Below are 57,515 nucleotides of genomic sequence, written 5' to 3' on the forward strand. Positions count from 1 at the left end.
TCGTCGACGGTGGCGGTGGACAACGCGCGGGAGGCCACGCAGATCCATGGGGGGTACGGGTTCATGAATGAGTTCCCCGTGGCGCGGATGTGGCGGGACTCCAAGATTCTGGAGATCGGGGAGGGGACGAGTGAGGTTCAGCGGATGCTGATCGCTCGGGAGATGGGGCTCACGGGGTGAGCCCCAGCCCCCACCGGGCTGCACCGGTCGTCTTTCGTCTGCTGCGCCGTCGTGGCTGGTCGCAAAGATTGCGCAGTTCCCCGCGCCCCTCAAAAGATTGCGCAGTTCCCCGCGCCCCCAAAAACGATGCGCAGTTCCCCGCGCCCCTCAAAAGAGATCCGGGGCTGGACCCGTAAGCCAAGTGGACCTTAGGTTAGGTTAACCTAACGCGAGATCGCGCCAGGTTGCCGTCCCGTCCACGAAAGCAGACACGTCATGTCCCACTCCCGAGCCGCCCTCCTCTCCCGCCGCGGCCTCCTCGCCGCCGGTGGGGCAGTCTCCCTCGGCGCTCTGCTCACCGCCTGCGGCGACAAAGAGGCGAAGGGCGGCTCGGAGTCGGGCAGCGGCAAGAAGGGCCCCTGGTCCTTCAAGGACGACCGCGGCAAGACCGTGAAGACGGACGCGGTGCCGACGAACATCGTGGCGTTCACCGGCACCGCGGCCGCGCTGTACGACTACGGCATCAAGGTCAAGGGCGTCTTCGGCCCGACGAAGGGCAAGGGCGGCAAGCCCGACGTCCAGGCCGGCGACATGGACATCAGCAAGCTGGAGATCCTCGGCAACACGTGGGGCCAGTTCAGCGTCGAGAAGTACGCGGCGCTCGCGCCCGAGGTGCTGATCACGGACATGTGGCTGAAGGACGCCCTCTGGTACGTGCCGGACGAGTCCAAGGACAAGATCCTGAAGCTCGCCCCGAGCGTCGCGCTGTGGGCCGCCGAGACCACCATGCCCAAGGCCCTGCAGCGCCGCGCCGACCTCGCCGAGTCGCTCGGCGCGGACCTGAAGGCGAAGAAGGTCACCGACGCGAAGGCCCGGTTCGAGAAGGCCGCCGAGCGGCTGCGCCAGGCCGCCAAGGCCAAGCCGGAGATCAAGGTCTTGATCGGCTCGGGCAGCGCCGACCTCTTCTACGTCACCCTGGCCGAGACCGCCGCCGACACCCGCTACTTCGAAGAGCTGGGCGTGGAGTTCGTCAAGCCGAAGGTGAACGCGCAGGGCTTCTTCGAGGAGCTGAGCTGGGAGAACGTCGACAAGTACGACGCGGACATCATCATGATGGACAACCGCACCTCGGCCCTCCAGCCCGCCGACCTCGACAAGTCCAAGCCGACCTGGAAGAAGCTCCCCGCCGTGCGGGCCGGCCAGGTCATCCCCCGCGTCACCGAGCCCATCTACTCGTACGACAAGTGCGCCCCGATCCTGGAGGACCTTGCGAAGGCCATCGAGGACGCCCAGAAGGTAGCCAAGTGACCGGTTCCCAGGCCCCGTTCCGGCTGTTCCGGCTTGAGGTCGAGCGGGCGGTGCGGCTGTCGCCGTCACTCGTGCGGGTCACGTTCACCGGTCCCGAGCTCGGCGAATTCAGGTCCGGCGGGCTCGACCAGAGCCTGTCGCTGTTCCTGCCCCGGCCGGGCCAGCAGGACCCGGTACTCCCTCCGACCGAGGGGACCGACCCGGCGGGCTGGTACGCGGCGTACCGGGCGATGGCGGACGACACGCGTGCGGTGATGCGCTCGTACACCGCGCGCGAGCAACGCCGAAGCCCCGCCGAGGAGTTGGACATCGACTTCGCGGTGCATCCGGACGGCGGTCCGGCGTGCGCCTGGGCGGAGCAGGCCGAGCCGGGCGACCGGGTCGCGGTGCTCGGCCCCTCCGGGCCGGACAACAACGGCATACGGTTCCGGCTCCCCGAAGGCGCCGAGTGGGTGTTGATGTGGGCCGACGAGACGGCGCTTCCCGCTGCCGCGGCGATCCTGGAGAGTTTTCCTGCCGGTACCAGGGCGAAGGTCTGGCTCGAAGTGCCCTGCGCGGGCGATCAGTTGGAGCTGAAGAGCGAGGCGGACGTCGACATCACGTGGCTGGTGCGGGAGGTCACGGAGGCGTCCGGGGCGCATCGTACGGAGCGGACCGTTGAGGCGGTGCGGGCTGCCTCCCTGCCCGAGGCCCGGCCGTACGCCTGGATCGCCGGGGAGGCGGGCACTGTCAAGGCGTTGCGTCGCCATCTTGTGCGTGAGCGGGAGTTCGATCGCAGAGCGGTCACGTTCACCGGGTATTGGCGGCTCGGTGCGAGTGAGGATTCCCTCCGGGCGGAAGCTGAGGTCTGAGCGCCCTGCCCTCAACTGTCGCTCTATAGCCGCGAGTTCGTCGTGGCTGGTCGCGCCCACGCGGCGTAGCCGCACATGTCACAGCCCCGCGCCCCCTACGAGGCGCCACAACCCCCAGCCCAAACGAAAACACCCCCAAACCCGATGCCCCCGTACGACGGTCCGTGCGGGGGCATCGTCATGCCCCGCCGTGCACCCGAGCGCCCCTGGCGCGCCCCCGGATGAGCGAGTGAACCTTTGAGCCTGCCGGGGAGAAGGGACTTAAGGTTAGGCTAACCTAAGCCAACTGCCTCGGAGCCGTGCCCGCTGATGTGGGCAAGGCCCAACGTCCCCTTTTGGGAGGACCGTTCATGAGTCTCCTCGCGCCCAGGTCTCATCTGCTCAACGGCCTGAACGCGGAGGCCTACCGCCGCTGCATCGCCGAAGGTGCCGACCGCGTCGCCACCCGACTCGCCTCCGTCCAGGGGCCGTTCACGGGAATCACCCCCGAGCGACTCGCCCCCACCATCGACGCCGTGGACCTGGACCGTCCCCTGCACGACCCGTCCGCCGCTCTGGACGAGCTCGAAGAGACCTATCTGCGCGACGCCGTCTACTTCCACCACCCCCGCTACCTCGCCCACCTCAACTGCCCCGTCGTCATCCCCGCGGTGCTCGGCGAGGCTGTGCTCAGCGCCGTCAACTCCTCGCTCGACACCTGGGACCAGTCCGCGGGCGCCACGCTGATCGAGCGCCGCCTGATCGACTGGACCGCCCAGCGCATCGGGCTCGGTCCGGCCGCCGACGGGGTGTTCACGAGCGGCGGTACGCAGTCCAACCTGGAGGCGCTGCTGCTCGCCCGGGAGGAGTGCAAGACAGAAGACCCGCTGAAACTGCGGGTGTTCGCCTCCGAGTGCAGCCACTTCAGCGTGCAGAAGTCGGCCAAGCTGCTCGGCCTGCCCGCCGACGCCGTCGTGGCCGTGCCCTGTGACCGCAACAAGCGGATGCGGACCGTCGCCCTCGCCCACGAGCTGGAGAAATGCGCGCGCGACGGGTTCACGCCGATGGCGATCGTCGCCACCGCCGGCACGACCGACTTCGGCTCCATCGACCCGCTGCCCGAGATCGGCGAGCTGGCCGCGCAGCACGACACCTGGCTGCATGTGGACGCCGCGTACGGCTGCGGGCTGCTCGTGTCACTCAAGAACCGGCACCTGCTCGACGGGATCGAGCGGGCCGACTCCGTGACCGTCGACTACCACAAATCGTTCTTTCAGCCTGTGAGTTCATCCGCGGTGCTGGTCCGGGACGGGGAGACGCTTCGGCACGCCACCTACCACGCGGAATACCTCAATCCGCGCCGGACCGTCGCCGAGCGGATTCCGAACCAGGTGGACAAGTCGCTGCAGACCACGCGCAGGTTCGACGCGCTGAAGCTGTGGATGACGCTGCGGGTACTCGGCGCCGACGGGATCGGTGAGCTCTTCGACGAGGTCTGCGAGCTGGCCGCGGACGGCTGGCGGCTGCTCGCCCTCGACCCGCGCTACGACGTGGTCGTGGAGCCGCAGCTGTCCACCCTCGTCTTCCGCTACATCCCGCAGAACATCACCGACCCGGCCGAGATAGACCGCGCCAACCTCCATGCCCGTAAAGCCCTCTTCGCCTCCGGGGACGCGATCGTCGCCGGGACCAAGGCGGGCGGGCGGCACTACCTGAAGTTCACCCTGCTCAACCCCGAGACCACCACCGCCGACATCGCCGCAGTCCTCGATCTGATCGCGGGCCACGCCGAGCAGTACCTGGGAGACTCCCTTGTCCGAGCCTCGTGAGACGCCCCGCGAGACGCCCCACGGAACGACTCGTGAGAACCGCGAGCCGTACGACCTGATCGGTATCGGCCTCGGGCCCTTCAACCTGGGCCTGGCCTGTCTGACCGAGCCGCTCGACGAACTCGACGCGCTGTTCCTCGACTCCAAGCCGGACTTCGACTGGCACTCCGGGATGTTCCTGGAGGGCGCGCATCTGCAGACGCCGTTCATGTCGGACCTGGTCACGCTCGCGGACCCGACCTCGCCGTACTCCTTCCTCAAGTACCTGAAGGAATCGGGGCGGCTGTACTCGTTCTACATCCGCGAGAACTTCTATCCGCTGCGCACCGAGTACAACGACTACTGCCGCTGGGCCGCCGCCAAGCTGACCTCCGTGCGCTTCGGTACGACGGTCACCGAGGTGTCGTACGAGGACGAGGACGCGCTGTACGCCGTACGGACCTCGGCGGGAGACACGTACCGCACCCGGCGGCTCGTGCTCGGCACCGGGACGCCGCCGCACATCCCGGAGGCCTGCGAGGGGCTCGGCGGGGACTTCATCCACAACTCCCGCTATGTGCAGGCCAAGCGGGAGCTGGTGAAGAAGGAGTCGATCACGCTGGTCGGCAGCGGGCAGAGCGCCGCCGAGATCTACCTCGACCTGCTCAGCTCCATCGACGAGTACGGCTACCGGCTCAACTGGGTCACCCGCTCCCCGCGGTTCTTCCCCCTTGAGTACACCAAGCTCACGCTCGAGATGACCTCCCCGGAGTACATCGACTACTTCCGCGCGCTGCCCGAGGAGACCCGCTACCGCCTGGAGCGCAGCCAGAAGGGCCTGTTCAAGGGCATCGACGGGGACCTGGTCGACACGATCTTCGACCTGCTCTACGAGAAGAACGTCAAGGGCCCGGTGCCGACCCGCCTGATGACCAACACCGCGCTCGAATCCGCGCGTTACGAGGAGGACGGGCGGTATCTGCTCGGCCTGCGCCAGGAAGAGCAGGGCGAGGAGTTCCAGCTGCGCACCGAGGGCCTGATCCTCGCGACCGGCTACCGCTACCAGGTCCCGGAGTTCCTCGACCCGATACGGGAGCGGCTGCGCTTCGACGGCCAGGGCCGCTTCGACGTGGCCAGGAACTACAGCATCGACACCACCGGGCGCGGCGTGTTCCTGCAGAACGCCGGCGTGCACACGCACTCCATCACCAGCCCCGACCTGGGCATGGGCGCCTACCGCAACTCGTACATCATCGCCGAGCTCCTGGGCCGGGAGGCCTACCCCGTCGAGAAGGCCATCGCCTTCCAGGAGTTCGCGGCACCGAAGGGCACCGTCTCATGAGCCTCGACACCCCACCCGAGGTCACCCCACCCGAAGTCACCTCTCACGAGGTCACCCCACCCGAAGCCCCACCCGAGGTAACCGACCCCAGCTCGCCCGAGCTGCGCGACCAGCTGCTCGCGCGCCAGGAGCGGCGGGAGTCCGCCGCCCGCACCTACGCCCGTACGCTCCCGGTCGCGCCGGTCCGCGCGCTCGGCGCGCAGGTCACGGGCGCCGACGGGCGTACGTACCTCGACTGCCTGTCCGGCGCGGGCACGCTCGCGCTCGGGCACAACCACCCCGATGTGGTGGCGGCGATTCGGGCCGACCTGGACTCCGGCGTTCCGCTGCACGCGCTCGACATGATCACGCCGCAGAAGGACGCGTTCTCCGAGGAGCTGCTCACGCGGCTGCCCGGCGCGCTGCGCGGCGAGGCCCGGCTGCACTTCTGCGGTCCGGCGGGCACCGATGCCGTGGAGGCCGCGATCAAGCTGGCGCAGGCGGCGACCGGACGGCGCGGGGTCGTGGCGTTCAGCGGCGCGTACCACGGCATGACGGTCGGCGCCTCGGCCGTGTCCGGGCCCGCGCGGATGCGGTCCACGGTGGGCGCGGACGCGCTGCCGGTGACGCGGATCCCGTTCCCGTACGCGTACCGCTGCCCGTTCGGGGTCGGCGCACCGCAGTCCGGGGAGCTGGCGGCGCGGCTCCTGGAGAACTTCCTGACCGACCCGAGCAGCGGGGCGGGCGAGCCCGCCGCGGTGATCCTTGAGGTGGTCCAGGGCGAGGGCGGCGTGATCGAGGGCCCCGACTCCTGGCTGCGGGAGGTCCGCCGGATCACCGAGGAGCGCGGCATCGTCCTGATCGTCGACGAGGTGCAGACCGGAGTGGGCCGTACCGGGCACTTCTGGGCCTGCGAGCGGGCCGGGGTCACCCCGGACGTACTCGTCGCGTCGAAGGCGGTCGGCGGCGGTCTGCCGCTCGCGGTCCTCGCCTACCGGCCCGAGCTCGACCAGTGGCTGCCCGGCGACCACACCGGCACGTTCCGGGGCAACACGCTCGCGATGACGGCCGGCCGCGTCACCCTGCGTACGGTCGCCGAGCAGCAGCTCGCCGAGCGGGCCGCGAAGCTCGGGGAACGGCTCCGGCTCGGGCTGCGTCAACTGGCCGACGACAACGCGCGGTTGGGTGACGTACGAGGGCGTGGGCTGATGAACGGCGTGGAGCTGGTCGACCCGGACGCCGCGCCGGACCGGATCGGCTCCCGGCCCGCGGACCCGGAGTTCGCGCGGCGGCTGCGCGCGACCTGCCTGGGGCAGGGCCTGATGCTTGAGCTGGGCGGCCGCTCGGACAGCGTGCTCAGGCTGCTTCCGCCGCTGGTCGTGACGGACACCGAGCTCGACTCGGTCCTGGAGCGCATCGCCGCGGCGCTGCGCGAGGCGGAGCGTGCCGCGTGAACGAGCACATCAGCGAAGCGCAGAGTCCTGTGCACCCCGCGAGCGTCGCCGGAGGAACCGAAGGACCGGCCGCACTGCGGGAGTTGACCGACGTCGTGCTCACCGCGCTCGCCGACGGCGCGGTCGAGCGCGGCGGCCCGCTCCCGGCGGGCGGCCCGGACGCGGTCGCCGCGGACGTACGGGCGCACTGCTCGCCCGTACTGCCGCTTGACGGCACCGGCGCCGAGGCCGCGCTGCGGGAGCTCGTGCAGGCCATGACGCGGGGCGCCGCCGACCCGTCCGACCCGCACTGCGTGGCGCATCTGCACTGCCCGCCGCTCGCCGTGGCGGCGGCGGCCGACCTCGCGGCGTCGGCGCTCAACCCGTCGATGGACTCCTGGGACCAGGCGCCCGCGGCGGGCGTGATCGAGGCCGAGGTGACCAACTCCCTCGCGGAGCTGGTGTATCCGGGCGCCCACGAGACCCCGGACGCCCTTGTCACCAGCGGCGGCACCGAGTCCAACCTGGTGGCGCTGCTGCTCGCACGGGAGCGCGCGCGGGCCGCCGGGGAGCGCACCGTGCAGGTGGTGTGCGGGGCGAACGCGCACCACTCCGTGCAGCGCGCCGCCTGGATGCTGGGCCTGCCGACCCCGGCGGTGGTGGACTGCCCGGCCGGGCGGATGGACCCGCGTTCCCTCGACCGGGTGCTCGGCGCGTACGCCGGGATGCCGGTGCTCGTGGTCGCCACCGCGGGCACCACCGACGAGGGCCTGATCGACCCGCTGCCCGAACTCGCCGACGTCACGGCCGCGCACGGCGCCGAGCTGCACGTGGACGCCGCGTACGGCGGTCCGCTGCTGTTCAGCGAGCGGCTCGCGCCCCGGCTCGCGGGGATCGAGCGGGCCGTGTCGGTCACGTTCGACCTGCACAAGCTGGGCTGGCAGCCGGTCGCGGCGGGCATCCTGGCGGTACGGGACGCGCGTCAGATCGACCATCTCTCGTTCCAGGCCGACTACTTGAACGCGGACGACGACACCGAGGCGGGCCTGCCCGATCTGCTCGGCCGGTCCATCCGCACCTCGCGCCGCCCGGACGCCCTGAAGATCGCGGTGACGCTGCGCGCGCTCGGCCGCAGGGGCCTGGGCGAGCTGGTCGAGCACTGCGTGCGGACCGCGCAGGACTTCGCCGCCGCCGTCGCCGCCCACCCGGAGCTGCGGGTGCGGGCCGGCGAGCCGGGCATCAGCACGGTCCTGTTCCGCCCGCGCGCGGCCGACGCGCTGCCCGCCGCCGAGGGGGACGCCCTGGTCGCCGCGGTCCGCAGGCGGCTGCTCGACGACGGCCGCGGCGTAGTCGGACGGGCGGTCGCCGAGGACCCCGAAACCGACAGCGGGGAGCGGAAGTTGTGGCTCAAGGCCACGCTCCTGCACCCGCGCACCGGCGCCGTCGACCTCGCGGCCCTGCTCAAGCTGGTCGCCCACTGCGCGGCCGAGGAGAGCGCCACCCCGTCCCCGAACGCCCCCTACGTCCCCGCCCCGGCATCCCCCACCGAAGACCTCCGCACGAGGGCCCGCAGCCAAGGAGTCCCCCAGTGAGCACCGCACCCAGCTCGGACATTTACGAAGAGACCTTCGACCTGCTCGGCGTGGGCATCGGCCCCTTCAACCTGTCGCTCGCCGCGCTCGCCGACGGCGTGCCGGGCCTGCGCACCGCCTTCCTCGAACAGCGCACGGCCTTCCACTGGCACCCGGGCCTGCTGATCGAGGGCGCCACGCTCCAGGTGCCCTTCCTCGCCGACCTGGTGAGCCTGGTGGAGCCGACCAGCCCGTGGTCGTTCCTGAACTACATCAAGACCAAGGAGCGGCTCTTCCCGTTCTACTTCGCGGAGAAGTTCCACATCCAGCGCGCCGAGTACGACGCGTACTGCCGCTGGGTCAGCGGGCAGTTGGCCTCGTGCCGGTTCGGGCACCAGGTGGACACCGTGCGCTGGGACGCGGGGCGCGGCGCGTTCGAGGTGGGCTTCACGCGGCTCGACGAGAACGGCGGCGCGGAGGGCGTGGGCCGGTACTTCGCCCGGCACCTGGCGCTCGGTGTGGGGACGGCGCCGCGCGTGCCGCAGGCCCTGCGCGCGCTGGCCGACGATCCGTCCGTACCGGTCTGGCACTCGGCCGAATACCTGGCGCGGCGCCCGGAGTTGCTGGCCGCCGAGCACATCACGGTGGTCGGCTCGGGCCAGTCGGGCGCGGAGGTCTTCCTCGACCTGCTTCGCCACCGCCCGCAGGGCAACGAGGGGCTGACGTGGCTCGCTCGTACGGAGGCGTTCGCGCCCATGGAGTACAGCAAGCTGGGCCTCGAGCAGTTCACGCCCGACTACACGCGCTATTTCCACGGACTGACCGAGCCCGTACGGAACGAACTCCTGCCCCGCCAGTGGCAGTTGCACAAGGGCGTCAGCGGGGACACGCTCGGCGAGATCCACGACGAGCTGTATCTGCGCACCCTCGACGGCGGCTGGCCGGACGCGGCGCTCACCCCCGGGGTGGCCGTGGAGTCGGCGGAGCGCAGCGGGGGCCGGCTGAAGCTCGGCCTCAGCCACGCCCAACAGCGGTCCGAGGCGCACCTGGTGACGGATGCCGTGGTGGCCGCGACGGGGTACGCGGAGCGGCCCGTGGACGGGCTGATCGAGCCGCTGCTCCCGCATCTGTCGCGGGACGGCTCGGGCCGGCCGGACATCGACGCGCGGCACCGGCTCGTGCTCGACGAGGAGGTGGGCGGTTCGGTGTTCGTGCAGAACGCGGAGCGGCACACGCACGGCGTGGGTGCGCCGGACCTGGGGCTCGCCGCCTGGCGTTCCGCGGTGATCCTCAACTCCCTTACGGGCGAGCCGGTCTACCCGCTGCCGGAGCGGACCGCGTTCACGACGTTCGGTCTGGCGCCCTCCGGTGCGCGCCCCGAGCGGCAGGCGGCGCAGGAGAACGGACATCAGGGCTTGCGCACCAGGTAAGCCTTACCTAAGTTATTCATCGGGCCGTCCGATCCGCACCGCACGCGCGGCCGTCGGACCGGTCGCAAACAGAAAGAGAACTTCCATGAGCAGCTCGCCAGCGGCCACCCCGGTCACCGCCGCCGATGCCGCCGCCACCGAGAGCCTCCTGCGCTGCTGGATCCGCGAGACCGCGGTGCCCCGCCCCACAAGCGACCTCCTGACGCTGCCGCTGCCCGCGAGCGGCGTCACCGTCGAGGCCCCCGTCCTGTACTGGTCCCCCGTCGGCTGGCACCGCTTCGGCCCCGCCCGCGTCCAGGGCACCGGCACCCCGCTCGCCGCGCCGGCGCTCGCCGCCCTCATCGCGGTCGAGACGGCCGCCGCCGACCCGGCCCAGGTGGCCGACCTGACGGCGCGGGTCGCCGACTCCACGCGCCGTACCGCCGAGTTCGTCCGCAGCCGCGCCGAACACCGCGAGGACCCCGAGGGCGCGACCGCGTTCATCGCCGCCGAGCAGGCCCTGATCACCGGGCACCCGCTGCACCCGACGCCGAAGAGCCGCGAGGGCCTCACAGACGCCGAACTCCTCGCGTACTCCCCGGAGTTGCGCGGCTCGTTCGCGCTGCACTGGTTCGCCGCCGACCCGTCGGTGATCAGCGCCGACTCCACGCTCGCGGGCCGCACCGCGCAGGGCCTGATGACCGAGCTGGCGGAGGACTCCGTACGCGCCCCCGAAGGCACCGTCCTCGTACCGGCCCACCCGTGGCAGGCCAAGGACATCGTGACCCGCCCCGGCGTGCGCGCCCTGCTCGACGCCGGGCTCCTTCACGACCTGGGCCAGGCGGGCCCGGAGTGGTCGCCGACCTCCTCGGTGCGCACCGTGTACCGCGCCGACGCCAACGTGATGCTGAAGTTCTCCCTCGGCCTGCGCATCACCAACTCCCGCCGCGAGAACATGCGCGTGGAGCTGGAGCGCGGTGCCGCCATCGACCGGCTGCTCGCGGCCGGACTCGGGGACACGCTGCGCGCCGAGCACCCCGGTTTCGACATCGTGCGGGACCCGGCGTGGATCGCCGTGGACGCGCCCGACGGCTCCCCGACGGGCCTGGACGTCGTGGTCCGCGACAACCCGTTCCCCGCGGACCCCGAAGCCGTACAGGCCGTGTGCGCCGCAGGCCTGGTCGCACCCCGTCCGGACCTCGGCCCGGACGCGCCCTCGCAGCTCGCGACCGTGGTGCGCGGCCTCGCGGAGCGCACCGGCCGCGGCGTCACCGACGTCGCGGACGACTGGTTCGCCCGCTACCTCGACACCGTCGTCACCCCGGTCCTGTGGCTGTACGCCACATACGGCCTGGGCCTGGAGGCGCACCAGCAGAACACCCTGGTCGTCCTCGACGAGGACGGCTGGCCCGTCGGCGGCCGCTACCGCGACAACCAGGGCTACTACTTCTCCCCCACCCGCTCGACGGCCCTGTACGGCTGGATCGACGCCGTCGGCCGGGACCTCGGCACGTACGTCGACGACGAGGTCATCGACGAGCGGCTCGCCTACTACGTCGGCATCAACAACATGCTCGGCATGGTCGGCGCCCTCGGCTCGCAGGGCCTCGCGGACGAGGACGCGCTCCTCCGCCGCGCCGCCGACGCCCTCGGCAAGCTGGCCGCCGAGCACGGCGACCGGCTGCGCCTGGCCACCACGCTGCGCACCGCCGAAACCCTGCGCTGCAAGGCCAACCTGCTGACCCGGGTGCAGGGCATGGACGAGCTGACCGGCCCGCTCGAGGCCCAGTCGGTGTACGTGGACCTCGCCAACCCCCTTGCCGGAGCGGCCCGATGACAACGACACCCCCTACGCAGAAGACGCCGCCGTCCACGATGACCGCGATGAAGGCCGACCTCGACGAGGGCGTGTTCACGCTGCGCGCCGTCGACCCGGTCGGCGACCTGGCCGACGTGCACGGCTGGATGAACGACCCGGAGGTGGCGCGCTTCTGGGAGATGCCGCTGCCCGAGCAGCAGATCGAGGCCTACCTGCGCGAACAGCGCGCCAGCGCCCACTCGACCCCGTACCTGGGCTGTGTCGACGGTACGCCGATGAGCTACTGGGAGCTGTACCGCGCCGACCTCGACCCGCTCGCCGCGCACTATGCGGCCAAGCCCCGCGACGCGGGCGTCCACCTCCTCCTCGGCCCCTCGGACTTCCGCGGCCGCGGCCTCGGGGCACGCCTCCTGCGCGCGGTCTCGGACTGGCAGCTGTCGGTCCAGCCGTACGCGGAGCGCGTCGTCGCCGAACCCGATGTACGCAACGTCCGCTCGGTGCGCGCCTTCGAGCGTGCCGGGTTCCGCAAGGTCCGCGAGCTGGACCTGCCGGACAAGCGTGCCGCGTTCATGGTCCGCGAGCGCAGCGCGTGAACCGGGGGGTACTGCTGTGCGCGGCCGGCCTGCACATGGCCACGCAGTCGGCGCTCGCGCCCTTCTATCCGAAGCTGTTCCGGGAGGCCTTCGGCGTGCGTGAGTTCGGCGCGACCGGCGTCTTCCTGATGGTGTGCCAGCTGGCGGCGATCGTCTCCCTGCCCCTGTGGGGCCGGGCGACCCGCCGCTACCCGCTGGCCCGCCTGGTGACGGCCGGCCAGAGCGCGGCAGTGCTCCTCGCGGCCTCCCTGGCCCTGGCCCCGAACTTCCCGACGTTCACGGTCCTCTCGGTCCTGCTGATCGCCGCGAAGTCGGTGGTCCTGCTCGCGTACCCGTCGATCGCCCGCGGCCACGCAAAGGGCCTGTTCCCAGGGGTACTTCAGTACGTGGCGGTCCTGCACGGCGCGTCCATCGCGGCGACGCTGCTGGGCACGGTGGTGGTGACGGTCCCGAACCCACGGGTCGCCCTGCCCCTGCTGGCGGTGGCGGAACTGGGCCTGCTGCTCCTCCTGTCCGCTGTGGGCAGGCGTTCCGCAGACCGCTCTCCCACCGCTGTACCTGCTGTGGGCAGGCGTTCCGCAGGGGCTTCTCCCACCCCCACCCCCACCCCCACCGCTGTGGGCAGGCGTTCCGCAGGGCGGAACGGGTGGGCACAGCCCACGACGGCGGGACAGACGCCCGACAAGCTCAAGCTGGCCTACCTGGCAGCCTTCGTCCTCGCGTACGCCGTCGCCGTCTACTCCGTACGCCCGTACTTCACCGAGTACGCAACCGCCGGAGGCACCAGCACGCAAGAGGCCGCACTCCTCTTCGTACTCCCCCACATCGCCGTACTGGCCGTACTCCCCGCAGCAAGCGCCCTGCGCAACAGGCTCGGGAGCGCCCTGCTCCCCACCGCCCTCGCCCTCGGCGCAGCCGGCCTCGCGTGGCAGGCGATGACCACGGACCCCGTGGCCCTGGCAGCCGCCAGAACCCTCTTCGGCCTGGGCCTGGGCCTGAGCCAAGTCGCCCTGGACCACCGGGTCCTGACGGCCTCGGGTGACAGCCCGACGTACAGCCTGATCGCCACAGCCCAGACCGCAGGTCTCCTCCTGGCACCCCTCGTAGCCACCCTCACCGCGAAAGCGGACCTCACCGGTCCTCTCCTCGCCGGCGCAGCCCTCCTCACACTCCTCGCCCTGCTCACCCCGACCGAAAGGCACCACCCGCATGAGCACGCACCCCGTCCCCGAACTCCACGACGTGTCGCCGGAGTCCTGGCGCGAGGCGAACCGTCGGCTGCTCGCGAAGACCCTGTCGGAGTTCGCGTTCGAGGAACTGATCAAGCCCGAAGCGCTTGAGGACGGCCGCTACCGGGTCGACCTCGACAGCGGAGTGTCGTACGTCTTCGCGGCGACGCAGGGCGCGCTGGGCGGCTGGCAGGCCGATAGGGACTCCGTGACGCGCGGCGCCGCCGGTCTGCTCGGCAACGAGATATCCACCCCTGCCTGGGACGCGCAGCAGTTCCTGGTCGACTGCGCGGACACCATCGGCACGGACGCGCCGACCCTCGGCATGTACCTCACCGAGCTGTCCGCGACCCTCGCCGTGGACGCCGCCCGGATCGAGCACGGCGGTGCGAGCGCGGCCGAGCTGGCCAAGCTGGGCCACGCCGAGCTGGAGTGCCACATGACGGGCCACCCCACGCTCGCCGCGAACAAGGGCCGCATCGGCTTCTCCGCCTCGGACGTGCGTGCGTACGCCCCCGAGTCGCAGCAGCTCGTCCAGCTGCAGTGGATCGCCGTGCACCGCGGCCTCGCCGAGTTCCGCGGCACCGCGGAGCTGAGCGAACAGGGCGTCGCCGCGCACGAGTTGAGCCCCGGGGAGATCCAGAGCTTCCGTACCGTGATCGAGGCACGCGGCTGCGACCCGGACGCGTACGTGTGGATGCCCGTGCACCCCTGGCAGTGGGACCACGCCGTGCAGGTCCTCTTCGCGGGCGAGGTCGCGCAGGACCGGATCATTCCGCTCGGCGCGTCCAAGGACGGCTACCTGCCGCAGCAGTCGGTGCGCACCATGACCAACATGGCGGCGCGCGAGCGGTACGACGTGAAGCTCCCGCTGAAGATCGTCAACACCCTGATCTGGCGCGGCATCCCGCCGCACTGCACGCAGGGCGCCCCCGTCACCACCCAGTGGCTGACCGGTCTGCTCGACAAGGACCCGGTGCTCCGCGACGATCTGCGGACCGTGTTCCTCGGCGAGATCGCCTCGGTGACCGTGCGCCACCCGTACCTGGACCGCGTCCCGGACATGCCGTACCAGCACCTGGAAGCGCTCGGCTGCATCTGGCGCGACTCGGTGTCCTCCCGCAAGGACGAGAACGAGCGGGTCCGCACCTTCGCCTCGCTCCTGCACGTCGACGAGCACGGCACGGCCTTCGCCGCCCAACTCGCCCGCGCCTCCGGCCTGTCGGCGGAGGACTGGCTGCGGGGGCTCTTCGAGACGGTCCTGCACCCGGTGCTGCACGTGATGTACACGTACGGCATCACGTTCAACCCGCACGGCCAGAACACCCTGATCGGATACGACGAGAACGACGTCCCGCGGCGCCTGTTCCTCAAGGACTTCGTGGACGACGTGTCCGTCACGCACACCCCGGTCCCCGAGCGCGGCCCCGAGCCCGACGGCTACGACCACGTGCTGCCCCGCAAGAACCCGGTCGTCATCCGCCAGCACGTCGTCGACCAGCTGCTCCTCGGCCACTTCCGCTACCTCGCCCCGTTGGCCGCCGAGCAGCTGGGCGTCGAGGACGCCAAGTTCTGGCAGCTCGTCCGGGACGCGGTGGTCGCGTACCACAAGCAGTTCCCCGAGAAGGCGGACCGGTTCGCGGAGTTCGACATGCTCGCCGACGACTTCCCGCGCTACCCGTTCAACACGGACCGCCTCGTCGTCACCAAGTACGTCGACCGCGCCCTGCGCCACGCCCTACGGCCCAACGGCACCGTCCCCAACCCCCTTGCGGAGCAAGCCTGATGAGTGTCGAGATCAGCGCGAAGGGCCTCACCCTCGGGCACGGGGGTGAGCCCGTCGCCCGGGACATCGACCTGGAGCTGACGCCGGGCGAGGTGACCGCTCTGGTCGGCCCGAACGGCTCGGGCAAGTCCACGCTCCTTCGCGCCCTGGCCCGGCTGCACGCCCCGCAGTCCGGCGCGATCGTCCTGGACGGGCGTGACCTGGACGCGTACAAGCCGCGCGAACTGGCCCGCAAGCTCAGCTTCCTGACCCAGTCGCCGCTCATCCCGGCGGGCGTCACCGTGCAGGAGCTGGTCGCCTACGGCCGCCACCCGCACCAGGGCGTCCTGGCCCGCTCCACCAGCGAGGAGGACCGAGAGGCGATCAGTTGGGCGCTCGACGCGACCAAGCTGCACCCGCTCGCCGAGCGCCCCCTGGACCAGCTGTCGGGCGGCGAGCGGCAGCGCGCCTGGATCGCGATGGCGCTCGCCCAGCGCACCGGCCTGCTCCTCCTGGACGAGCCGACCACGTTCCTCGACATCCGCTACCAGATCGAAGTCCTGCGCCTGGTACGGAAGTTGGCGGACGAGCACGGCATCACCGTGGCCGTCGTGCTGCACGAGCTGAACCAGGCCGCCGCGTACGCCGACTCCATGGCGGTGCTCGCGGGCGGCCGGATCGTGGCCCGAGGCGAGCCCGCCGAGGCGCTCACCGTCGACACGATCCGTACGGCCTTCGGCATCGAGACGACGGTCTCCCTCGACCCCCACACAGGTGTCCCCACCTGTCTGCCGACGTGGCGCGAGCCCGCGCCCGCGGCTGCCTCCTGATCCGCTCACCTCACTCCTCTAGGAACCTCATCCATGCGTAGAACCCTCACCGCCCTGGTGGCCGCGTCCGCCCTCGCCCTCACCGCATCCGCCTGCGGCTCCGCCGCGGAGCAGGCCGGGGGCGGCGGCAGCGACAAGAAGGACACTTCGGGCTCCGGCAAGGGCTCGATCACCGTCAAGGACATCAAGGGCGAGCAGAAGCTCGACGGCCCGGCCAAGAAGGTCGTCGCCCTGGAGTGGACGTACGCCGAGGACCTCCTCGCCCTCGGCGTGCAGCCCACCGGTGTAGCCGACATCAAGCAGTACGACCAGTGGGTGACCGCCGGTCCGCGCTTCGAGAAGTCCACCAAGGACGTCGGCACCCGCCAGGCGCCCAGCCTGGAGTCCATCAAGGCGCTCAAGCCGGACCTGATCGTCACGTCGAAGATCCGCTCCGAGGCGAACTACAAGCAGCTCAACGAGATCGCGCCGACGCTGATGTTCGACCCGTACGCGACGGACAGCGAGTTCGAGGAGATGCGGACGACGCTGAAGACCCTCGGCACCGCCACCGGCAAGGAGGACGCGGCGGACAAGGCGCTGAAGGAGCTGGACGGCAAGATCGCCGCGGCCAAGAAGAAGGTGGCCGACGGCGGCAAGGACGGCGAGAAGGTCACCGTCGCCCGCGGCTACACCACCGACGGCGCCGCCACCGTGGAGATCCTCACCGACTCCACCATCCCGGGCGCGCTGCTGCCGAAGCTCGGCCTGAAGAACGGCTGGACCGGCAAGTCCGACGCGTACGGCATGAGCAAGGTGGACGTCGAGGGCTTCAAGCCGGTCGAGAAGTCCTCGCTCGCCTATGTCGCCGCGAAGAACGACGACGTGTTCGCCAAGTCCCTGCCGAAGAACGCCCTGTGGAAGAACCTGGACTTCGTGAAGAAGGACCGTGTGCACGCCCTGGACCCGGGCACCTGGTTCTTCGGCGGCCCGTACTCGACGGCCCAGGCGGCCGACGAGATCGCCGCGGCACTGACCAAGTGATCGAAGACCAGCTGGTCGAAGACCAACTGATCTCAGACCAACTGATCGAACAGGATCGATGACCTCCACAGCTCCCCCGAAGCCCGTGGACGCATCCGCCCCGGTCCGGACAGCGCGCTCGCTGTCCGGGCCGGTCGCGGTCGTTCTGGGCGGTGTGCTCGCCCTGCTCCTGGTGACGGCGCTCCATCTCGGCCACGGCCGCAGCGACACCGGCCTGTTCGACCTCGTCGGGCTGCTCTTCGGCTCCGACGACGCGGACGCGCGGTCCGTGCTGCTCGGCGGCCGCCTGCCGCGCACGCTCGCGGGCCTGGCGGCCGGTGCCGCCTTCGCCCTGTCGGGTGCGCTGCTCCAGTCCTCCGTACGCAATCCGCTGGCCGCGCCCGACACCCTCGGCGTGACGGCGGGCGCCTATCTCGCGGTGGCCGTGGCCGCGATCACCGGTCTGTCCCTGGGCGATCTGCCGCGCGGCGGCGTCGCGTTCATCGGCGGGCTGCTCGCGGCCGCGCTCGTGCACACGGTGGCGGGCGGCTCCCGCGGCCGACCCGCGCACCTGGTCCTGGCGGGCGTCTCGGTCACCCTCGCCCTGTCGTCGGTGACGGCCGTGCTCGTCATGCTCTTCCAGGAGGAGACGGGCGCGATCTTCTTCTGGGGCCACGGCTCCCTCGCGGTGGCTGACAGCGACCGCTCGCTCGCCGTACTCCCGCTGCTCGGCGCCGGGCTGCTGGCCGGGCTGCTCCTGGCCCGCTCCCTCGACATCCTGGGCACGGGCGACGAGACGGCCCGCGCGCTCGGCGTGCACGTGGGCCGCACACGGCTGCTCACCGTGCTGCTCTCCGTCCTCATGGCGGCGATCGCGGTCTCGGTGACCGGCCCGATCGGCTTCATCGGCCTGGCCGCCCCGCACCTGGTGCGGTTCGCGGGCGTCCGCAAGCACGCGGTACTCCTGCCCGCGGCGATGCTGTGGGGCGCGACCCTGCTGCTCGCCGCCGACCTGCTCGCCCGCGTCACGTCCCCCACGGGCAACGAGGTCCCGGCCGGTGTGGTGACGGCCCTCTTCGGCGCCCCGGTCTTCCTGTGGCTGGCCCGCCGCCTGCCCGCCGAACCGGCCGCCCCCGGAACGGTGTTGGCCCCCGGCCGCCGCCGCCTCTCCTTCCCGGCGGTCCTCGCGGCGGGCAGCCTGGCCCTCTGCGTCCTCCTCTACGCGGGCCTGGTCCTCGGCGACATCTCGGTGCCCTGGTCGCAGATCCCGCAGATCCTCACCGGCGGCGGGGACGCGCTCCTCGGCCCGGTCGTCCTGGAGTACCGCCTGCCCCGCCTGCTCGTGGCCGCCCTCGCGGGCGCGCTGCTCGCCGTCGCGGGCGGCATCGTCCAGACGGTCTCCCGCAACCCGCTCGCCGACCTGACGGTGATGGGCGTCAGCGGCGGCGCGGGCTTCGGCGCGGCCCTGATCCTGGTGGCCCTGCCCGCGGTGCCGTACGCGCTGCTCCCGGTCGCCGCGCTGATCGGCGGCACAGCGGCGTTCGCGCTGACGTACTCGCTGTCCCGCCGATCAGGTTCGGTGGCCCCGGAGCGCCTGGTTCTCGTCGGCATCGGCTGCTTCGCACTCACCACGGCGGCCACCAACTACCTGGTCGCGGGCGCCCGTTTCCAGGTCGCGCAGGCCCTGACGTGGCTGTCGGGCTCGACGTACGCGCGGGACACGACGGACCTGTCGCTCCTCGCGGTGGTAGCGGTGGCGGGCATCCCCCTCCTCCTGCTCTCCTTCCGCCGCATGGACCTCCTGGCCCTCGGCGAGGACACCCCGCGCACCCTCGGCGTCCCCCTGGAGCGCACCCGCCTCGCGGTCCTCACCCTGGCGGTGGCGCTCGCGGCGTGCGCGGTGGCGGTGGTCGGCACGGTCGCCTTCGTCGGCCTGGTCGCCCCGCACGCGGCCCGCATGCTCACGGGCTCCCGCACCCACCGCCTCCTCCCCACGGCGGCGGTACTCGGCGCGACCCTGATGGTGGCGGCCGACGTGGTGGGCCGAGTGGCGATGGCCCCGGCGGAAATCCCGTCGGGCCTGCTCGCGGCACTGATCGGAACGCCTTATTTCGTATGGCAGTTGAGGCGGGGGCGCAAGGCCTAGGTACGCAGTTCCCCGCGCCCCTCAAGGGGCGCGGGGCTCTGACATTTGCGGCTACGCCGCGTGGGCGCAACCAGCCACGACGGACCGGAGGCCGAAACTCAGCCGCTAGGCCAAGGCACCTTCGGAGACCGGTAGTACGACATCCCCAACGCGTCCCAACGAGGCCCCTGCTGAGCCAGGCGCAGCCGATACGCCTCCCAGTCATGGGAAGACGCCGGCGACCAGCCGAGTTCCGCGATCCCCGGCAACCGCGGAAACGCCATGTACTCGATGTGCTCCGACGTCGAGATCGTCTCGGACCACAACGGCGCCTCGACGCCCAGGATCGACTCCTCCGGCGCCCCATCCAGATACGCCCCGGGATCCCAGTCGTACGACCGATCCACCTCCACGTACCCCGCCCACGCAAGCCCCAACGGCGTCTGCGCGTCGTACTTCATGTCGAGGTAAGCCCGGTCCGCCGGGGAGAGGACCAGCTTCGTGCCGTTCTTCGCGGCGTTCACGACCTGGTCCCGCTCGGCCTGCCCGGTCCTGTCGTACCCCCAGTACTGCGCGACGGCCCCCTCCGCGGGCTTCGCCCCGGTCAGCTGATGCCAGCCGACCACGGTCTTCCCGTACTTGGCGACGACCGGCTGGACCCGCTCCATGAACGTCACGTAGTCCTCATGGCTGGTCGAGTGCGCCTCGTCCCCGCCGATGTGGAGGTACCGCCCGGGCGTCAGCGCGGCGATCTCGCGCACCACATCGTCGACGAAGTCGTACGTGACCTCCTTCGGCACGCACAGTGAGCTGAAGCCGACCTCGGTGCCGGTGTAGAGCGGCGGCGCGACCCCGTCGCAGTTCAGCTCGGCGTACGAGGAGAGCGCGGCGTTGGTGTGGCCCGGCATGTCGATCTCCGGGATCACCTCCAGGAACCGGTCGCTCGCGTAGGCGACGATCTCCTTGTACTGCTCCTTGGTGTAGAAGCCGCCGGGCCCGCCGCCGACCTGCGTGGAGCCGCCGTGCTTGGTGAGGTTCGGCCAGGAGTCGATGGCGATGCGCCAGCCCTGGTCGTCGCTGAGGTGCAGATGCAGCTTGTTGATCTTGTACATCGCCATCTGGTCGATGTACCGCTTCACCTGCTCGACGGTGAAGAAGTGCCGGGACACGTCCAGCATCGCGCCCCGGTACTCGAAGCGCGGGGCGTCCTCGACGGTGCCGCCCGCGACCCGCCACGGACCGGTCTGCTTCGTGCGCTTCTCGACGGTCGGCGGAAGCTGCTGGCGCAGAGTCTGCACGCCGCGGAAGAGCCCGGCGGCCTTGTGCGCGGTGATGGTCACGGAGCGCGGACCGGACTGCAGCCGGTACCCCTCGCTCCCCAACTCCTCTTCCTTGCTGGAGAGTCGGAGCCGGATGCCGTCCCGCCCCTCGTCGTCGGTGACCGGAAGGCGGTGCCCGGTCGCGGGCCGCAGCAGCCCGGCCAGCTGCTCACCGACCCGCCGCACCGCCCGCGAGTCGTCCTCGACCCGGATCCGGGTCCGCGCGTCGATCTCGTACGGGGCGCCGCCCGCCTGGACCTTCGCGGGCGCGGGCACGACCTGGCCGAGCGGGACGGGGGCGGCGGGCCGCGCCGCGCTCTGCGGGGCCGCGGCGAGGCAGGAGAACCCCGCGGCGGCGACGAGAAGGAGAGCACCTAACAGGCGCGGACTGGTTCTGTGCGGTCTCACGTGCGTCACAAGCGGTCCCTTCGACGGGGGCTGCGCAACTGTGGGCAAGAACGGTCCTCATGGGTACCGTGCGACCCAACGGCGGTCAAGGTGTAGACCACTTGAGGTCGACCTGATGCCAGAATCGGGCCATGGCGGAAATCATCCAGCGGGACGGCACCTGGACCTTCGACGGCGACACCCTGCGCATCGTCCCGGGCCACGACAAGAGCGTCAGCCTGCTCCGCAAGACCCTGGGCGAACTGGAGCTTCCCGTACGGGCGTTGGCGGGGATCTCGTTCGAGCAGGGCAAGAAGGCGGGCCGCCTCCGGCTCCGTCTGCGGGACGGCGCCGATCCGCTGCTCCAGGTGGCGGGCGGCAAGTTCGCGGACACGGCGGACCCGTACCGCCTGACGGTGGAGCCGGACCGGTACGGGGTCGCCGAGTACCTGGTGGACGAGGTCCGCACCTCCCTCACCCTGGAGCAGGTGCCGGCCTCGGGCTGTACGGAGTACCTGCTGCCCGGCCCGTTCGTCCCGCTGTCGGTCTCGGCGGGCGACGGGACGGCGAGCTTCGACGGGGAGACGGTCCGCCTGGAGTGGAAGTGGAACACCGAGGAGGCCAAGTCGGCCGCGGGCGCCCGCACGCTCGCGCTCGGCGACATCACGGCGGTCGACTGGCAGCCGTCGGCGGGGCTTGAGAACGGCTACCTCCGCTTCTCCGTGAAGAACGCCGCGACGAAGGCCCCGCCCAAGTACGACCCGAACGCCGTCGAGCTGTTCGGCTTCAAGAAGGACCCGCTGATGGCCCTGGTGGCGGCCGCGGTCCAGGCCCGCCTCCCACACCCCTCCGCCGCCTCCGCGAACTGGGCGATCTACACAAGTCGGGCGTACTGACGCAGGAGGAGTTCACGTCGGCGAAGCAGGCGGTGTTGCGGCGGATGTAACTCTCCGCCGCCTCCCGCCCACTATTCAGCCCGTCTGGGGGCACCTCCCAGCGGTAGCTGGGGGAGATTGAGGACGAGCGCCTCAGCGCGATGAAGCGGGGGTCCGGGGGCGCAGCCCCCGAAGCTGCAAGCTTTCGGGAAGGGGCGGGGAGGGGAAACGACACGACCTTGCCCGAATCCGGGCAGGTTCCTTGCAAACGCCCCCCTCATCCCGCAGGATCACCCGGGTGCACGACGACCTCATCGACCACCTGACCCGCAGCACCCCGCTCCAGCGGGGCGAAGCACTGCGCGTGGTCCAGGACGTGCTCGCCTACTTCGACGAGACGACCGAGGAGTTCGTCCGTCGCCGCCACCGCGAACTCCAAGGTCAGGGCCTGGTGAACGCGGTGATCTTCGAGCAGATCTCCACAGATCTGCGCTACCGCGCGGTCGCGCCGCCCGAGCTCTCGCTGAGGCAGCTGCGCCGCATCGTCTACGGCTAGGGGAAACACACCCAAATGTGCGGAATCGTCGGATACATCGGCAAGCGTGACGTGGCCCCCCTCCTGCTCGAAGGCCTGCAGCGCCTGGAGTACCGCGGCTACGACTCGGCCGGCGTCGTCGTCACCAGCCCCAAGGCCTCCGGCCTGAAGATGGTCAAGGCCAAGGGCCGCGTCCGTGACCTGGAGGCCCGCGTCCCCAAGCGCTTCGCCGGCACCACCGGCATCGCCCACACCCGCTGGGCCACCCACGGCGCCCCCTCCGACGAGAACGCGCACCCGCACCTGGACGCCGAGGGCAAGGTCGCCGTCGTCCACAACGGCATCATCGACAACGCCTCCGACCTGCGCGCCAAACTCACCGCCGAGGGCGTCGAGTTCCTCTCCGAGACCGACACCGAGGTCCTCACCCACCTGATCGCCCGCTCCGAGGCCGAGACCCTCGAGGAGAAGGTCCGCCAGTCCCTCAAGCAGATCGAGGGCACGTACGGCATCGCCGTGATGCACGCGGACTTCAACGACCGTATCGTCGTGGCCCGCAACGGCTCCCCGGTCGTCCTCGGCATCGGCGAGAAGGAGATGTTCGTCGCCTCGGACGTCGCCGCCCTCGTCTCCCACACCCGCCAGATCGTCACGCTCGACGACGGCGAGATGGCCACGATCAAGGCCGACGACTTCCGTACGTACACCACCTCCGGCACCCGCACGACCGCCGAGCCCACCACCGTGGAGTGGGAGGCCGAGTCGTACGACATGGGCGGCCACGACACGTACATGCACAAGGAGATCAGCGAGCAGCCCGACGCCGTGGACCGCGTCCTGCGCGGCCGGATCGACGAGCGCTTCTCCACCGTGCGCCTCGGCGGCCTCAACCTGGACGCCCGCGAGGCCCGCACCATCCGCCGCATCAAGATCCTCGGCTGCGGCACCTCGTACCACGCGGGCCTGATCGGCGCGGGCCTCATCGAGTCGCTCGCCCGCGTCCCCGCCGACGCCGAGCCCGCCTCGGAGTTCCGCTACCGCAACCCGGTCGTCGACCCCGACACCCTCTACATCGCGGTCTCCCAGTCCGGCGAGACGTACGACGTGCTCGCCGCCGTGCAGGAGCTGAAGCGCAAGGGCGCGCGCGTCCTCGGCGTGGTCAACGTGGTCGGCTCGGCGATCGCCCGCGAGGCCGACGGCGGTATGTACGTGCACGCCGGGCCCGAGGTCTGCGTGGTCTCCACCAAGTGCTTCACCAACACGGTCGTCGCGTTCGCGCTGCTCGCCCTGCACCTGGGCCGGATCCGCGACCTGTCGGTCTCCGACGGCAAGCGGATCATCGAGGGCCTGCGCAAGCTGCCCGAGCAGATCTCCGAGATCCTGGAGTCCGAGGCCGAGATCAAGAAGCTCGCCGACCAGTACGCCGACGCCAAGTCGATGATGTTCATCGGCCGTGTGCGCGGCTACCCGGTCGCCCTGGAGGCCTCGCTCAAGCTCAAGGAGATCTCGTACATCCACGCCGAGGCGTACCCCGCCTCGGAGTTGAAGCACGGCCCGCTCGCCCTGATCGAGCCCGCACTGCCGACCGTCGCGATCGTCCCGGACGACGACCTGCTGGAGAAGAACCGCGCAGCCCTTGAGGAGATCAAGGCCCGCAGCGGCCGCATCCTCGCCGTCGCGCACCAGGAGCAGGAGAAGGCCGACCACACCATCGTCGTCCCGAAGAACGAGCCGGAGCTGGACCCGATCCTCATGGGCATCCCGCTCCAACTCCTCGCCTACCACACGGCGTTGAGCCTCGGCCGGGACATCGACAAGCCGCGCAACCTGGCCAAGTCGGTCACCGTCGAGTAGGCGTCCACACCTTGAACGACCCCCTGTGTGTGCCACCTTGCACACAGGGGGTCGTTCTTTCGGGTGGCCGGGGTCGCCCATTACCCCGGCCCGGGACGCTGCCTCAGCCGGTGACCGTCACGCCCCGGCCCGGCAGCACGCTCCGTGACATACGTACCCTTCACAAGGGCACAAAGCACCTCTACGCACGGGTAGTTTCAGCGGGTACGTAACGAACTCGCCGCCGGAAGGCGGGTATTGAGGGACGCGCGCTACGGAATGACGATCACGGGGCGCTGCGCCCGGCGCGCGAGGCGGCCCGCCACCGAGCCGAAGATGCGGCCCACGAGGCCGTGCGTGGAGCCGACGACGATCGCGTCCGCCTCGTACTCCCGGCCGACCTCTTCGAGTTCGTGGCAGATGTCCCCGCCGCGCTCGACCAGGATCCACGGCACCTCGGACAGGTACTCCGCGCAGGCCAGTTCGAGGCCGAGCACCTCGGTGCGGTGGTCCGGGACGTCGACGAAGACCGGGGGTTCGCAGCCCGCCCACACCGTGGTGGGCAGCCGGTTGGCGACGTGCACGATGATCAGGCCCGAGCCGGAGCGGCTGGCCATGCCGATGGCGTACGCGAGGGCGCGTTCACTGGACGTGGAGCCGTCGAAGCCGACGACTACGCCGTGTTTGAAGGCGGGATCGCAGGAATGCTGCGCCTTGCGCTCCGCCCGCGGCGTCGAAGGGTCGGCGACCTGCCGCTTGCGGTCTGCGGGTTCGGGGAATTCGTGACCGGCCATCGGTGTCTCGGCTGAAGGAAGTCCTCGGTGAGAGGGGCGACTTTTCATCGGGTTCATCGAGCAGGAGCGGCACACGGCCTGAAGCCGTGGCCGGGAAACATCTTCCCAACCCCATACCCTCAAGGGTACGGCGACACTCCTCTCCTGCCCAGGTCCCGAGGCGGCATCCGCCGCGTTCCCCGGGAGCATGCACGAGCCCGCCCGGTATCGCAACGGTCGCTGCCCCGTACAGGCTTCTGCCCTCAGGCCGTTACCCGCACGTCGGCGAGATATGCCACGGACTCACCACGGGCGGTGACCACCCCAGTGACCTGGCCGCTTGGCCGCGCGTTGAAGGCGTGAACCCGAGCCCCAGGGAGCAACTCCGTGCCGAGGCCGCACACCGCGTCCACCCCCGATCCTCCCGCCCGCACCTCCTCGGGGGACGTCGTCGCCTGGGCCGCGTTCAGCTGTGTGCTCGTGCCGGTGGTGCTCGTCGTGTACGGGACGTCGATCGGTGGTGCCGTCTGGGCGGCGCTCGGGCTCGTGGCGGTCACCGGGGCCTGCCGGATACTGCTGCGTAGGTCCGAGCGGAGCGCCGCCAGTTTGCTCGCGGAACAGAACGGGACGCGGCGCGAGGCCGAGAGGCCGGGCGGAGCCCACGCCCGTCGCGACCATCGGCGGGCGGCCTGAACCGCACGCACCGTGGACGTGAATGAGCCGGGCCCTTTCGCTTCTTTTCAGCCAAACTGGCGACGGCGTGTCCCCCGTGGTCCACCCCTCCCCCAACACCCCTTTCAGCAGGGCCAGATGCCCTCCGGAAGGCGTCTTGCCCCTACGGGGACCGGCCACCGGCCTACCGCGCACTTCCGCCGAACGCTCTTCAGTGCCACGCTTCGTGATCGAAAGCTTCACGCCACGTTGCATTGTCGACATTGAGCCTGGTGCTGAACTGGTCACGAGGACGCTACAAGACACAGTAGATTCGATCATGACCGTCTGGGCGGGGGATTCGTGCAGGACCGAGGGGCTGTGAAGTCTAGAAGCAGTGTGCAAGAGCGACAGGCCCGGCAAGTGAGGGGCGCCGCGACCACCGAGGGGGGCTTAGCACCGTGAGCCACGACTCCGCAGCCGTATCGGAGGGCGTTGTACGCAAGCTCTCCGGGCGCCGGCGCAGAGAAATCGTCGCCGTGCTGCTGTTCAGCGGCGGACCCATCTTCGAGAGCTCCATACCGCTCTCCGTCTTCGGCATCGACCGCCAGGACGCCGGAGTGCCGCGGTACCGACTTCTCGTGTGCGCGGGCGAGGACGGCCCGCTGCGCACCACGGGGGGACTCGAACTCACCGCGCCCCACGGCCTGGAGGCCATCGCGCGGGCGGGCACGGTCGTCGTGCCGGCCTGGCGCTCGATCACCTCACCACCGCCGGAGGACGCCCTCGACGCGCTGCGCCGGGCGCACGAAGAAGGCGCGCGCATCGTCGGGTTGTGCACCGGAGCGTTCGTCCTCGCGGCCGCCGGCCTGCTCGACGGCCGCCCCGCCACCACCCACTGGATGTACGCGCCGACGCTCGCCAAGCGCTACCCGTCCGTCCATGTCGACCCGCGCGAACTCTTCGTGGACGACGGGGACGTCCTCACCTCGGCGGGCACGGCCGCGGGCATCGACCTCTGCCTGCACATCGTGCGCACCGACCACGGCACGGAGGCCGCCGGGGCGCTCGCCCGCCGGCTCGTCGTGCCACCCCGGCGCGCCGGCGGCCAGGAGCGCTACCTCGACAGGTCTTTACCTGAGGAGATCGGCGCCGACCCGCTCGCCGAGGTCGTCGCCTGGGCCCTGGAGCACCTCCACGAGCAGTTCGACGTGGAGACGCTCGCGGCGCGCGCGTACATGAGCAGGCGGACCTTCGACCGCAGGTTCCGCTCGCTCACCGGAAGCGCCCCCCTGCAGTGGCTGATCACTCAGCGGGTGCTGCAGGCCCAGCGGCTCCTGGAGACCTCCGACTACTCCGTCGACGAGGTCGCCGGACGCTGCGGGTTCCGCTCGCCGGTGGCGCTGCGCGGCCACTTCCGCCGCCAGCTCGGCTCCTCCCCCGCCGCCTACCGGGCCGCGTACCGCGCCCGCAGGCCGCAGAACGAGAAGCCGGCCGACATCCTTGAGGGCCCCGGTCCGCTTCCCTCGCAGTCCCGGCGCACGGCCGCGGCCAGCTCGTTCGGGCTGCCGGGCGCCACGGCCTCGGCCGACACCGGCAGACACGCCTCCGATCTGTATGCCGCCGCTCGCGCGACGCTCCCCGGTCAGCGGGAACGCCCCGTAGGGTGAGACGCATGAACGATCGCATGGTGTGGATCGACTGCGAGATGACCGGGCTCTCGCTGACGGACGACGCACTTATCGAGGTGGCCGCACTGGTCACCGACTCGGAGCTCAACGTGCTCGGCGAAGGCGTGGACATCGTGATCCGCCCGCCGGACGCAGCCCTCGAGACGATGCCCGAGGTGGTGCGCACCATGCACACCGCCTCGGGCCTCCTCGACGAGCTGGCGGCCGGCACCACCCTCGCCGACGCCGAGGAGCAGGTGCTCGCGTACGTACGTGAGCACGTCAAGGAACCCGGCAAGGCGCCGCTCTGCGGGAACTCGGTCGGCACGGACCGCGGCTTCCTGCTGCGGGACATGCCGACCCTGGAGGACTACCTGCACTACCGCATCGTGGACGTCTCCTCCATCAAGGAGCTGTCCCGGCGCTGGTACCCGCGGGCGTACTTCAACAGCCCGGAGAAGAACGGCAACCACCGGGCCCTCGCCGACATCCGCGACTCCATCACGGAGCTGCGGTACTACCGCGAGGCGGTCTTCGTCCCGCAGCCCGGCCCGGACTCGGACAGGGCCAAGGCCATCGCGGCGAAGTACGTGCAGCCCGCCGAACCCGCCGAGTAGCGGTTCCGCTCGCCCGGAAGCCGGTGGTCGGGGTGCGTACGGGCCCCGATCCCGGCCCCCGGAAAAGGCGGGCGCGAGCACCCCTTCGGACCCTGTACACTTTTTCTCGGCCGGTCGGAAAAACGACCGGTCATGGTGGGTGTAGCTCAGTTGGTAGAGCACCTGGTTGTGGTCCAGGTGGCCGCGGGTTCAAGTCCCGTCACTCACCCTCAAGGATCAAGGTCCGGCCGAAAGGCCGGACCTTGATCCGTTTCCGGCCCCTCATGTCCGGCCCCGCACGTCCGGCCCCGCACGCGCGATGAGGGCCCGGCCCTCACGACGAGTCCCGCACCACCAGTTCCGTGGGCAGCACCAGCTGGCGCCGCTCCCCCGCCGCCGAGGCCGGGCGGTCCGCCGAGCGGTCGGCGATCTCGTCCAGGAGCAGCCGCGTCATCTCCCGGCCCATCTCCGCGATCGGCTGCCGCACACTCGTCAGGGCAGGCTCCATATGGCGGGCGATCACCGAGTCGTCGTACCCGACGAGGGCCACATCCTCCGGTATTCGGCGGCCCGCCTCCCGCAGTACGAGCCGGGCGCCGCCCGCCATCACGTCGGAACCCGCGAAGACCGCGTCCAGGTCCGGGCGGCGGGCGAGCAGCTCGGCCATCGCGCGGCGGCCGCCCTCCTCCGTGAAGTCGCCCTCCGCGACCAGCTCCGGGTCGACCTCGCGGCCCGCCGCCTCCAGGGCCGCGAGGCAGCCCTCGTGGCGGCGGCGCGCTCCGTACACGTCGAGCGGGCCGGTGATCAGGGCGATCGTGCGGTGGCCGCGTTCGACGAGGTGCTCGACGGCCGCCCGGCCACCACCGAAGTTGTCCGAGTCCACCGACGGCAGCTGCTCGTCGGCGCTGCGGCGGCCGCTGATCACCGCCGGGACGCCCAGCTGGTCCACCAGGTCGGGCAGCGGATCGCCCGCGTGCACCGAGACCAGGAGCACCCCGTCCACGCGCTGCGCGCCGAGGTACTGGGCGAGGCGCCTGCGCTCCTTGTCGCCGCCCGCGAACGTGAGCAGCAGCTGCACCTCGGTCTCGGCAAGGGCCTGGCCGACGCCCCGGATGATGTCGGAGAAGTACGGCTCGGCGAAGAAGCGCCGCTCCGGCTCGGGCACGACCAGGGCGATGGCGTCGGTACGGTCGGCGGCCAGGGCGCGGGCCGCCGTGTTCGGTACGTATCCCAGCTCCGCCACGGCCGCCTCGACCAGGGCCCTGGTCCGGTCGCTCACCCGGGGCGAGCCGTTGATCACGCGGGACACCGTGCCGCGGCCCACCCCCGCGCGCTCCGCCACCTGCTCCAGGGTGGGCCTCCGCCCGCCCCTGCCCCGCGGCTCTCGCACCGCCATTCCTGCCTCCCCACCGAAACCGACCGCCCGGGAACCCGCACCGGACGACCGGAACCTAACAGCCGGGTAACCGAACGAACTCCCGACGTCCGGCGTCTTGACACCCCCCTGGGGAGCCGCAACGCTTCAACACATCACGGTGGGAGCGCTCCCATAGTACTGGACGCATACACAACCCGCACGTTCCCCGCCCGAGCCCGGGCCTCCAACGGCCTTGCTGCTGACAGAAGTTGGACGTTTCCCGGCACCCCTGGGCACATTGGAGGACGCAATGCGCACCACGACCCGTACGCGGGCGGTGGCTCTGGCTGCCGTCGTCACCCTCGGCGTCTCGCTGCTCGGCGGCTGCGCCGAGGACCCCGGTGAATCCGGCGCCTCGTCCGGCGGTGGCGACGGCGCCGGGAAGACCACGCTGACCGTCGGGGTCTTCGGGGTGTTCGGCCTGAAGGAGGCCGGGCTCTACGACGCGTACATGGAGAAGAACCCGGACGTCGTCATCAAGCAGACGTCCATCGAGCGCAACGAGAACTACTACCCGCAGCTGCTCACCCACCTCGGCTCGGGCAGCGGGCTCGCCGACATCCAGGCCGTCGAGGTCAACAACATCGCGGAGATCGTCGCGACCCAGTCCGACAAGCTCGTCGACCTCGGCAAGGCGCCCGGCGTCTCGAAGGACGCGTATCTGGACTGGAAGTGGCAGCAGGGGACGACGAAGGACGGCGCCACCGTCGGGCTCGGCACCGACATCGGGCCGCAGGGGATCTGCTACCGCAAGGACCTGTTCGAGAAGGCCGGGCTGCCCACCGACCGCGAGGCCGTCGGCAAGCTGTGGGCGGGCGACTGGGAGAAGTACCTGGAGGTCGGCAAGAAGTTCAAGGCCAAGGCCCCGGAGGGCAAGGCCTTCGTCGACTCGGCCGCCGGCGTGATGGCCGCCGTCACGGGCAGCTACGAGGAGCGCTTCTACGACAAGTCCGGCGAGGTCGTCTACAAGTCCAACCCGCGCGTCAAGGAGGCCTGGGACCTCGCCGCCGAGTTCGCCACCGAGGGCCTGACCGCCAAACTCCAGCAGTTCCAGCCGACTTGGGACCAAGGCTACGCGAACGGCACCTTCGCCACCGTGTCCTGCCCCGCCTGGATGCTCGGCTACATCAAGTCCAAGGCGGGCGAGAAGGGCGCCGGCCAGTGGGACGTCGCGCAGGCGCCGAAGCCCGGCAACTGGGGCGGCTCCTTCCTCACCGTGCCGAAGGCCGGGAAGAACACCGAGGAGGCGGCCAAGCTCGCCGCCTGGCTGACCGCGCCCGAGCAGCAGGCCAAGCTCTTCGACCAGCAGGGCAGCTTCCCGAGCGCCTCGGCCGCGTACGACCTTCCGGCGGTCGCAGGCGCGAAGAACGCGTACTTCGACGACGCCCCCATCGGCAAGATCTTCGCCAAGGCGGCCGAGGGCGCGCCCGTGCAGATCCTCGGCCCGAAGGACCTGATCATCGCGCAGAACCTGGCGGACGTCGGCATGCTCCAGGTCGACCAGAAGGGCACCTCGCCCGAGGCCGGCTGGAAGGCCGCCGTGAAGGCGATCGACAACGCGCTGGACCAGTGACCCATGGCCAGTGAATCCCAGGCAGCCGCGCCCACCCGGGGGGAGGAGGGCGCGGCCCCGGCCGATGCCGTACCGGTCGGGCACCAAGCCGAGCACACCGCCGAGTCGAAGGCGCGCGAGCGGCGCAGCCGGCGCTACCGGCGGGACGTGCGGTGGAGTCCGTACGCGTTCATCGCGCCGTTCTTCGCCTTCTTCGCGGCGTTCGGGCTCTTCCCGCTCCTCTACACCGGCTGGGCCTCGCTGCACCGGGTGGAGCTGACCGCGCCGACGGACATGGAGTGGGTCGGGCTGCGGAACTTCTCGCGGCTGCTCGACGACGACTTCTTCTGGAACGCGCTGCTGAATACGGTCACCATCGGCCTGCTTTCCACGGTTCCGCAGCTGCTCATGGCGCTCGGCATCGCGCATCTCCTCAACTACCGGCTGCGCGGCTCGATGTTCTTCCGGGTCGCGGCCCTCACCCCGTACGCGACGTCGGTGGCCGCCGCGACGCTGGTGTTCGTGCTGCTCTTCGGGCGCGACTACGGAATGATCAACTGGGCGCTCGGCCTGGTCGGCTTCGACAGCGTCGACTGGCAGAACGGGGACTGGACGTCCAAGCTCGCGGTCTCCACGATCGTCATCTGGCGCTGGACGGGCTACAACGCGCTGATCTACCTGGCCGCGATGCAGTCCATCCCGGCCGATCTGTACGAGTCGGCGGCGCTCGACGGGGCTTCGCGCTGGCAGCAGTTCCTGCATGTCACGCTGCCCTCGCTGCGGCCGACGATCCTGTTCACCTGCGTGGTGTCGACGATCGGCGCGATCCAGCTGTTCGGTGAGCCCCTGCTGTTCAACGGCAGCGCGGGCGCGAGCGGCGGCCCGAGCCATCAGTTCCAGACCCTCGGCCTCTATCTGTACGAGCAGGGCTGGGTGAATCTGCACCTCGGCCGGGCCTCGGCCATCGCCTGGACGATGTTCCTGATCCTGCTGCTCATCGGCGCGGTCAACTGGCTGATCGTCCGCCGTCTGCGCAAGAACGAGAGGGGGGCGGCATGAGCACCTCTCTCAAGTCGCTTGCGGTGAAAGGCCGTTCGGCGGGGCGCGGGACGCGGGCGGGGCGGCAGCTGCACGGCGGGCGGTGGACGTACGCGGTCCTGATCGTGTTCACCGCGGTCTCGCTCTTCCCGCTGGTGTGGACGGCGATCGCCGCGTCGCGCAACAACACGCGCCTTGCACAGACGCCGCCGCCGTTCTGGTTCGGGGGCAACCTCTTCAAGAACCTGTCGATCGCCTGGACCGACGCCAACATGGGGACGGCCCTGCTGAACACCACGGTGGTGGCCGGTTCGATCGCCGTCGGCACGGTGCTGTTCTCCACACTCGCCGGCTTCGCCTTCGCCAAGCTGCGCTTCCGCTTCAAGAACCTGCTGATGCTGCTGGTGATCGGCACGATGATGGTGCCGCCCCAACTCGGCGTCGTACCGCTCTACATGCTGATCGCCGAGCTGCGGTGGACGGACCATCTGCAGGCCGTGATCCTGCCGACGCTCGTCAGCGCCTTCGGGGTGTTCTTCATGCGGCAGTACCTGCTGCAGGCGCTGCCGAGTGAGCTGATCGAGGCGGCGCGGGTGGACGGGGCGAACAGTCTGCGGGTGGTCTGGCACATCGTGTTCCCCGCGGCGCGGCCCGCGATGGCCGTGCTCGCGATGCTCACCTTCGTCCAGGCCTGGAACGACTTCTTCTGGCCGATCATCGCCCTGACACAGAACGGCAGTCCGACCGTGCAGGTCGCCCTGACCGGGCTCGGCCGCGGCTACATCCCCGACCAGTCGGTGATCATGGCGGGCGCGCTGCTCGGGACGCTGCCGCTGCTCGTCGCCTTCGTGATCTTCGGCAAGCAGATCGTCGGGGGGATCATGCAGGGCGCGGTCAAGGGCTGACCGGTCCTCCGTCAGCTGCACCTCTTTCCGTACGAATTCCTCTTTCCGTACGACCTCTTGGGAGCGCTCCCGTGACCTCAGTAGCAGCCTCTGCCTCCGCTTCTGCCTCCGCCGTGGCGACGCGGTTTCCGCCCGGCTTTCTGTGGGGCGCCGCGACCGCCGCGTACCAGATCGAGGGGGCCGTTCAGGAGGGCGGCCGGACGCCGTCGATCTGGGACACCTTCAGCCGTACGCCGGGAAAAGTGCTCGGCGGCGACACCGGGGACGTGGCCTGCGACCACTTTCACCGCTGGCGCGAGGACGTCCGGCTGATGGCCGAACTCGGCCTGGGCGCCTACCGGTTCTCGGTGTCCTGGCCGCGCGTGCAGCCCACCGGCCGCGGCCCCGCCGTGCAGCGCGGCCTCGACTTCTACCGCGAGCTCGTCGACGAGCTGCTCGCCCACGGCATCCAGCCGATGGCCACCCTCTACCACTGGGACCTGCCGCAGGACCTGGAGACGTCCTTCCCCAGCGGCTCGGCCGCGGGCGGCGGCTGGCCGGAGCGGGACACGGCGTACCGCTTCGCCGAGTACGCGGGGATCGTGGCCGAGGCGCTCGGCGACCGGGTCGAGCGGTGGACGACGCTCAACGAGCCGTGGTGCAGCGCGTTTCTGGGGTACGGCTCCGGGGTGCACGCGCCGGGGCGCACCGACCCGGTCGCCGCGCTGCGGGCGGCGCACCACCTGAACCTCGCGCACGGGCTCGGCGCGCAGGCGTTGCGCGCCGCGCTGCCCGCGCGGGCGCAGGTCGGGATCTGCCTCAACCCGAGCGCGGTGCGCGCGCGGACGGACGCGCCGGAGGACCTGGACGCGCGCCGGCGCATCGACGCGCTCGCCAACCGGGTGTTCACGGGGCCGCTCCTGAAGGGCGCGTACCCCGCCGATCTGCTCGCGGACACGGCGGGCCTGACGGACTGGTCCTTCGTTCGACCGGACGACCTCGCGGAGATCCGGCAGCCGCTGGACTTCCTCGGCATCAACTACTACACGCCCGCCGTGGTCTCCGCCGCCGCGGATCCTTCGGTGCCGCGCCGCGACGGGCACAACGCGAGCGAGCACTCGCCCTGGCCGGGCGCGGACGGGGTGGCCTTCCACCGCGTGCCGGGTGAACTCACCGCCATGGACTGGGCGGTGGACCCGAGCGGACTGGTCGACCTGCTCACCCGGTACACCGCGGAGGCCCCCGGGGTCCCGCTCTACGTCACCGAGAACGGCGCGGCCTACGACGACCGGCCGGACGCGGAGGGCCGGGTCCACGACCCGGACCGCATCCGCTACCTGCACGCCCACCTGTCGGCGGTGCACGAGGCCCTGCGTGCGGGCGCGGACGTGCGCGGCTATTTCCTGTGGTCGCTCCTCGACAACTTCGAGTGGGCGTACGGCTACAGCAAGCGGTTCGGGGCGGTGTACGTGGACTTCGCGTCGCAGGCGCGGACGTTGAAGTCGAGTGCGCGGTGGTATGCGGAGGTTGCGGCGAGCGGTCGTCTGCCTTGATTTTTCCCCTACCCGCCCCTTCCCGAAAGTCCTGCCGGACGGGCCTCCTCAAGCGCCGGAGGGGCTAAAAGATAGCCCCTCCGGCGATTGAGGAGCGGGGGTCCGGGGGCGGGGTGGGGGGGCTAGGAGTACGCGCCGAGTGCCTTCGTGAAGTCCAGCGGCTGCTGGTCGATGGAGGAGCAGGTCGGGGAGACCTCCGTCGAGCCACCCTCGCAGGCCTTGTCCCGGGTCGAGGACCACATCGACAGCCACCCGAGCTTCTTCTCCTGCGCGAACTCGACGAGCTGCTTCGCGTCGTCCCGCTTGAAGATCTCCGTCGTGACGTCGTTGACGCCGATCATCGGGGTGACGGCGACCGTCCGCCAGGCCTCCGCGTCCGAGAGCCCGAGCGCGGACTTGAGCTGGCCCTGGGTCGCGGTGGCGGCCTGGATCGCGTACTCGCCCATGTCGTCGCTGTAGGCGGGCCCGTAGTCCATCGCCATGATGTTGACGGCGTTCACGTGCACGCCGTTCTTCTTCGCGTCCTCGACCAGCGCGACGCCCGGCTGAGTCAGACCCTCGGGCATCACGGGCAGCGTGAACGAGACGTCCAGGCCCGGGTGTTCCTTCTGCAGCGCGGCGATCGCCTGGGCGCGGCGGGTGTTGGCCTCGGTGTCGGGCAGGGCGGCGCCCTCGATGTCGAAGTCGACCTTCTTCAGGTCGTACGCCTCGACGACCTTGCCGTACGCCGCCGCCAGCTCCTCGGCGGAGGAGCAGTTAAGGGCCAGCTCGGAACCGGCCGCGCCGCCGAAGGAGACCCGGACGTCGCCGCCCTTCGCGCGCAGGTCGGCTGTCTGGGCGGCCACCGGGTCGTCGCCGAGGGCCGTCTTGCCGCCCCACAGCGGCTCGCAGCCGCCGCCGGAGGTGATGAAGGCCAGGTTGAACTCCTTCACGCCGGTCTTCTCGGCGGTGTCGACCAGGTCGTACGCGGGGGCGAGCGAGGTGTCGACGAAGGGCGCGAAGCGGGCGGTCTCGGCCTCCGCCTGTGCGCTCGGGGCGACCTTGTCGGCCATCGCGGAACCCGAGAACGCGAACGCGGCACCCCCGGCGACCGCCGCCGCGCAGAGCGCGCCGATCGCCTTGGTCCTGCCGCTGATCCTGCGCCGATGCGTGCTCATGAACGTGCCTGCCTCTGCTGTACGGGGGTGCCCGGGGGTGTTACGGGCTTGGGGGTGCGGCAGCACGCTAGCGATCCGGAATCCGACAATCGGCGCGATCCGGGCGGGAGTTGAGGTTCTTAGGGTGCGCTTAAGGAGGTCGAAGGGGGTGGTTAAAGGTTCCGGCTACGCGGGGGTTCCGAACCGGGTGAGAGTTCCGGCTACGCGGGGGTTCCGACTGGGGGAGAGTTCCGGCTACGCGGGCGTGGACGTCGGCATCCGCTTGCGGCGGCGTACCGTCCCCCGGTGCCTGCGGCGGCCCGCGGCCGGGCGGCGGTCGTCGAGCTGTATCCAGATGCGGATCTCCGTACCGCCGAGCACGGAGCTGCCGATACGGACATCGCCGCCGGTCGCCTCGGCCATCTGCCGGACGATGTCGAGCCCGAGGCCGGTCGAGCCGACGGTGTCGCCCTTGCCGCTGCCACGGGCGAGCGCGGCCTCCGGGTCGAGGATGCCGGGGCCCGCGTCGGAGACGAGCACGATCACCGCGTCCTCGGCGCTGTGCACGTCGACCGCGAAGCCGGTGCCCTCGGGCGTGTGCCGGAAGACGTTGCCGAGCAGCGCGTCCAGAGAGGCGGTCAGGTCGGGGCGGGCCACCGGCACGTGCACGGGCGCGTCCACCCCGGCGACCCGTACCTTGCGCGCCTCGTCCTCGGCGAGCGCCGACCAGAACGCCATCCGCTCCCGGATCACCTCGGCCGCGTCGCAGCCCGCGCCGGGCCCCCCGGCCACGGGGACGGGCTTGGCCTCGCGCGCGGTGCGGATGATCGCGTCGACCTCGGACTCCAGCTGCTCGACGGCCGCCCGGGTCTGGTCGGCGGCCGGGCCCTCGCCGAGGGAGGCCGTGTTGAGCCGGAGCACCGTCAGCGGGGTGCGCAGGCGGTGCGACAGGTCGGCGGCCAACTCTCTTTCGTTGGCGAGGAGTTGGACGACCTGGTCGGCCATGGAGTTGAAGGCGACGGCGGCCTGCTTCAGCTCGGTCGGCCCTTCCTCGGGCACGCGCGCGGTGAGCTTGCCCTCGCCGAGGTCGTGCGCGGCGCCCGCGAGCCGTTTGGCGGGCTGGATGAGTCGTACGCCGAGCCGGTCCGCGACCGCCACCGAGCCGATGACGAGCGCGACACCGACACCCGCGAGCACCAGCCAGGCCGTGGCGACCCCGTTGCTCAACTCGCCCTCGGGCACGAAGACCTCGACGATCGCGATCTCGCCGGAGCCGAGCGCGGTGGGCTGGAGCAGCGCCTTGCCGTCGGGGGCGTCCGCGATGGAGGGGCTGGCGATCTCCCGGGTGCGGTCCAGGTCGGCCTGGGCGGCCCGGCGCCTGCCGACTTCAAGCGCCGGGTCGTCACCGACGGCCGGGATGTGCACGGCCATCTTCCCGGCGGCGCCCGCCTGGGTGGAGGCGACGGCGCGGGTGAGCTGGTCGCGGTCGGTGGTGATGGAGAGGGTGGGGCCGATGGCGGCGGCCTGGCGCTCGGCGTTGGAGTAGGCCCGGTCGGCGGCCATCTCCTTGATCACCAGGCCGAGCGGCACCGCGAAGGCGACGACGACCATCGTGGTGACGGCCAGGCACACCTTGACCAGGGCCCATCTCACTGCGGGGGCTCAAGGCCGGCCTGCGGAGGCTCAAGCCCGACCGGCGGGGGCTCCAGCTTGACGCCGACGCCGCGGAGCGTGTGCAGATACCGCGGCCGCGCCGCCGTCTCCCCCAACTTCCGCCGCAGCCACGAGAGATGGACGTCGATGGTCTGGTCGTCCCCGTACGACTGCTGCCAGACCTCGGCGAGGAGTTCCTTGCGGGGTACGACGACGCCGGGGCGGCCCGCGAGGAACGTGAGCAGGTCGAACTCGCGCCGGGTGAGATCGAGCGTGGCCCCGTCGAGTTCGGCCTGGCGGCGCAACGGGTCGATGGCGAGCCCACCGACCCGGATGACGCGCGACAGCGGGGCCTCGGCGGCGCCCCCGGATCCGGAGCGGCGGAGCACGGCCGCCATCCGGGCGGAGAGGTGCTCGACGGAGAACGGCTTGGTGAGGTAGTCGTCGGCGCCGTCGTTGAGGAGCCGGACGATCTCGGTCTCGTCGTCCCTCGCCGTGGCGATGATCACGGGTACGTCGGTGATGCCGCGGAGCATCTTCAGCGCCTCGGAGCCGTCCAGATCGGGCAGACCGAGGTCGAGGATCACCACGTCAAAGCGGACATGGGCGACCTCGCGCAGCGCCTCCAGGGCCGTGCCGACGCTCCGTACGGTGTGGGAGGCATCGGTCAGGTGCCGGATGAGGGCGGAGCGCACGAACTGGTCGTCCTCGACGACGAGCACACTTGCCATGGGCGGCACCGTACGCCATGCGAGGGACGGCGGTCACGGGCCGAAGGGCCCGGGACAGGGCCCTGGCCCATGGGGCAGTATGGCCCGCGATGCGGCAACGAGGACTCGTACACGGCCTGGCGTGGATGCTCGCCACTGGGGCGGCGGTCACGCTGTCCTGGTGGGGTGTGCACACGGTGATGTCGGGCACGGCGTACGACCGGCCGGGGGCCCTGCCCCTCACGGGCACCTCTCAGGACCCACCGCAGGAGGCCCACCCGCAGGCCTCATCCACGCACCGCCCGCGCGAGACCCCGAAGCCGGGCGGCTCCGGGAAGGCTTCGGCTCCGCCGGAGCGGTCCACGAAGCCGCGCACACCGTCACCGGCCAAGCCCTCGCCCAGCAAGAAGCCCGGCACGGGCTCCCCCACGGGCAACGTGAAGTCCTACACGGTCGCGGGCGGCCGGGTCGCCTTCGAGATGGGCTCGAAGTCGGCCGAACTGGTCTCGGCGACGCCGGACTCGGGCTGGCAGATGCAGGTCTGGAAACAGCCGGAGTGGATCCGCGTCACGTTCACCCAGGGCGGCCGCGAGGTCTCGGTGTTCTGCACGTGGCACGACCATGCGCCGAGCGTCGAGGTGGACGAGCGCTGATTTTCCCCCGCCCCACCCCTCCCCGCCCTAGCGGAACACCCCCGGCGGCGGTGCCGGTGACGCCGATGCGGTCGCGTCCGTGACAGGCACCGCACCGCCCGTGAAATCCACAAGCGCCGCCCCCGACTCCACCCGCCCCGGATGCGGATCCCCCGCAATCCGCCGGGTCAGCTCGGCAACGGGCAGTACCCGGTCCGAGGCCAGCAGCACCGCGTTGCCGAACCGCTTGCCGCGCAGCACAGCCGGGTCGGCGGCGAGCGCCAGCTCGGGGAAGAGCCCGGCCGCGGTGGCGATCTGCCGGCGCAGATGCGCGAGCGGCGGCCCGTCGGCGAGGTTCGCGGCGTAGTGCCCGCCGGGCGCGAGGGCACGGCGTACGTCCGTGAGGAACTCGGCGCTCGTCAGGTGCGCCGGTGTGCGGGCGGCGCTGAAGACGTCGGCGATGACCAGGTCGGCCCAGCCGTCGGGGATCTTGGCGAGCCCTTCGCGCGCGTCGACGGACCGCACCCGCACCCGCGCCTGCGGGTCCAACGGCAGCTCGCGGCGGACGAGTTGGACGAGCGCGGCGTCCCGCTCGACGACCTGCTGGGTGGAGCGGGGCCGGGTCGCCGCGACGTACCGGGCGAGCGTGAAGGCGCCACCGCCGAGGTGCACGGCACGCACGGGCCGGCCGGCGGGGGCGATCAGATCGACGAAGTGGCCGAGCCGACGCTGGTACGCGAAGTCGAGGTGAGCGGGGTCGTCGAGGTCGACGTGGGACTGCGGTGCGCCGTCGACGAGCAGCGTCCACGCGCGCGTGCGGTCCGGGTCCGGGATGAGCTCGGCCAGTCCGCCGTCCACCTCTTCGACGACGGCTTCCGCGTCGCGCTTCCTTCTGGCCATCCGTCCATTATCGACGCCCGTACGGATTCCGGCTCGGCGCCCCGTGCCCGTCGCCGCGGAGTACCGCGTAGGGGCCTCAACGGCAGCTGTCGGCCGCCTCGATGAGCCGTGCCGCCTCGCCGAGCGCGGCCCGCAGCAGCGTCGGATCGGTGACGGGTCCGGTGTCGGCGGGCGGGAGGAGCCAGGCCGCCCCGGCGACCGGCGGCGCGGGGTCGGCGCACCCGAAGGTCTGCGTACAGGCGCTGCCCGGCAGGTCCCAGGCGGCGGCGGTGCCGGGCGGGACCAGGAAGCCGAGGGTGTCGCAGCTGTTGTCGTGCAGGACCGGGCCGACGGCGGGAGCGGCGCCCCGGCGCAGAATGTCCACGGCCTCCAGGCCCTGGCGCGCGGGGACGGTCACCAGGTCGCACAGGTCGCACTCCGAGCCGAGCGGCGGGCCGTACAGCTCCAGCAAGGAAACCCCTCCTCGTCCGCGAAGGTGCGGTACAGCCCCTTCTCCGCATGGTTCAACGCGGCCCGCTGTCAACGGCTACGGCACAACACCGCCTCATCGGATGGCAGTTCATGGCAGATCCGGCGTGAGATTTCCGGTTTGTAGGCAAACAGTGCGTACCGGTCCTGTCACAGCCGGTACTTTCGTGCCCCGTCGGCGCCGGACCGTTTCGCCCCCTACAGGGGGCGGCAACGGCACGCGCTCCGGCACGAACCGCACGAGAGGGTTTGGCCAATGGCGTCGTCACCGATGACATCGTCAGCGGGGTCTCCCCGGTCGAATCTCGCCTTCCGGCGGCTGCGCGGGCAGCTGTCGCCGGGCGAGTTCGCGGCCGCGGTGCGCCGGGCCGGCCTGGAGATCGGTGAGCGGGTCGCGTGCGACGCGCGCTACATCGGCCGGGTCGAGGCAGGCGAGATCCGCTGCCCCAACTACGCGTACGAGCGGGTGTTCCTGCACCTGTTCCCGGGCCGGACGCTGGCCGACCTGGGGTTCGCGCCGCGCGAGTCGGTACGGGGCCGGGGCGCGCGCGCCAGGACCGGCCCGAGCGCCGGACACCGTGCGGGCCCGTACCCGCACGACCAGCTGAACGCAGAGCATCCGAGCACCGAGGAGAGCGACGTGCTGCGTCGCGCATTCATGACCGGGAGCACGGCCACCGTGGCCGTCGCCTCCCTGGGGCTCACGGGCCCCCTCAAGTCCGAGGCCGCCGCGGCGCCCCGCCGGGTCGGCGAGAGCGAGGCCGACGCGGTCGAGGAGGCCGTACGCCGCATCAGGCTGCTCGACGACCGGCACGGCGCCGACGGCCTGTACCGCAGGGCGTCGGCGCCGCTGCGCAACGCGTTCGCCCTGCTCGACGCGGGCACCGCACGCCGGGCCACATCGGAGCGGCTGCACGCGGGAGCGGGTGAACTGGCCATCTCCGTAGGCTGGTTGGCGCACGACTCGGGCCGTTTCGACGACGCGCGCTCGCACTACGCGGAGGCGCTCGCGACGGCCCGGATGGCGGGCGACGCGTCCCTGGAGGCGCACGCCTTCTGCAACATGTCGTTCCTCGCGCGGGACGCGGGCCGGCCACGCGAGGCGGTACGGGCGGCGCAGGCGGCGCAGCGTTCGGCGCGGGAACGGGGTTCGATGCGGCTGCTCTCGCTGCTCGCGCTGCGCGAGGCGGGGGCGTACGCGCTGCTCGGTGACCGTTCCGGGTGCGAGCAGGCGCTCGCCCGCGCGCAGGCCCTGTTCAGCCGCGGCGGCACGGACGCGGACCCGGAGTGGATGAGCTTCTACAACGAGGCCGAGCTGGAGGGCCTGGAGGCGCAGTGCTGGTCGGCGCTCGGCCAGTGGGGGCGCGCCGCCCGGCACGCCCAGCGCGCGGCCCATGTCGCCACCACGCAGACCCCGCACTTCACGCGGAACATCGCGCTCTACACCGCCGAGGCGGCCGACGACCTGGCGCGCGCGGGGCGCCCGGACGAGGCGGCGGCTGCGGGCGGCCGCGTGCTCGACCTTCTGGACGAAGTCCAGTCCTCCCGCATCCAGTCGATACTGGCCACCACCGCGCGCGTGCTGCTGCCCCACCGCCGCAACCCCGCGGTCGCGTCTTTCCTCGACCAGCACGCGAACGTGCCGCGCCAGGCGTGAAAACTCAGCCCCTCCGGCGTTTGAGGAGCGGGGTCCGGGGCGGAGCCCCGAAGCTCCGCAGCCACGCGGCGCCAGCCGCATATCGGACACAGCCGGGAAGGGGCGGGGAGGGGATCAAATCCAGCCCGTCTGGGGGCACCTCCCAGCGGTAGCTGGGGGAGCTTGAGGACGAGCCCGGAGGGCGATCGACGGTGACCGGGCCGACGGTGCGGGACGGGCCCCGTAAGACCTACCCCTCCAAGTGCCCCGTCTCGTTCCACGCCTCGATCGCCGGCTCCCCGTACGCCCAGCCGAGCACCGACAGCGACGTCGGGTTGAGGCGGATGCGGGCCGCGAAGTCGACGGGGAGGCCGAGCCAGCGGGCGCCGATGGAGCGCAGGATGTGGCCGTGCGCGAACACCAGGACGTCGCGGTCGGCGGAGCGGGCCCACTCCACGACCTCGTCGGCGCGCGCCGCGACCTGGTCGAGGGTCTCGCCCTCCGGGACACCGTCGCGCCAGAGCACCCAGCCGGGACGGGTCGCGTGGATCTCGGCGGGGGTGAGGCCCTCGTACGCGCCGTAGTCGACCTCCATGAGGGTGTCCCACTCCCGCGCGCGCTCGCCGAAGCCGGCGATGTCGCAGGTCTCCCGCGCGCGGACGAGCGGGCTCGTGCGCACCTCGACGTCGGGGAGGCCGTTCCAGGGCGCGCGGCGCAACCGCTCACCGAGCAGCTTGGCGCCGCGCCTGCCCTCGTCGAGCAGCGGGATGTCCGTCCTGCCGGTGTGCTTCCCGGACAGCGACCACTCGGTCTGTCCGTGGCGGGCCAGCAGGATGCGCGGGGCCATGAGGGGTTCTCCAGGGTTCGGCGTACGGGCGCGGGCGCGGACTTTTCCTGACAGGTCGCCCGGCTCCCCTCCATCATCGCGCACCTGCCGTTTCCCCTCGAACGGACCCGGGCCCGGCAGGTTCACGCAGCTTCGCGTACCGCTCCCGACCCTGCTCGTCGACTTGGGTCCCGAGGGCCAAGTCCCGTTTCCGTACGGGCTCGTCCGGGATGCGTTCCCCGGTTGTCAGTCCCGGGTGCGAGACTTCGGCAGGTGAGCGAAAACCCCAACAGCGCGGTGCCGACGGCAGCGGTACCGCCGACGGACCCGACGGCGCAGGCGGCCCCGCCGGCGACACCGCTGCGGCAGCGACTCGCTGAGCTGCGCGGCCCCGCGGTCCGCGCCAAGGCGCTGGACGCCCGCGCGCTGGCCGCCCTCGCCGCCAACCCGGGCTGCCGCCGCCGCGCCCTGCTCGACGGCGCGGGGGTGGACAAGTCGGCGCTCGCCGAGGCGCTCGGCTCGCCCTCCGGCTTCGGCCAGTCCCAGTTCGCCTTCGTGCGGGGCAACGCCTTCGAGGCGAAGGTGAAGGCGGACGGCGGCGCGGAGCTGCTCCGCCTGGTCCACGCCCACCTGGGCGGCGGCCCGGCGCCCGCGCCCGCGGACGGTGCCGAGACCGCCGAGGTGCACACCCCGGACCTCGCGGCGGCCGGACCCGAGGGCCGCTCCGCGCGTACGGCCCTCGCCCTGCGCGAGGCCGCCGCCACGCGCGCGTGGACACTGCTCGACCACCCGATGCTGGCGCTCGACGTCGCCGGTTCGCCCGCGTTCCTGGAGCCGGACGCGGTGGTCGTGCACCCCGACGGCCGCTGGACGGTCGTGGAGATCAAGTCCTTCCCGATGATCGACGGCGCGGCGGACCCCGCGAAGGTCGGCTCCGCCGCCCGCCAGGCCGCGGTGTACGCGCTGGCGCTCCAGCAGGTCGCCGCCCACCTCGACCCCGCTCCCCCGGTCGGCCACCAGGTCCTGCTCGTCTGCCCCAAGGACTTCTCCAACCAGCCGACGGCCGCCGCGGTGGACGTCCGCAAGCAACTCTCCGTGACCCGACGCCAGTTGGGCCGTCTGACCCGGATCGAGGACATCGCGGCGGCCCTGCCCGAGGGCGTCACGTTCGACGTCGAGCGCTCCCCGGACGAGCTCGGCCGCGCCGTCGAGTCGGTGCCCGCGGCGTACGCACCGGAGTGCCTCGCCGCCTGCGAGCTGGCCTTCCACTGCCGCGACCGCTCCCGCGGCGAGGGTGAGGTGACCGTGCTCGGCCGTTCGGTCCGCGGCGACCTGGGCGCGCTCACCACGGTCGACGCGGTCCTCGCGGCCGCGCGCGGCGAGGCGGGCGATCCGGACGACCCGGCGGTGGCGGCCCTCCGCCGGGCGGCGGCGCTGCGCAGCCAGGCGCTGAAGGGGGTCCCGTGCTGACCGCACCCCGGGTCCGCAAGGAGGCTTGCGAGGAGCCGACCGCACCCCGGGCCCGTAAGGAGCCGACCGCACCCCGCGCGCGTACGGAAGGGCGAGCCGCATGTCGCTGATCCACACCCTGGCCCGGATGGAGGCCGTCGAGTCGGGCCACGCCCAACCGCTCGCCACCGTCCGGCACCGCCATCTCGCCGCCCGCCCCCTGGTGTTCGTGCCGCTCACCACCGCGGGCGAGGCGGGCGCGCCCCTCGGTGCCCTGGTGGGCGCGGACCGCGACCGGCCCCGGCTGCTCTTCGTGCCGCAGCCCCGCGACCGCGACCTGCGCTTCGCGTTCCTGGCCGACCTCGCCGAGGAACTCCTGCCGTACGTCGACTCGTTCGCCGACGCCACCGAGCCCGCCGAGCGCACCGAGACCGACCCGGAGACCGGCAAGCGCGTCAAGGTCGAGACCGAACTGTGCGCGGACGCACCGCAGTTGATCCTGCCGAGCCGCGCGGGCATCGAGTACGTACGGCTCCTCGGGCGCTCCATGCGGTTCCGGCGCACGGCCGAGCAGGACCCGGACACCCCATATCCGGCGCCCCCGCGCGTGCCGCTGCTCGGGCGCTGGCTGACGCACTTCGCGGAGCGGGCGCGCGTGCCGGGCTCGACGCTGATCGCCGCGATGACGGAGCTGCTCTCCCGCCACTGGGCGACGGGCCAGTCCAGCCTGGAGGACCAGCACCTGGGCGCCCTCCTCGCCTGGATCGACCCACCCGGAGTCGGCTCCGACGGCGGCGGCTCGGACGGTGGCGGCTCGGGCGCCGCGGCCGCGCTGCGCGCCGAGACCGCGCGGGACGCCGCCGGCCAGCTGCTCTGCCCACCGGCGGGCCCGGCCACCGACCCGGCGTTCGACAACAGACTCCTCGCCCCGGCGATCGAGCGGTTCGACCGGGCGCGCTCCGCCCTGTCCGCCGCAGAAGACGGCCCGGCCGCCGACCGCCGCCTGGCCGAACTCACCGCCGCGGAGCGGGAGATCGCCGCCCTGGTCGAGAGCCGTACGCGCCCCACCTGGGACGCCGTCTGGCGCGGCCTCGACGTGCTCGCCGCCCTGCCGGAGGGCGAACGCGCCGCCGAGCGCTGGACCAGGGACCGCTGGTCGTACACCGGCCACCGCGACCGCGTCCTCGCCGGCGAACCCCCGCAGCCCCGCCTGGACGACGCGGTCACGGCGGCCAACAAGCTGGCCACGCGCGAGACCGCCCAGGCCCGCCTCGAAGCCCAGGAGGCGCTCGACGACCCGCTGGTGATGGCGGGCCGGAGGCTGTCCGGCGAGGCCTTCGGCGGCGAGGTCACCGAGGTCGTGATGGCGTACACCGACAGCAAGCGCCCGAGCCCCCGCCCTCTGGTCACGCTGCGCACGGACGACAGCCCGCACCTCGCCGAGCGCGCCAAGGTCTACCGCACGCTGGCGGGCAAGCCGCAGAGCGCCCAGTTCGTGGGGTACGACGAGGAGGGCGCGGTGGTCCTGCGCGTCCTGGACAAGATGGGCCGCGGCAAGGAGCCCGACGAAGGCTCCGTTCCGGTCAAGGGCGACCGGATCGTCTGGACGCTCTTCGAGCACGCGCCGCGCGGCGGCCCGTCGCTCCCCGACCCCGAGGACACCCCCTGGACCCATGGCGGCCCGCCGGGCGAGGGTGCGGGGGCCCCCGATCCGGTGACCCCGGAGGACGTGCTGTGAGCCATGCCCCCACGGATGCGCGCGGATCGGACACCCCCTTCGACCCGTCCGCCGAGGCCGCCCGCGCCACCACGGCGATCCTCCACGACACGCTGCACGGCGAGGCCCGCGGCGTCGTCGTGGACTCGCCCCCGGGTGCGGGCAAGTCCACGCTCGTGGTCAACGCCGCGCTCGAACTGGCCGCGGCGGGACGCCCGTTGATGGTGATCGCGCAGACCAACGCCCAGGTGGACGACCTGGTCCTGCGCCTCGCCGAGAAGGAGCCGGGCCTCCCGGTGGGCCGCCTGCACAGCAGCGACGCCGACCCGTACGACAAGGCGCTCGACGAGCTGGAGAACGTCCGCAAGTCCACGAAGGCCGCCGACCTCGCGGGCCTCGACGTCGTCATCTCCACGGCCGCGAAGTGGGCGCACGTCAAGAACGTGGAGCCCTGGCGGCACGCCATCGTGGACGAGGCGTACCAGATGCGGTCGGACGCGCTGCTCGCCGTGGCCGGGCTCTTCGAGCGGGCGCTGTTCGTGGGCGACCCGGGCCAGCTCGACCCGTTCGCGATCGTCGGCAGCGAGCAGTGGGCCGGTCTCTCGTACGACCCGTCGGCGAGCGCGGTGTCCACGCTGCTCGCGCACAACCCGACGCTGCCGCAGCACCGCCTTCCGGTGTCCTGGCGGCTGCCCGCCTCGGCCGCGCCGCTGGTCAGCGACGCGTTCTATCCGTACACCCGGTTCCGCTCCGGAACGGACCACGGGGACCGGAGCCTGTCGTTCGGGGTCCCGTCGGACGGCAGCGGGCCCGACCGCCTGCTCGACGAGGCGGCGGCCTCCGGCTGGGGCCTGCTCGAACTGCCCGCGCGGCGCACTCCGCGTACGGACCCGGAGGCCGTGCGGGCGGTCGCCGCGGTCGTCCGCCGCCTCCTGGACCGGGGCGGCGCCACGGTCAGCGAGCGCTCACCCGACCCGGCGCCGCTCACCGCCGACCGCATCGCCGTCGGCACCGCGCACCGCGACCAGGCCGCGGCGGTCCGCGCCGCCCTGGCCGAACTGGCGGTCACGGGCGTCACGGTGGACACCGCCAACCGCCTCCAGGGCCGGGAGTACGACGTGACGGTCGTCCTGCACCCGCTCTCCGGCCGCCCCGACGCCACCGCGTTCCACCTGGAGACGGGCCGACTCTGCGTCCTCGCCTCCCGGCACCGGCAGGCCTGCATCGTGGTGTGCCGCGCGGGCGTCGCCGAGCTCCTGGACGAGCATCCGTCCACCGAACCGGTACAGCTGGGCGTCACAGTGAAGTTCCCTGACGGCTGGGAAGCGAACCACGCGGTCCTCTCCCACCTGGCCGAACACCGGGTGCCGTACCGCACGTAGGCCACCTCGGAGAGCGCCTGCGCGAGCCGCTCGAACGAGGCGGTCTTGCGGACGGCTGGACAATGGAAGACGGCCCGGCGAAACCGACCGGACCCGAAGCACACGTACGTACGCACAGGAGGCAGGCATGGCGGAGCCCGAGCGGGTACAGCCGCGGCTGCGACCGGCACCGCTGCTGTTCGAGCCGACGGAGGCCGCCGCCGACCCGGAGCACTTCTTCGACCTGGAGTCGATCGAGGACCCCCGCGAACTGCTCGCGCGGGCGACGGAGCTGACGCTCGCCTTCCGCACGGCCACCGACCGCTCGGTGGAGTTCCAGGCGATCGCGGCGGCCCAGCTCGCCGACCCCCGCCGCTTCGACCGGCTGACCATGGCGGCGATCGCCGAACGCGCGGACTGGACCGAGGACTACGCGAAGAAGATGGTCGAGTTCGGCCGGGAGCTGATGCGCTCCGGCGCTGACCGCTGACCGGCTGGCCGCTTACGCCCGGCCCGGGCTGTGGGCCGAGTCGTCCGCCGACACCCACCCCACAAGCCCAACTGGCATATGCCGTCGGGCAAGATACTCCATACCGCCCCGACCTGTCCCCGTTTCCCGCAACCCACCGCAACGGAACAGTCGCTCCCGGTAGATATGGGGTCATGAGCGCACGGCAGCCCCACCTCAGCGAACCCACCCCCGCGACGACCGCCACGGCCGCGAGCAACCCCGCCCGCACGCCGTTACTCGACCACGCCACGCTGGTCACCGCCGACGGCGCGAGCTGGCTCGCCTCGGCGTCGGCGTACCCGCGCAGCACCCTCGCGCTCTGGGAGTCCCGCCCGCACGCCCCGGTCGTCCTGCCCTGCGGCTCCACCTTCGACGTGGTGAGCGTGCCAGCCGTCTTCGGCCGCCGGATGCTCGACCGCCTCTGGGACGAGGGCCCCGGCTCCGGCCCGGTCGCCGCGCACCGCGGCCGGATGCTGATCTTCGCCGCCCCCGGCACCGCGCAGCGCCTGCCGTCGCTGCTCGCCTGGGAGGAGTGGAGCCCCGCCGTGCCCGCCCCGCTCTGCCACGGCACCGGCGATGCCGTGACCGTCCCGCCGCTCGCCCCGCCCGACGAGACCGCCCCCACGGAACGCCTCGGGTCCCGCTGGCTGGTCGCCCCCGACACCCGCAATCCGTGGCTCCCGGGACCCGAGGCACTGCTCTGGGCGAGCGTCCGCGTGGCCCGCACGATGGCCGGTGCGGCGGTCCGCATATCGATTTTTCCTCCCGCCGACCAGGATGCTAAGGTCTACGACGTCAGCAGGCGCCGCTAGCTCAGTTGGTTAGAGCAGCTGACTCTTAATCAGCGGGTCCGGGGTTCGAGTCCCTGGCGGCGCACAGACGACGAAGGCCCTCGCGAAAGTGAGGGCCTTTCGTGTTGCCCGGAAACACAGCCCGGCGGCGCACCTCCCTAATTCGTGATCTTCACCGTCCAAGCCCCCGACCGTGACCGATTCAGGACCTCCACGCCCAGCGACTCCCCCGGCACCGTAAAGCGCTCCCCCAGCTTCACCGGGGCGTCCGCGAGCGGCGGGTAGACCGAGTCCTCCCAGCAGGCCTGCGTGTCCGGGTGGGCGTCGATCACCTCGACCGGGCCCGCGCCGGACGCCGGCTCGTTGCGGACGCGGTAGAGCAGTACGCCCTCGGTGCACGTCGTCCGGTCGTTGCCGGTGGAGCTGCGGGCCTCGATGGCGATCGCCGAGTCACGGCCCGTACGGACGACCGCGAGGCGGATGCCGCCGGTGCGGCCTTCGGGAACGGCTGCCGCGAGCGGCTCCAGGGTGACCAGGCGGTCGTCGTCGCCCTGCACGCAGCGCACCTGCTTCGGGTCGAGCCAGCCGAGCTTCCACTTGTGCCAGCCGAAGAGATCGGGCGCGAGGCCGAACTGGCTGCCCATCACGTCCCAGTCGCCGACGTACGTGTCCCAGTCGCCCTTGCCGTCCGTGGGCCGGTGATAGAGATCCGGCAGGTCGAAGACGTGGCCGGTCTCGTGGGCGAGGACGTGCCGGTCCGGCGGGTGCTGCTCGAAGACGGTGACGACGCGGCGGATGTCGGTGTCGTCGGCGCGCAGCGGCCGGTCGAAGTTGACGACCTTCGTGGCGTCCGAGTCGACGCCGGGCGCGTCCGGGTCGGCGACGAAGTAGACGATGTCGTACTTGCCGAAGTCGACCTTCGGGTCGGCGGCGGCGAGGGCGTCGCGGAGGTAGGCCCTGCGGTGGCCGGGGTCCCAGTCGCGCTCTATGGCGTACGCGTCGGAGCTGCGCGGCATCTCGGCCCACTGCCGCTGCGGGTGCGCGTTCAGGGTGAAGCGGCCGTACGAGGCGCGCTCGAAGAAGCGGCTCGTGGCCGGAAAGTGGTCGGCGGCCAGCTCCCCGGGGTCGAGGCTGGGCCGGTGGTCAGGGAAGGACAGGAAGACCATGACGGCGTCGAGCTCGCGCTCGGGCTTGGGGTAGGCGGTGTTCCAGGTGTCCAGGCCCTCCGAGTGGTGTGCCGGGGTGCGCTCCAGGGCGCAGGGGTCCGCGGACGGTTCAGCGCTCGCGGGGCCCGCCACCAGGGAGGTCGCGGCGAGTGCCGCGAGCGAGGTGAGGACGGCCGCGACGCTGCGCGCGCGGGGCGAGGGCTCCCCTTCACGAGGGTGACCCCCGAGGGGGTGCTGACGCGGCACGTCGACCTCCGGGTGGGACGGCGGTACACGCCACCCACCCTGCGACGGTTTGTCATACTTCGCCCTGTTTCGGTGCACCGGTCGAGTGAGCGGGCTCTCCGGAGGGCGCTCACGGACCGTAACGATGCGTGAGTGAGCGCGCCGGGAAACGGTCGAGCCGCATCAGCGGATGTCAGAGCCGAGCCGGTCCGGACAGAAGTGGTCAGACGTCAACGGGCCTACTCCGCAAGGGAATCCGGAACATCGCCCGCCGGACCACTCGGTACCGTGGCGGAGCTGGATCGGCGCTCCGACCAGCCTCTATGATCGGCACACTTTCCGGCCGACCGACCAGACCTGTACCAGAACCAACTGCCCTGCGGGAGCGAGCGGTGAGCGGAACGTCCGAAGGGCCGGCGACCACGGCGACGGCGGCCACCCGAGCCGCGCAGCCGCCCGGCACTCCCCCTCAGAGCGCGGCAGCACCTCAGATCGTCACGGAGCGTAACTCCCCGGCGGCTCCCGGCCACCCCGCACCTCGACCGGCCGACGGACACCGCACCGACGCCGAGCTGCGCGACTACCGCGCCGCCTTCAACGCCGCCCACCTCGCCCTCGCCGTCGTCGACCGCGAGGGCCTGGTCAGCCGGGCCAACGACGCGCTCGGCGCCCTGGTCGGCACCCCGGCCCACGAGCTCACCGGCCAGGTCGCCGCCGACCTGGTGGACCTCGCCTCCGACGCCCGTACGTGGCACACGTACCGCGAAGTGCTGCGCGGGCGGCAGGCCAGGCTGCGCTGCACCCGGCGCCTGAAGCACCCCGAGGGGCACTCGCTGTGGGCACAGGTGACCGTGTCGCCGATGCCGGACAGCGGCGGGGTGCTGCTCGCGGTGGCCGACGTCAGCGCGCGCCGCGAACTCCAGGCGCGGCTGCGGCACGTGACGATGCACGACCCGGTGACGCGGCTGCCCAACCGCACCCTGTTCTTCGAGCGGCTCACGGCGGCGCTCGAAGCGGCCGCGTACGAGGAGAGCGGCACCGGGCGGATCGGGCTCTGCTATCTGGACCTCGACGGGTTCAAGGCGGTCAACGACACCCTCGGGCACCGCACCGGCGACCGGCTGCTCGCGGCCGTGGCCGAACGCCTGACGCGCTGCGCGGACCGGGTCGCGTACGGCAGGAGCGGGGCGCCGCTCGTGGCCCGGCTCGGCGGGGACGAGTTCGCGCTCCTTGTGGAGGACTCGACCGGCACGGACCAGGTGGCCGACCTCGCCGAGCAGGTGCTGCACGCGCTGCAGCGGCCCTTCGACCTGTCGGGTCAGCGGCTCTCGCTCTCCGCGTCCATCGGGGTCGTCGAGCGGCGCGCGGCGGGCACGGGGGCGACCGCTCTGATGCAGGCCGCCGACACGACGTTGTACTGGGCGAAGGAGGACGGCAAGGCCCGCTGGACGCTCTTCGACCCGGAGCGCAACGCGCACCGGATGACCCGCCAGGCCCTGTCGTCCACGCTGCGCCCGGCCGTCGAGCGGGGTGAATTCGCCCTGGAGTACCAGCCGTTGGTGGGGCTCGCGGACGGGGCGCTTCGCGGGGTCGAGGCGCTGGTGCGCTGGCACCATCCGCAGTTCGGCACGCTGCCGCCGAATCGGTTCATCGCACTGGCCGAGGAGGACGGCTCGATCGTGCAGCTCGGGCGCTGGGTCCTGCACACCGCCTGCCGGCAGGCCAGGCGCTGGCAGCTGGAGCGCCCCGACCTGCCGCCCGTCTTCGTCAGCGTCAATGTCGCCGTGCGCCAGGTCTGGGACTCCGACCTGGTCGCCGATGTCGCCCAGATCCTCGACGAGACCGGGCTCGCCCCGGAGCTGCTGCAGTTGGAGCTCACCGAGTCCGCCGTGATGGGCTCGACCGGACGCCCGCTGCAGGCCCTTCAGGAGCTCAGCGACATGGGCGTGCACATCGCCATCGACGACTTCGGCACCGGCTACTCCAACCTCGCCTATCTGAGCCGGCTCCCCGTCTCCGTACTGAAGCTGGACGGTTCGTTCGTCCGCGGATTCCAGTACGAGACGGGCGACGGGCGCGGGCACGCCAACCCCGCCGACGAGACCATCGTCGAGGCGCTCGTGCAGCTCGCCCACAAACTGGGGCTCACCGTGACCGCGGAGTGCGTGGAGACCGCCGAGCAGGCGGCGCGGCTTCGGCGGATCGGCTGCGACACCGGGCAGGGCTGGCTCTACTCCCGCGCGGTGGCACCGGACCGGATCGCGGCACTGCGCGCGGGAGCGTAGGGGTACCCCCGGTCTGCTACGGCTTCGGCAACCGGTAGGCGTCCGCGATGAGTTCGTAGCTGCGGACGCGGGCGTCGCCGCCGTGGGCGTTGGCGGTGATCATCAGCTCGTCGGCGCCGGTGCGCTTCTGCAGGTCGTCCAGGCCGGTGCGGACCTCGTCCGGTGTTCCGTGCACGACGTTCTTCAGCCAGCCGTCGACGAACTCCCGCTCCATCGGGCTGTAGTCGTACGCCTCCGCCTCCTCGGGCGTCGGCACGAGTCCGGGCCGGCCGGTGCGCAGCCGGAGCATCGACAGGGCGCCGGTGAGCACCTGCCGACGGGCCTCCCGCTCGTCGTCGGCGGCGAGCGCCGCGACCCCGATGAGGGCGTACGGGGCGGACAGCACGGCGGAGGGCCGGAAGGACTCGCGGTAGAGGTCGAGCGCGGGCACCGTGTTCTGCGCCGAGAAGTGGTGCGCGAAGGCGAAGGGCAACCCGAGCACGCCGGCGAGCCGGGCGCTGAAGCCGGACGAGCCGAGCAGCCAGATGGCGGGGCGGTCCGTGGACTGCACTCCGCCCGGCGCGGTCGCCTGCACGGGGCCGGGGACGGCGTGGATACGCGCGTACGGGTGCCCCTCGGGGAAGTCGTCGTCCAGGAATCGGGTCAACTCGGCGAGCTGCTCGGGGAAGTCGTCGGCGCCCTCGTTCAGCCGATCGGTGCGGCGCAGGGCCGCGGCGGTGGCGCCGTCGGTGCCGGGCGCCCTGCCGAGGCCCAGGTCGACGCGGCCCGGGGCGAGCGCCTCCAGGGTGCCGAACTGTTCGGCGATCACCAGCGGGGCGTGGTTGGGCAGCATCACGCCGCCCGAGCCGAGGCGGATGCGGCTGGTGTGGGCGGCGAGGTGGGCGAGGATCACGGCGGGGCTGCTGGACGCGACGCCGGGCATGGAGTGGTGTTCGGCGACCCAGTAGCGGTGGAAGCCGCGGCTTTCGGCGAGCCGGGCGATGTCTGCTCCGGTGCGGAGGGCGTGGGTGGCGGTGTGGCCTGCGCCGACCGTTGCCAGGTCGAGTACGGAGAGGGGTACGGGGGCCTCCCCCTCCACCTTGCCGTGGATTCCGTTGCTCACCGAGGTGCCTCCTGCTGTACGTATGGCTGGTGCACCCGGGCTTAACAGGAGAGCGCCTCCGCTTATTCCTTCCCCTCCCCGCCCCTTCCCGAAAGTCCTGCCGACAGCCACGGGGGCTCCGCCCCCGGACCCCCGCTCCTCAAACGCCGGAGGGGCTGATTGATAGGGGCGCGGGGAACTGCGCGACCAGCCACGACGGCGCAGCAGACGAACCACGAAGCCGCTGCAAGCTGGCTAGCTGGGGATCTGCACGATCGGCTCGCGCGTGAACAGCACCCCCAGCGCCGGCGCGTTCACCCGGCGGCCCGCCAGGCGCAGTGCCTCCCAGACCGTGACCTGGTTGGCCGTGAGGACCGGCTTGCCCAGGTCCTTCTCCAGGTCACGGACGTGGGCCGCGGTGTGCAGGGCCGTGTCCGGGAGGAGGACCGCCCGAGCGTCGGGGTGGTCGCCCGCACGGGCGAGGGCGAGGACGTCCGCGTACCCCCAAGTGCCCACCTCGGCGGCCGTGATGATGCCGCTGCCGCGCATCGCGACGACCTCGATGCCGGCCGCCCGCAGGAAGGAGACGAAGTGCTCGGCCACGTCCTCCGGGTACGTCGCCGCGACCGCGACGCGCTCCGCGCCGATCTCGCGGGCCGCGTGGGCGAAGGCGAAGGACGTGCTGGACGCGGGCAGGCCCGCGGACTTGGCCAGGTCCCTGACCTGTTCGTGCGCGCCTTCCCAGCCGAAGACGAAGCTGCCCGAGGTGCAGGCCCACACCACCGCCTCCGCGCCGGACAGCCGCAGCTCCTCGACGCTCGCCGCGAGCCGCTCGGGGGCGCCCATGCGCAGGAGCGCGTCGACCCGGTGGGCGTCCTCGCCGATGTCGGTGTGGATCACGGCGAGGCGGATGTCACTGCCGAGCAGCTGCTCCATGCGCGGGTAGTCGTCCTCGGCGGAGTGTCCCGGGTAGAGGAATCCGAGTGCGGTCATGGCTTGCGTCCTCCGTGCTGCTCGGTGTGCGAGTGGTGCCGGCGCCGGGCACGGGTACCCGGCGCCCGGCACGTCACTCGGCGCCCGGGAATTCCGGGAACACCGGCGGCTCCGGGAACACCGGGGGCTCCGCGAAGCCCGGCGGTTCCGACAGCTGCTGCTCGGGGGCCACACCGGCCGTCGCCGGGGCGTCCGGCCTCGGCGCGTCGGCGAGCGGTACCTCCGCCCGCACCGTGCGCCGCGCCGACTCGTCGATCAGCGTCTGGTACGGCCCCACCGCACTGGTACCCAGTCGGCGCAGCGCGGCCCACATCGTGACCTGGTTGGCCGAGATGACCGGCATCCGCAGCTCGGCCTCCAGCTGCGGGATCACGTCGTACGTGGGCAGGTTGGTGCAGCTGATGAAGAGGGCGTCGACGTCGCGCGGGACCGCGTGCCGGGCCATCTCGACGATGTCGCGGTAGGCCACCTTCCAGATGTGCCGGGTCAGGCCGAGGCCGGTCTGGCCCGCGATGGTGATGCCCGCCTCGGCCAGATAGTCCTCCAGGGCCTGGGTCACCGAGGCCGTGTACGGGGTGACCAGGGCGATGCGCCGCGCGTCCAGCTCGGCCAGCGCTTCGAGCAGGGCGCCGGAGGTGGTGAGCGCCGGGACCCCGCCGGCCGTCTCCATCGCCGCGCTCATGGTGCGCTCGCCGGCCATGCCGTCGACGAAGCTGCCGGACGTGCAGGCGTACGCGAGCACCTCGGGCTCGGCGGCGCTCAGCGCGTGCACCGCCGCGTGGAGCGTCTGATGCTCGCTCACCAGGCGCGCGAGGTCGAGGCTCACCTCCACCGGCACGTAGGGAGTCCGGGTCAGGTGCAGGGACACCTCGTCGGGAACCCAGCGCCAGAGCTCCCGGTCGAGGGCGAAGTCAAAAGGGGCGACGATGCCGATGCCACGTTGCGGGTGGGGACCACCCAGGAAGGAGACGTCCATGACAGGCCCTGTTTCTGCGAAGGCGCCGAAGGCGGCAAAAGATGACGGAGGGCCGGCCGGGGGCCGGGAATGTGGAGCTAAGAGGTCCGGCGCTCGCCGGGACGTCGGGACAGATGACGAGCAGACCCGATGGGTCACGAGGGGCGTGGATAACTGCCCTTGTTGACGAAGGTAGGTTCCGGTGCCAGCGTGGTCAATCCGCGCATCTCCGACGCATGGGCCGCGTGTCGGCCGACCTCCTCAAGGGAAGCGGAAACGCATTGCCGAACGGTTTCGCCGCGATGTCCGAACCGGCCCTTTCCGAGCCGACTCTCCTCGTCCTCGACGCAGATCCGCCGCCGCGCCTCGGCCGCCTGACCGGCCGCGCCCGGATCCTGCACGCCGACGAGTCGACCCTCGCCGAGCAGCTCCCCCTGGCCGACGTACTGCTCGTCTGGGACTTCAGCTCCCATGCCGTACGGCACGCCTGGCCGGGCGAGGGCCCGCGGCCGCGCTGGGTGCACACCGCGAGCGCGGGCGCCGACCATCTGCTCTGCCCCGAACTGGTCGAGTCGGACACCGTCGTCACCAATGCGCGGGGTGTCTTCGACCAGCCGATCGCCGAGTACGTGGCGGGGCTCGTGCTCTCCTTCGCCAAGCAGTTGCCGCGCACCTGGGAGCTGCAGCGCGAGCACGTCTGGCAGCACCGGGAGACCCAGCGGGTCCGCGGCACGCGCGCGTGCGTGGTCGGTTCGGGGCCGATCGGGCAGGCGATCGCCAAGACACTGAAGGCCCTCGGCCTGCGGGTGGCCCTCGTCGGCCGGACCGCGCGCACCGGTGTGCACGGCCAGGACGAGCTCGACCGGCTGCTGGCCCGCGCCGACTGGGTGGTGTCGGTGGCGCCGCTGACCGACGAGACCCGCGGCATGTTCGACGCGCGGCGCTTCGGCTTCATGCAGCCGTCGGCGCGCTTCATCAACGTGGGGCGCGGACAGCTCGTCGTCGAGGCGGACCTGGTGGACGCGGTCCGCAAGCGGTGGATCGCGGGCGCCGCGCTCGACGTCTTCGAGGAGGAGCCGCTGCCCGCCGACAGCCCGCTGTGGGACCTGCCGGAGGTCATGGTCTCGCCGCACATGAGCGGTGACGTGGTCGGCTGGCGGGACGAACTCGGCGAGCAGTTCGTGGAGTTGTACGAGCGGTGGGCCGCCGGAAAACCGCTCTCGAACGTGCTCGACAAAAAGCGCGGGTACGTCCCCGGGCACTGACCTTCCAAAGGCCCGAACTGGCGTGAGAACGGCCGGAGTCGGGGCAACACGGACGGAGCAGAGCCACTCGGCCGGACAGCGCAACGAAAGCAGTCCGTCCGGGTCAAGGACTGAAAACGATCGGCATATCTTCTCTCCAGTCGGGTAGCCGCGCGCCCATGGCTCCACCACAGGGGAACAACTCAGGAAGCACAAGGACAAGCGGGCTCCGCCGTCGCTCACTGCTCGCGGGGGCGGCGGCCCTTGGCACGGTGGGCGCCGTCGGCGCGGCCACCGGATGCAGCCGTGTGGCCACCGCAGACACCGGTGACGGAGGGCACCTACTGGAGCAGTTGCGAGCGAAGGGGACTGTGCGTCTCGGGCTCGCGGGCGAGCAGCCGTACAGCTACATCGGTAGCGACGGCAAGATGACCGGCTCCTCGCCCTCGATCGCGAAGCGCATCTTCAAGGAGCTCGGCGTCGACAAAGTCGAGCCGTTCCCCATCGAGTTCGGTTCGCTGATCACCGGGCTCAACTCGCTGCAGTTCGACGTGGTCGCGGCCGGGATGTACATCAACCCCGAGCGCTGCGAGCAGGTCATCTTCGCCGATCCCGAGTACCAGATGAAGGACGCTTTCATCGTGCGCAAGGGCAATCCGAAGGGCCTGCGCACGTACAAGGACATCGCGAGGACGGGCGCCAAGATGGCGACCGGCGTCGGGTACGCGGAGATCGAGTACGCGAAGGAGGCCGGTGTGAAGGAGGTCGGCACCTACCCCGACCAGCTCGCCGGTCTGCTCGCCGTGAAGCAGGGCCGTATCGACGTGTTCGTGGGCACCGCGGTGACCGTGTTCAACGTCGTCGAGCAGGCGAACACCCCCGAGGTCGAGGCGACCAAGGAGGTCCAGCCGTACGTCGACGGGAAGCCCGTCACCGATGTCGGCGGCTTCGCCTTCCGCAGCCCGGAGACGACTCTGCGGGACGCGTTCAACCGTGAGCTGCACAAACTGAAGCGCAGCGGTGAACTCCTGGAGATCATGCGGCCGTTCGGCTTCACCAAGGACCAGATGACCACCATCCGTGCCGAGGAGAAGTGCAAGCCATGAGCGACATCACTCCTGGGCTCTGGGAGCTCCTCATCAAGGGACTGTGGGTCACGGTCCAGCTGACGGTCTACAGCGCGGCGCTCGGCGCCGTCGTGGCCCTCGTCATCGGTCTGGCCCGCACCCACCGGCTGTGGATCGTGCGCTTCCTCTCCGGCGCGTACTTCGAGATCTTCCGTGGCACGTCCGCGCTCGTCTTCATGTTCCTGGTGTTCTTCGCGCTGCCGATCGGCTTCGGCTGGCAGCTCGTCCCCATGTGGGCCGCGGTGCTCGCGATGGGCCTCACCTACGGGGCGTACGGCTCCGAGATCGTCCGCGGTGCCGTGGCCGCGGTGTCGCCGGCTCAGCGCGAGGCGGGGATCGCGCTGAGCTTCACGCCCGCGCAGTC

The 57,515-nt window shown here is 71.7% G+C and carries 47 protein-coding genes, 2 tRNA genes and 2 pseudogenes (2 of these 51 cut by a window edge); 38 read left to right on the forward strand and 13 right to left on the reverse strand.

Annotated features, from left to right (window positions below; genetic code table 11):
• The 15 genes from RCO28_RS33460 to RCO28_RS33530 all read left to right on the forward strand — a co-directional run.
• Positions 1–180 carry the 3' end of an acyl-CoA dehydrogenase family protein gene (locus tag RCO28_RS33460; protein ID WP_308945101.1) on the forward strand. It extends 981 nt beyond the left edge of the window, so the window shows 180 of its 1,161 coding nt (coding positions 982–1,161); its start codon lies beyond the left edge, outside the window; it ends in the stop codon at positions 178–180.
• Between the two features lie 255 nt (positions 181–435).
• Positions 436–1,467 carry an ABC transporter substrate-binding protein gene (locus tag RCO28_RS33465; RefSeq protein ID WP_308945102.1) on the forward strand — a complete coding sequence of 344 codons (1,032 nt, stop codon included), beginning with the start codon at positions 436–438 and terminating at the stop codon, positions 1,465–1,467.
• Positions 1,464–2,318 carry a siderophore-interacting protein gene (locus RCO28_RS33470; RefSeq protein ID WP_308945103.1) on the forward strand — a complete coding sequence of 285 codons (855 nt, stop codon included), beginning with the start codon at positions 1,464–1,466 and terminating at the stop codon, positions 2,316–2,318. The genes RCO28_RS33465 and RCO28_RS33470 overlap by 4 nt, the downstream gene beginning before the upstream one ends.
• A gap of 350 nt (positions 2,319–2,668) precedes the next feature.
• Positions 2,669–4,126 (forward strand): aspartate aminotransferase family protein, encoded by a 1,458-nt coding sequence (locus RCO28_RS33475; protein WP_308945104.1) that lies wholly within the window; start codon positions 2,669–2,671, stop codon positions 4,124–4,126.
• Complete coding sequence (locus RCO28_RS33480; protein WP_308945105.1) at positions 4,110–5,447, forward strand: lysine N(6)-hydroxylase/L-ornithine N(5)-oxygenase family protein; 1,338 nt, start codon at positions 4,110–4,112, stop codon at positions 5,445–5,447. Before RCO28_RS33475 ends, RCO28_RS33480 begins: the two co-directional genes overlap by 17 nt.
• A complete protein-coding gene (locus RCO28_RS33485) occupies positions 5,444–6,880 on the forward strand; it encodes a diaminobutyrate--2-oxoglutarate transaminase family protein (protein WP_308945106.1) in 1,437 nt (478 codons plus the stop codon). The genes RCO28_RS33480 and RCO28_RS33485 overlap by 4 nt, the downstream gene beginning before the upstream one ends.
• Positions 6,877–8,451 carry an aminotransferase class V-fold PLP-dependent enzyme gene (locus tag RCO28_RS33490; protein WP_308945107.1) on the forward strand — a complete coding sequence of 525 codons (1,575 nt, stop codon included), beginning with the start codon at positions 6,877–6,879 and terminating at the stop codon, positions 8,449–8,451. Before RCO28_RS33485 ends, RCO28_RS33490 begins: the two co-directional genes overlap by 4 nt.
• Positions 8,448–9,860 (forward strand): SidA/IucD/PvdA family monooxygenase, encoded by a 1,413-nt coding sequence (locus RCO28_RS33495; RefSeq protein ID WP_308945108.1) that lies wholly within the window; start codon positions 8,448–8,450, stop codon positions 9,858–9,860. Before RCO28_RS33490 ends, RCO28_RS33495 begins: the two co-directional genes overlap by 4 nt.
• A gap of 85 nt (positions 9,861–9,945) precedes the next feature.
• A complete protein-coding gene (locus RCO28_RS33500; protein WP_308945109.1) occupies positions 9,946–11,676 on the forward strand; it encodes an IucA/IucC family protein in 1,731 nt (576 codons plus the stop codon).
• The gene (locus tag RCO28_RS33505; RefSeq protein ID WP_308945110.1) at positions 11,673–12,251 is read left to right on the forward strand and encodes a GNAT family N-acetyltransferase; all 579 of its coding nucleotides are present in this window, start codon (positions 11,673–11,675) and stop codon (positions 12,249–12,251) included. Before RCO28_RS33500 ends, RCO28_RS33505 begins: the two co-directional genes overlap by 4 nt.
• Positions 12,248–13,591: an MFS transporter gene (locus tag RCO28_RS33510; protein WP_308945111.1), complete on the forward strand. Its 1,344-nt coding sequence runs from the start codon at positions 12,248–12,250 to the stop codon at positions 13,589–13,591. Before RCO28_RS33505 ends, RCO28_RS33510 begins: the two co-directional genes overlap by 4 nt.
• Positions 13,494–15,266 carry an IucA/IucC family siderophore biosynthesis protein gene (locus tag RCO28_RS33515; RefSeq protein WP_308945153.1) on the forward strand — a complete coding sequence of 591 codons (1,773 nt, stop codon included), beginning with the start codon at positions 13,494–13,496 and terminating at the stop codon, positions 15,264–15,266. The genes RCO28_RS33510 and RCO28_RS33515 overlap by 98 nt, the downstream gene beginning before the upstream one ends.
• On the forward strand, positions 15,266–16,075 hold the full coding sequence (locus tag RCO28_RS33520; protein ID WP_308945112.1) for an ABC transporter ATP-binding protein: 810 nt from the start codon (positions 15,266–15,268) through the stop codon (positions 16,073–16,075). Before RCO28_RS33515 ends, RCO28_RS33520 begins: the two co-directional genes overlap by 1 nt.
• Before the next feature lie 33 nt (positions 16,076–16,108).
• Positions 16,109–17,098 (forward strand): iron-siderophore ABC transporter substrate-binding protein, encoded by a 990-nt coding sequence (locus RCO28_RS33525; protein WP_308945113.1) that lies wholly within the window; start codon positions 16,109–16,111, stop codon positions 17,096–17,098.
• A 58-nt stretch (positions 17,099–17,156) separates the two neighbouring features.
• The gene (locus RCO28_RS33530) at positions 17,157–19,223 is read left to right on the forward strand and encodes an iron ABC transporter permease (RefSeq protein WP_308945114.1); all 2,067 of its coding nucleotides are present in this window, start codon (positions 17,157–17,159) and stop codon (positions 19,221–19,223) included.
• 98 nt (positions 19,224–19,321) lie between these two features.
• On the opposite strand, the gene RCO28_RS33535 is transcribed toward RCO28_RS33530, so the two are convergent.
• Positions 19,322–20,929 (reverse strand): beta-N-acetylhexosaminidase, encoded by a 1,608-nt coding sequence (locus tag RCO28_RS33535; RefSeq protein WP_308945154.1) that lies wholly within the window; start codon positions 20,927–20,929, stop codon positions 19,322–19,324.
• A 131-nt stretch (positions 20,930–21,060) separates the two neighbouring features.
• Between RCO28_RS33535 and RCO28_RS33540 the strand changes: the two are divergent.
• From RCO28_RS33540 to glmS, 3 genes and pseudogenes are all read left to right on the forward strand, one after another.
• Positions 21,061–21,854 (forward strand): annotated as a pseudogene (locus RCO28_RS33540) (DUF4429 domain-containing protein).
• Between the two features lie 227 nt (positions 21,855–22,081).
• Positions 22,082–22,339: a hypothetical protein gene (locus RCO28_RS33545; protein ID WP_282513264.1), complete on the forward strand. Its 258-nt coding sequence runs from the start codon at positions 22,082–22,084 to the stop codon at positions 22,337–22,339.
• Between the two features lie 15 nt (positions 22,340–22,354).
• Positions 22,355–24,172, forward strand: coding sequence for a glutamine--fructose-6-phosphate transaminase (isomerizing) (gene glmS / locus RCO28_RS33550; RefSeq protein WP_308945115.1), 1,818 nt, complete (start codon positions 22,355–22,357; stop codon positions 24,170–24,172).
• Between the two features lie 251 nt (positions 24,173–24,423).
• On the opposite strand, the gene RCO28_RS33555 is transcribed toward glmS, so the two are convergent.
• Entirely contained in the window at positions 24,424–24,945 is a 522-nt protein-coding gene (locus tag RCO28_RS33555; protein WP_308945116.1) for a universal stress protein, read from the reverse strand.
• A gap of 366 nt (positions 24,946–25,311) precedes the next feature.
• Here RCO28_RS33555 and RCO28_RS33560 point away from each other — a divergent pair, with 366 nt between their 5' ends.
• The 4 genes from RCO28_RS33560 (at position 25,312) to RCO28_RS33575 (ending at position 28,070) form a co-directional block, all read left to right on the forward strand.
• On the forward strand, positions 25,312–25,617 hold the full coding sequence (locus tag RCO28_RS33560; protein WP_308945117.1) for a hypothetical protein: 306 nt from the start codon (positions 25,312–25,314) through the stop codon (positions 25,615–25,617).
• A gap of 419 nt (positions 25,618–26,036) precedes the next feature.
• Positions 26,037–27,245, forward strand: coding sequence for a helix-turn-helix domain-containing protein (locus RCO28_RS33565; RefSeq protein ID WP_308945118.1), 1,209 nt, complete (start codon positions 26,037–26,039; stop codon positions 27,243–27,245).
• Between the two features lie 5 nt (positions 27,246–27,250).
• A complete protein-coding gene (orn, locus tag RCO28_RS33570; RefSeq protein WP_308945119.1) occupies positions 27,251–27,862 on the forward strand; it encodes an oligoribonuclease in 612 nt (203 codons plus the stop codon).
• Positions 27,863–27,997: 135 nt separating this feature from the next.
• Positions 27,998–28,070 (forward strand) — tRNA-His (locus RCO28_RS33575).
• A 105-nt stretch (positions 28,071–28,175) separates the two neighbouring features.
• Here the strand turns inward: RCO28_RS33575 and RCO28_RS33580 are convergent.
• Entirely contained in the window at positions 28,176–29,237 is a 1,062-nt protein-coding gene (locus RCO28_RS33580) for a LacI family DNA-binding transcriptional regulator (RefSeq protein ID WP_308945120.1), read from the reverse strand.
• Between the two features lie 271 nt (positions 29,238–29,508).
• Here RCO28_RS33580 and RCO28_RS33585 point away from each other — a divergent pair, with 271 nt between their 5' ends.
• From RCO28_RS33585 to RCO28_RS33600, 4 genes are all read left to right on the forward strand, one after another.
• Positions 29,509–30,831: an extracellular solute-binding protein gene (locus RCO28_RS33585; protein WP_308945121.1), complete on the forward strand. Its 1,323-nt coding sequence runs from the start codon at positions 29,509–29,511 to the stop codon at positions 30,829–30,831.
• A gap of 3 nt (positions 30,832–30,834) precedes the next feature.
• Positions 30,835–31,869 (forward strand): sugar ABC transporter permease, encoded by a 1,035-nt coding sequence (locus RCO28_RS33590; protein ID WP_308945122.1) that lies wholly within the window; start codon positions 30,835–30,837, stop codon positions 31,867–31,869.
• Entirely contained in the window at positions 31,866–32,753 is an 888-nt protein-coding gene (locus tag RCO28_RS33595) for a carbohydrate ABC transporter permease (RefSeq protein ID WP_308945123.1), read from the forward strand. The genes RCO28_RS33590 and RCO28_RS33595 overlap by 4 nt, the downstream gene beginning before the upstream one ends.
• 113 nt (positions 32,754–32,866) lie before the next feature.
• Positions 32,867–34,285, forward strand: a complete 1,419-nt coding sequence (locus RCO28_RS33600; RefSeq protein WP_374991298.1) for a GH1 family beta-glucosidase — start codon at positions 32,867–32,869, stop codon at positions 34,283–34,285.
• A 122-nt stretch (positions 34,286–34,407) separates the two neighbouring features.
• On the opposite strand, the pseudogene RCO28_RS33605 reads toward RCO28_RS33600, so the two are convergent.
• The 3 genes and pseudogenes from RCO28_RS33605 to RCO28_RS33615 form a co-directional block, all read right to left on the reverse strand.
• Positions 34,408–35,301, reverse strand: a pseudogene (locus RCO28_RS33605) (chitinase); the annotation flags it as partial.
• 375 nt (positions 35,302–35,676) lie between these two features.
• Positions 35,677–37,074, reverse strand: coding sequence for a HAMP domain-containing sensor histidine kinase (locus tag RCO28_RS33610; RefSeq protein WP_308945126.1), 1,398 nt, complete (start codon positions 37,072–37,074; stop codon positions 35,677–35,679).
• Positions 37,071–37,805: a response regulator transcription factor gene (locus RCO28_RS33615; RefSeq protein WP_308945127.1), complete on the reverse strand. Its 735-nt coding sequence runs from the start codon at positions 37,803–37,805 to the stop codon at positions 37,071–37,073. The genes RCO28_RS33610 and RCO28_RS33615 overlap by 4 nt, the downstream gene beginning before the upstream one ends.
• 89 nt (positions 37,806–37,894) lie before the next feature.
• On the opposite strand from RCO28_RS33615, the gene RCO28_RS33620 reads away from it, so the two are divergent.
• Positions 37,895–38,437, forward strand: a complete 543-nt coding sequence (locus tag RCO28_RS33620) for a hypothetical protein (RefSeq protein ID WP_308945128.1) — start codon at positions 37,895–37,897, stop codon at positions 38,435–38,437.
• A 27-nt stretch (positions 38,438–38,464) separates the two neighbouring features.
• Here the strand turns inward: RCO28_RS33620 and RCO28_RS33625 are convergent, their stop codons facing one another.
• Positions 38,465–39,316, reverse strand: coding sequence for a fused MFS/spermidine synthase (locus RCO28_RS33625; protein WP_308945129.1), 852 nt, complete (start codon positions 39,314–39,316; stop codon positions 38,465–38,467).
• Between the two features lie 76 nt (positions 39,317–39,392).
• Entirely contained in the window at positions 39,393–39,767 is a 375-nt protein-coding gene (locus RCO28_RS33630) for a hypothetical protein (protein ID WP_308945130.1), read from the reverse strand.
• Between the two features lie 273 nt (positions 39,768–40,040).
• Between RCO28_RS33630 and RCO28_RS33635 the strand changes: the two genes are divergently transcribed.
• A complete protein-coding gene (locus RCO28_RS33635; RefSeq protein WP_308945131.1) occupies positions 40,041–41,441 on the forward strand; it encodes a hypothetical protein in 1,401 nt (466 codons plus the stop codon).
• A 229-nt stretch (positions 41,442–41,670) separates the two neighbouring features.
• Here the strand turns inward: RCO28_RS33635 and RCO28_RS33640 are convergent, their stop codons facing one another.
• Positions 41,671–42,267 carry a histidine phosphatase family protein gene (locus RCO28_RS33640; protein ID WP_308945132.1) on the reverse strand — a complete coding sequence of 199 codons (597 nt, stop codon included), beginning with the start codon at positions 42,265–42,267 and terminating at the stop codon, positions 41,671–41,673.
• A gap of 252 nt (positions 42,268–42,519) precedes the next feature.
• Between RCO28_RS33640 and RCO28_RS33645 the strand changes: the two genes are divergently transcribed.
• The 6 genes from RCO28_RS33645 (at position 42,520) to RCO28_RS33670 (ending at position 48,160) form a co-directional block, all read left to right on the forward strand.
• Positions 42,520–43,716: a hypothetical protein gene (locus RCO28_RS33645; protein WP_374991295.1), complete on the forward strand. Its 1,197-nt coding sequence runs from the start codon at positions 42,520–42,522 to the stop codon at positions 43,714–43,716.
• A gap of 100 nt (positions 43,717–43,816) precedes the next feature.
• Entirely contained in the window at positions 43,817–45,433 is a 1,617-nt protein-coding gene (locus RCO28_RS33650; protein WP_308945133.1) for a hypothetical protein, read from the forward strand.
• Complete coding sequence (locus RCO28_RS33655) at positions 45,430–46,794, forward strand: AAA domain-containing protein (RefSeq protein WP_308945134.1); 1,365 nt, start codon at positions 45,430–45,432, stop codon at positions 46,792–46,794. Before RCO28_RS33650 ends, RCO28_RS33655 begins: the two co-directional genes overlap by 4 nt.
• 127 nt (positions 46,795–46,921) lie before the next feature.
• The gene (locus RCO28_RS33660; RefSeq protein WP_308945135.1) at positions 46,922–47,263 is read left to right on the forward strand and encodes a hypothetical protein; all 342 of its coding nucleotides are present in this window, start codon (positions 46,922–46,924) and stop codon (positions 47,261–47,263) included.
• A 173-nt stretch (positions 47,264–47,436) separates the two neighbouring features.
• Positions 47,437–48,096 (forward strand): bifunctional DNA primase/polymerase, encoded by a 660-nt coding sequence (locus RCO28_RS33665; protein WP_308945136.1) that lies wholly within the window; start codon positions 47,437–47,439, stop codon positions 48,094–48,096.
• Positions 48,087–48,160 (forward strand) — tRNA-Lys (locus RCO28_RS33670). The genes RCO28_RS33665 and RCO28_RS33670 overlap by 10 nt, the downstream gene beginning before the upstream one ends.
• 73 nt (positions 48,161–48,233) lie before the next feature.
• On the opposite strand, the gene RCO28_RS33675 is transcribed toward RCO28_RS33670, so the two are convergent.
• Positions 48,234–49,487 carry a M6 family metalloprotease domain-containing protein gene (locus RCO28_RS33675; RefSeq protein ID WP_308945137.1) on the reverse strand — a complete coding sequence of 418 codons (1,254 nt, stop codon included), beginning with the start codon at positions 49,485–49,487 and terminating at the stop codon, positions 48,234–48,236.
• Between the two features lie 302 nt (positions 49,488–49,789).
• Here RCO28_RS33675 and RCO28_RS33680 point away from each other — a divergent pair, with 302 nt between their 5' ends.
• Positions 49,790–51,751 carry an EAL domain-containing protein gene (locus RCO28_RS33680; RefSeq protein WP_374991296.1) on the forward strand — a complete coding sequence of 654 codons (1,962 nt, stop codon included), beginning with the start codon at positions 49,790–49,792 and terminating at the stop codon, positions 51,749–51,751.
• A 16-nt stretch (positions 51,752–51,767) separates the two neighbouring features.
• Here the strand turns inward: RCO28_RS33680 and RCO28_RS33685 are convergent, their stop codons facing one another.
• The 3 genes from RCO28_RS33685 to RCO28_RS33695 all read right to left on the reverse strand — a co-directional run bounded on the left by RCO28_RS33685 (position 51,768) and on the right by RCO28_RS33695 (position 54,801).
• Positions 51,768–52,853, reverse strand: coding sequence for an LLM class flavin-dependent oxidoreductase (locus RCO28_RS33685; RefSeq protein WP_308945139.1), 1,086 nt, complete (start codon positions 52,851–52,853; stop codon positions 51,768–51,770).
• Positions 52,854–53,087: 234 nt separating this feature from the next.
• The gene (locus tag RCO28_RS33690; RefSeq protein ID WP_308945140.1) at positions 53,088–53,825 is read right to left on the reverse strand and encodes a decarboxylase; all 738 of its coding nucleotides are present in this window, start codon (positions 53,823–53,825) and stop codon (positions 53,088–53,090) included.
• Between the two features lie 73 nt (positions 53,826–53,898).
• A complete protein-coding gene (locus RCO28_RS33695; RefSeq protein ID WP_308945141.1) occupies positions 53,899–54,801 on the reverse strand; it encodes an aspartate/glutamate racemase family protein in 903 nt (300 codons plus the stop codon).
• A gap of 281 nt (positions 54,802–55,082) precedes the next feature.
• Between RCO28_RS33695 and RCO28_RS33700 the strand changes: the two genes are divergently transcribed.
• The 3 genes from RCO28_RS33700 to ehuC all read left to right on the forward strand — a co-directional run.
• A complete protein-coding gene (locus RCO28_RS33700) occupies positions 55,083–56,045 on the forward strand; it encodes a D-2-hydroxyacid dehydrogenase (RefSeq protein WP_308945142.1) in 963 nt (320 codons plus the stop codon).
• Between the two features lie 158 nt (positions 56,046–56,203).
• Positions 56,204–57,130, forward strand: coding sequence for an ectoine/hydroxyectoine ABC transporter substrate-binding protein EhuB (ehuB, locus tag RCO28_RS33705; RefSeq protein WP_308945143.1), 927 nt, complete (start codon positions 56,204–56,206; stop codon positions 57,128–57,130).
• Positions 57,127–57,515, forward strand: partial view of an ectoine/hydroxyectoine ABC transporter permease subunit EhuC gene (ehuC, locus tag RCO28_RS33710; RefSeq protein ID WP_308945144.1) — the 5' portion only. 352 nt of this gene lie beyond the right edge of the window; the window shows 389 of its 741 coding nt (coding positions 1–389); it begins with the start codon at positions 57,127–57,129; the stop codon falls past the right edge of the window. Before ehuB ends, ehuC begins: the two co-directional genes overlap by 4 nt.

Origin of the sequence: Streptomyces sp. LHD-70 (genome assembly GCF_031157275.1) — a bacterium.
Taxonomy (GTDB): domain Bacteria; phylum Actinomycetota; class Actinomycetes; order Streptomycetales; family Streptomycetaceae; genus Streptomyces.

What these genes read in the sequence shown, in the direction of transcription:
- RCO28_RS33620 (WP_308945128.1), top strand. Translation starts at nt 37,895, where the DNA reads ATGCGGCAACGAGGACTCGTACACGGCCTGGCGTGGATGCTCGCCACT.
- ehuB (WP_308945143.1), top strand. Translation starts at nt 56,204, where the DNA reads ATGGCTCCACCACAGGGGAACAACTCAGGAAGCACAAGGACAAGCGGG.
- RCO28_RS33615 (WP_308945127.1), bottom strand. Translation starts at nt 37,805, where the DNA reads ATGGCAAGTGTGCTCGTCGTCGAGGACGACCAGTTCGTGCGCTCCGCC.
- RCO28_RS33665 (WP_308945136.1), top strand. Translation starts at nt 47,437, where the DNA reads ATGAGCGCACGGCAGCCCCACCTCAGCGAACCCACCCCCGCGACGACC.
- RCO28_RS33625 (WP_308945129.1), bottom strand. Translation starts at nt 39,316, where the DNA reads ATGGCCAGAAGGAAGCGCGACGCGGAAGCCGTCGTCGAAGAGGTGGAC.
- RCO28_RS33695 (WP_308945141.1), bottom strand. Translation starts at nt 54,801, where the DNA reads ATGGACGTCTCCTTCCTGGGTGGTCCCCACCCGCAACGTGGCATCGGC.
- RCO28_RS33700 (WP_308945142.1), top strand. Translation starts at nt 55,083, where the DNA reads ATGTCCGAACCGGCCCTTTCCGAGCCGACTCTCCTCGTCCTCGACGCA.
- RCO28_RS33580 (WP_308945120.1), bottom strand. Translation starts at nt 29,237, where the DNA reads ATGGCGGTGCGAGAGCCGCGGGGCAGGGGCGGGCGGAGGCCCACCCTG.
- RCO28_RS33500 (WP_308945109.1), top strand. Translation starts at nt 9,946, where the DNA reads ATGAGCAGCTCGCCAGCGGCCACCCCGGTCACCGCCGCCGATGCCGCC.
- RCO28_RS33555 (WP_308945116.1), bottom strand. Translation starts at nt 24,945, where the DNA reads ATGGCCGGTCACGAATTCCCCGAACCCGCAGACCGCAAGCGGCAGGTC.
- RCO28_RS33595 (WP_308945123.1), top strand. Translation starts at nt 31,866, where the DNA reads ATGAGCACCTCTCTCAAGTCGCTTGCGGTGAAAGGCCGTTCGGCGGGG.
- RCO28_RS33660 (WP_308945135.1), top strand. Translation starts at nt 46,922, where the DNA reads ATGGCGGAGCCCGAGCGGGTACAGCCGCGGCTGCGACCGGCACCGCTG.
- RCO28_RS33680 (WP_374991296.1), top strand. Translation starts at nt 49,790, where the DNA reads ATGATCGGCACACTTTCCGGCCGACCGACCAGACCTGTACCAGAACCA.
- RCO28_RS33635 (WP_308945131.1), top strand. Translation starts at nt 40,041, where the DNA reads ATGGCGTCGTCACCGATGACATCGTCAGCGGGGTCTCCCCGGTCGAAT.
- RCO28_RS33530 (WP_308945114.1), top strand. Translation starts at nt 17,157, where the DNA reads ATGACCTCCACAGCTCCCCCGAAGCCCGTGGACGCATCCGCCCCGGTC.
- RCO28_RS33475 (WP_308945104.1), top strand. Translation starts at nt 2,669, where the DNA reads ATGAGTCTCCTCGCGCCCAGGTCTCATCTGCTCAACGGCCTGAACGCG.
- RCO28_RS33505 (WP_308945110.1), top strand. Translation starts at nt 11,673, where the DNA reads ATGACAACGACACCCCCTACGCAGAAGACGCCGCCGTCCACGATGACC.
- RCO28_RS33590 (WP_308945122.1), top strand. Translation starts at nt 30,835, where the DNA reads ATGGCCAGTGAATCCCAGGCAGCCGCGCCCACCCGGGGGGAGGAGGGC.
- RCO28_RS33525 (WP_308945113.1), top strand. Translation starts at nt 16,109, where the DNA reads ATGCGTAGAACCCTCACCGCCCTGGTGGCCGCGTCCGCCCTCGCCCTC.
- glmS (WP_308945115.1), top strand. Translation starts at nt 22,355, where the DNA reads ATGTGCGGAATCGTCGGATACATCGGCAAGCGTGACGTGGCCCCCCTC.
- RCO28_RS33485 (WP_308945106.1), top strand. Translation starts at nt 5,444, where the DNA reads ATGAGCCTCGACACCCCACCCGAGGTCACCCCACCCGAAGTCACCTCT.
- RCO28_RS33520 (WP_308945112.1), top strand. Translation starts at nt 15,266, where the DNA reads ATGAGTGTCGAGATCAGCGCGAAGGGCCTCACCCTCGGGCACGGGGGT.
- RCO28_RS33465 (WP_308945102.1), top strand. Translation starts at nt 436, where the DNA reads ATGTCCCACTCCCGAGCCGCCCTCCTCTCCCGCCGCGGCCTCCTCGCC.
- RCO28_RS33650 (WP_308945133.1), top strand. Translation starts at nt 43,817, where the DNA reads ATGTCGCTGATCCACACCCTGGCCCGGATGGAGGCCGTCGAGTCGGGC.
- RCO28_RS33640 (WP_308945132.1), bottom strand. Translation starts at nt 42,267, where the DNA reads ATGGCCCCGCGCATCCTGCTGGCCCGCCACGGACAGACCGAGTGGTCG.
- RCO28_RS33585 (WP_308945121.1), top strand. Translation starts at nt 29,509, where the DNA reads ATGCGCACCACGACCCGTACGCGGGCGGTGGCTCTGGCTGCCGTCGTC.
- RCO28_RS33690 (WP_308945140.1), bottom strand. Translation starts at nt 53,825, where the DNA reads ATGACCGCACTCGGATTCCTCTACCCGGGACACTCCGCCGAGGACGAC.
- orn (WP_308945119.1), top strand. Translation starts at nt 27,251, where the DNA reads ATGAACGATCGCATGGTGTGGATCGACTGCGAGATGACCGGGCTCTCG.